Genomic DNA, 53,239 nt, shown 5'->3' with positions numbered 1-53,239 from the left:
AATCCCTGTAGCGCGATCGGCATGACTAAAGTCGCTCTTACTTGAAACTGAGCGAGTAAATCAACATCAGACTGCGGTAAATCTGCCCGATCGATATCCTCAACTGCTTGGATTTGACCGTCAGCAAACATAGACGTAGCAAAGCTAGCATCAAGAACCTTAACATCTAGCATCGGCTGCCAATCCGAACATACCGATTCTACAGCCACCGCTCTAGTACCATCCTGCTCGCAACGGTAAATTAATACTCGATCTGTCTGCAAAAATTCTCTGACTTCTGCAACCGCTACGCTCAGAATACCCCTAAGATCGAGAGAAGAGCGGATACGCTGAGCAATCTTACTAATCAGTCGCTCCCGTTCAGCTTGCTGCCTGCGCTCTTCTTCCAAGCGCTTGCGCTCGGTAATATCTTCAACAGTTCCCTCATAGTAAAGCGCCGTTCCGTGCCTGTCGCGAACTGCACGAGCATTCTCAGAAATCCAGATCGTGCTACCGTCAGAGCGGTAAACTTGGGACTCAAACCCCGACACTACATCATCTTCTTGCAAGCGCCGGATAAACTCGGCGCGGCGATTTGGTTCTACGTACAATTGCCGCGAGATGTCAGTCAAGCGCACCATCAATTCTTGGGGCGTGGAGTAGCCGTAAATCCGGGCTAAAGCAGGATTGGCATTGAGATAATGACCGTCAATTGTGGTCTGAAAAATCCCTTCCAGAGCATTTTCAAACAAGCTGCGGTATTTCTCCTCCGCCTGCCGCTGAGCTTCTTGGGCTTCTACGCGGTGGGAGATATCGCGGTAAGCGCTCAAAAATAGGCTGCGGTTTTTATACTGCATTAAAGATGTCGATACCAACAGGGTTTTCTGCTTGCCTTCTTTCGTAACGATCGCTGTTTCCACATCTCGAAATCCGCCCGTAAGTACCATCTCCCTAATCCCATTCAAGGCGGCGGCGTGGGCTTGGGTGTCAGGATACAGCAACCGCAGAAAATCTCCAGCAGTTTCAGCCTCTGCTTTGCTATAACCCGTCAACTCCTCCATTCGGGAGTTATAGATGATAAAGTTCCCCTCCGCGTCGCTGAGGGTAATGCCTTCGCCAACGGTTTCAATCACTGTAGATAGCCGTTGAGCGCCCTCAATAATTTCTTCCTGAGCTTGTTTGTGGGGAGTAATATCTTCATAGGTGATCAGGATACCGACAACGTTTCCCTCTATGTCGTGCAGCGGAATCTTGTTAGTGTCCAGCCACGCCAGTTGACCGTTTGCTTGGAGTTGGGGTTGCAGGATGCGATATTGCGGGGTATCTGTTTCCATCACGCGCAGATCGCTTTTACGAAAGGACTCAGCTTGCTCTTTTGTCCAAGGTAAGTCCCAGTCTGTAAGTCCAATAATGTCTTGACAACAGGCCAAACCTGCATCAGCAGCGGCAGTGCGGTTACAACCTAAGTAGACGGAGTTTCGATCTTTCCAGCAAATGGCTTGGGGAATGTTATCGATCACCAGTTGGAGCATTTCCTGTGACTGTCGTAGGGCTGACACTGCTTGTTTACCCTCGCTGATGTCGATACCCAATTCCAGAACTAGCTGAGAACCGTCAATGTCTGTAAAAGGGAAGTTGTAACTTTGATAAGTCTTGCCATCAAAGCGCGTCCATTCCCAAGTAGCCGTTTTTTTGATGTCTAAAACTTCGCTAGTCATATAGGTAGGATAAGAGGGCGATTGCCCTGGAAGGATTTCTGGACGCTGCTTGGCATCTGGATCGCCAAAGTGTTCGCGGAAGTAGCGATTAGCAAAGTGGATGCTGCGATCGCGCCCTTGCACGCAGACATAAGCGGGGAGTTGGTCTAGGAGGGAAAACAGCCGCTCTCGTTCGGCTTTGAGTGCGGCCTCTGCTTGTTTGCGCTCGCTGATATCTTCTATGACGGCAATATAATACTTAGGACGCATCATGGCATCGCGTACTATTGAAACTGTTAAGTTCACCCAGACGAGAGTTCCATCTTTGCGGATGTAGCGCTTTTCCAGACAGTAAGTCTGAATTTGATTTGCTAAACAAGCTTGTCTAAAGTTTTCGTTAACTTGCAAGTCATCTGGGTGAGTAATCCGATCTAATGTCATTTCCAGCAATTCCGATTCGCTGTATCCAACTATTTCGCAAAAGCGCTGGTTGACTCGAATTAACTTACCTTGGGGATTGATATTTATAATCCCAACTGCTGCTTGCTCGAAGATAGTACGGAACTGTTCTGATATTTCGCGATCTAGTTCCTTTGATTGATTACTACGGCCAATTTCTTGTTCAAGTTGCGAATTATTAAACATCAATTCGGCAGTGCGTTCTGCTATCAGTTCCTTGATACGATTGCGGTATTTTCTCAATTCTTCCTCAAGCTGCTTACGCTCGGTGATATCGAAAATCGTACCGACGTAGCCAATAAAATTTCCCTCTGTTGTTTGTTGAGCAACTCCACTATCTAGAATCCAACGGTATTCTCCATTCCTGCACCTGATGCGATATTCGGCTTGAAAGTGGGTAGGTCTAGCCATCCCTCGGCATCCCACGTCAATTGCTTGGCGGTATGCTTCTAAGCATTGCTGTAAATCTTCTGGGTGAACGCTTTTTGCCCAAGCACTTTCGAGTGTTTCTCCTAAACTACGATCCGTAAACTCTAAGCAACGTTGATTTAAAAAAGTGTATCGGCTGGATGCGTCTGACATCCAGATTGCGACTGGTACAGCATCAGCTAGAACACAGAGGTGCTCAATCCGACGCGGGATTGCTTGGATCTCGGCTCGGCACCATTCTACATCTGAGTCGATCTCATGTACTTTGGAAACGCAAGAGTTAGTTTCTGTCTCAGGATAATGGTAGTTTGCGCGAGTTTGCATGCCGATCGGAAAAGCCCGCTGAACACCCATACCCTTCAGGGATTGGGAAGAAAGCGGGGCGGGGTTTGCCGCTTTCCTAATCAATGGTGCTGTACGCAGTTGCCCAATTTTTAGGGATGTGTTGCGATCCAGGCTCAAATCGTCTCTATTTCGCTTTGCGCTTTTGAGCTTGCAGATTTGGGTTAGATAAGTGTAACAGATTTGCCTATTCTTGACATCTTAGCAAGAGAATACCAAGATTTTCTTTACCATATTTTGTGGCCTCGATCTAGCGATCTCGATCGTATTCTTATTTTTTACCTGAGTTAGCCTTGAATTCCGAACTATTCTCTAAATTTTCAACTTTTCAGGCAAAAGTTTTATAATTAACAATTAAAAAGTTAGAATTAAAACGCAAATTTTAAAATCAATAAAAAATCTGTATAGCTGAATACGAATAGCCATTAATATTAAAAAACTTATAACTTCTGCCTTCAGCATTGCCCCCTCTTCCTTCTTCCCTCTTCCCTCTTCCTTCTTCCTTCAGCAAATTTGGACTACAGTGCGATCGCGTCCTTCCTGTTTCGCCTGATAAAGAGCTTTATCAGCCATAGCAATCAGTCCTTCCCTAGAAACTGAAGAAACTGGTTGCCATTGCTTGCCAACAAAATTAGCCACACCTAGCGAGACAGAGACGAACTCGCTAACTTTAGAAGTAGCGTGAGGTATTTGTAAAACTGCGATCCGGCGACGAATGTCCTCTGCAACCTCCAGCGCCCGCTGCTTCTCGGCGCAAGGGAGAATCACCGCAAATTCCTCTCCCCCGTAACGAGCCGCAAAATCTCCAGGTTGCTGTCTGGCCTCATTAATAGCCTCGGCTACTTTTTTAAGGCACTCGTCCCCGGCTTGGTGGCCATAAGTATCGTTATAGAGCTTAAAAAAGTCAACATCACACAAAATTAAGGAGATGGAGCCACCATTCCGTAGCGATCGCAGCCATTCATACTCAAGATATTCATCAAATTGGCGGCGGTTGGCCAACCCTGTGAGTCCATCCAGAGAAGCGAGACGTTGCAACTCACCATTAGCCGCTTCCAACCGCTGATAGAGTTGAGATTGCTGGATCGCGATCGCCCCCTGAGCAGCTAAGCGCTCTACAAACCTGATCTCTGCTGGTTGCCATCGGCGAGGGTGCGAACAGTGATGAGCAATTAACAATCCCCAAAGTCTAGGCTCGCTGGTGAGGGTACTCTTAGGTGACGTGGTGGAGTTCTGAGGAAGATTAGCGGCGAAAGGAAAAGGAGCAGTGTGATTTTCCCCATCTCCTAATTTCCCGATCTCAAGAGTTCCCCAATTCTTCTGTTCTCTAATAACTATAGGCACAACCATGCTCGCTCTGACTTGAAACCGATCCAAAAAATTTTTATGACATTCAGAGAGATCGGCAGTGTAAATATCCTCAATCGTATGGATACGTCCCTGCTTGTAGAGTTCGGCATAGTCTTCACTAAAGCAATAATTTTCGAGAGTTGTTCCTAGTACAGATACCCAAGGAAAGACAACGGATTCCACTACCATTACCCCTTTTGTATCAGGATAAAAACGATAAATTAATACTCGATCGGTTTGGAGAAATTGCCTCACCTCAGCCACCGTAGTATTGAGAATTACATCCAGATTCAAAGAATAGCGAATGCGCTCCAACATTCTCGCCATCAGGCGCTCTTGTTCATTTTGCTGCTGCAATTCCTTGATGAGCTGCCCGTTTTGGAGCAGGCGGCGGACGCGCTGTCGCAAAACTGCCCAGTGAATGGGTTTAGTCACATAATCAGTAGCGCCAGCGGTAAAAGCGCGATCGACGGACTCTGGATCGTCAAGACCAGTAATCATCAATACGGGCGTGCGTTCGCGCGGCGCTGAAAGAGGAACCAAAAAAGAAGTATTTGGCTGTTCCTGTTGTTCTTTGGCATTCTCTTCTTGGGCCAGGAGCTTTTGCAATTCGCTACAGCAAGTGAAACCGTCCATGATCGGCATGATGGCATCGAGCAGGATTATATCTGGCCAACGCTTGGAACATTTCTCTAAGCATTGTTCGCCATCACTGGCCTCAATTACTTGATAGCCTTGTTTTTCCATTGCGCGGCGCAATAAAACCCGCATGGACTTTTCGTCGTCCACCACGAGAATGAGGGGCGAATCTTTCTCGATGGGGGTGTTAATCATTAATCAAATAAAAAAAAGTTGGCTTATATTTTTTTAATTGGATTTTTTGAGGCAATCGCTTACTGGCAGAAGGCAGGTGTAAGGTAACGATGGTAAAAAGTTTAGTTATTTTAGATGGGGAGAAGGGATAAGTCAATGATTTCGACCACTAAGAAAGTACTAATTGTGTTGGCGGCTGCTATAATTTTCATGCTAAACAATCGATTCTAGACATTGTAACCGAAGTATTTCCAGTGCTTGTCTTGTTTTTTGATACTCAGTTTCCAGTTCGAGTATTAGGGACTGAACTTCTTCTGGTAGGGATAAGGGAATTTCTGTTTCTGCAATTTTAGATTGGACACAATTACGAGCTATTGCCTCAATTTTTTTACACAGTTTAGACAATTGAACGGCTCCAAAAGTAGCACTACTTGACTTCAGGGTGTGAGCGGTTGCGTAGAGATCGGCTGCATTTTGATTGCGGTTGGCAGTCTGGAGATATTGCAACATTTTTAGTGAGTCTTCGAGGTAGCAATCGATCATTTCTACAAGTACAGAAGAGGTATCGCCTCCTAGCATTTCTTCTAAAGATTGTAATACTTTGAGGTCAAGAACAGAGGGAGAAATTGGAGGCTTGGCTGCTACTAAGACATTGTTAACAGGGAATGGAATTAGTTTCTGAGATTTACGGAGTGCGGTATTGAGTGCGGCTCTCATTTCCTCCAATTTTATTGGTTTGCTGAGGTAGTCATCCATGCCTGCACTGATGCAATCTTCGCGATCGCCTCGCATGGCGTTAGCAGTGACGGCGATAATCCAAGGCTTGGGGAATGGTGAAGGGGGTGCATTTTTAGGTTGTGTACTAATGATTTCTGCCGCCTGCAAGGGCCATTCTGAGGCAATGCGGCGCGTGACTTCTAACCCGTCCATTTTGGGCATTTGCACGTCCATGAGTATAACATCGTAGGGTCGCGATCGCAAAGCACCGAGCACTTCTAAGCCATTGGTAGCTAGGTCAGCAGTGCATCCCAGCCGCTGTAAAAGCCGCAGAGTGACTTTTTGGTTCACTGTATTGTCTTCTGCTAGCAGGATTCGGAGGTTCTTAAGGGTTGGGTGGTTGGTATTGGGTTTCGAGGCGGAATTCTCAACTGTAATTAGCTGAGATTTTTGTGCAAAAATTTGGAGTAAAATGCTATAAAAATAAGAGTTTTTAATCGGTTTGTTCAGAAAAGCGGTAATATTAAGATTCGCAAGGGCAGTGGGAGCCTTACCAATACGAGTCAGTAATATCAAAGGTAAATTGGCAAGTCTTAGTTGTTGACGGATGGTTTTGGCTAGAGTTAAACCGTCCATTTCTTGCATTTCTGTACTCAAAATAGCTAAATCAAAATCTGGTTCTGCCTGTAGTTTTTCCAAAGCTTCAATACTGTTAGTAGCGACAGTAGGAAACATTCCCCAGTTGCGAGTTTGCAGGGTTAAAATCTGTTGGTTAATGTGGTGACTTTCGACAACTAGCAGTCGTTTTCCTGCTAATTGGGGATGAGGTGAGTTTGTCTCTTCGGAGTCCTCACTTTCCTCACTTGCCGATTCCACTTGTACGGTGAAATAAAATACTGAACCTGTGGCGGGGGAGAGGGGGAGCGGGGGGGCAGGGGGGCAGGGGAGCGGGGGAGACGGGGGGGCAGGGGGAGCGGGGGGGGCAGGGGGAGCGGAGGGGCGGGGGAGCGAGGGGGCAGAGGGGAAGCAACCAACCACTAACTACTAACCACTAACTACTAACTACTAACCACTAACTACTAACCACTAACTACTAACCATTACGCCATTTAACAGAACAGCCGATCGCTTCAGTAGAGGTAGGGGTCACGGGTTCGCCATTCAGCAGTTGGGCGATCGCATTGCGTAAATATTGCACCTGTACCCCTGCTGGATCGTTGGCGTTGTCGTCAATCAAACCCTTGTAACGCAGTTTCCCATCTTTGTCTAGTAAAAAAACCTGCGGTGTTGTCTGAGCTCCGAAGCTTTGACCAACATCCTGAGTAACGTCTCGGATGTATGGGAAATTCAATTCATTGTTAGTCGCAAAGGTTTTCATATTCTCGAAACTGTCATCGGGATATTGAATTGCATCATTAGCATTAATCCCAATTAAAGTAACTTGTTGAGTTTGAAAATCTGCTTGGATTTGTTTTAGGCGATTTAAATACAAATGCACGTAAGGACAGTGATTGCACATAAATATTACGCCCACGACTCGAAATCTTTCTAGATATCGAGCTAAATGGTGAACTTCATCATCAACTCCCGGCAGTTCAAAATCAGGAGCGTAGCCGTCAATAGGAGTACCTGTTGTTTCCATTAATAAACTCATCTTTGCTCTTTCCTTTTTTCCTGTATTTCAATCCGAATCAGTTAGCAATAGCAAACCCCGATGAGCCACCGATTTTAAAAGATAGAAAGAAGAATCAAATTTAATTTTTCTTCTTCCTTCTTCCTTCTTCCTTCTTCCTTCGTTACCAGCCTTTAGCCAAAGCTTGATATCCAATTAGTTTATAAGTCAGTTTGGCTGCTGTAAATTCTGATACTACGGAATCTACAACTGGTGCTAATTCCATAATGTCACAGCCAAGGACTTCGTAGGATTCGCAGAGGCGGCGCAAAAATCCCGTGAGGGAATACCAGTTTAGTCCGCCCGGTTCCGGGGTTCCTACTCCTGGTATTAAAGTGGGGTCGATACCGTCTAGATCGATAGTCAGAAACACCCGGCGAGTTTTAATACTTGAAAATGCACGTTCCATCCAATCTGGCTGTGTGGCTATTTCCCTTGCCCGAATTACATTTAACTGTTTCTCCTTAATTAAATCTGCTTCCTCCTTACAAATGGCACGAATGCCAATTTGCAGTGTTGGCAAACCCATATCAACTATCCGCCGCATGACGCAGGCATGATTGTAAATAGAGCCTTCATACTCGTGGCGGAGATCGCCATGAGCATCAATTTGAATGACTGTGAAAGGTTCATCAGGATAGGATAGACGGTAAGCTTCGACTACTCCGGCCGTGATGCTGTGTTCGCCGCCGATAGCGATGACAAATTTGTTTTCGGCAATAAGCTGCTGTATGGTTTTTTGAGTTACTTGCAGCATTTCCAACGAGGATACTCGCTGACCGTTACGAGTATCTGCAATTGGGTAGTTAGTATAAATACCTACATCGTAGCAGATTTCTCTATCTAGTTCCTCATCGTAGCATTCAAGTTGATGGGATGCTTCTAGAAGTGCTGCCGGCCCGTTTTCGCAGCCTCGTCGATAGGTGGTTGTGGCTTCGTAAGGGATTGGTAAAATCACGACGTGGGCTTGATCGTAGTCTGGTACGATTTCAGACCCTAGAAATGGTACAACTGAAGTGGTAGCGATCGTGGTCGGCATAGTGGAAATTCAGATAGATCGAGGTAAGGAAGTTTGCATTTCTGATCCTGACACAGGAATGTTACTGAGTGCAAAACCATCATATAGAGAAATTATCGAACCTGGGGCGGGTGTTTCCGCTGCGTTTATTATAAAAGGTAAAGAGCGATCGAGGATTTGCGGGAGTGCGATCGCCTAGATCGTCAGCACTCCATAGATTTTTTTAACACACAAGCAAGCATTACAGGCTCAGTCTGCAAATAGATCTCTAAATTTCACCAAACAAAAAACTCACAGACTTTTTGCGCTGAAAGCCCACCCCTTCAGAGGTCGCGATCGAGAAATACTCCTTTAGGAATAGTGCCCTATTTCTGGAAATTTCACACATATTATTTTTGATTGGGGGGCGTTATTCTCGATCTCTCAAAAGTAGCTAAATTAGAGAATAGTAAGTAAAAGGAAACTGCCTTGTGCCCTTTCAAAAGTAAGGCAAATATTTATACATTATCGAAGCAATGATAGCAACTTTACCTACATCTCAAACCTGGACATGGCGAGGCTTTCCCATTTCCTACCAAGCTCAAGGTCAAGAAGGGCCGGCAGTGGTATTCGTACACGGTTTTGGTGCATCCTGCGGCCACTGGCGCAAAAATCTCTCAGTATTGGCCGCGAATTGTCGCTGCTACGCCATTGATTTAATTGGCTTTGGCGGTTCTGCTAAACCTAAGCCCAAAACTGAAATTGATTATACCTTTGAAACTTGGGGCGAACAAATTGCTGATTTCTGTAAAGAAGTTGTCGGTGGGCCAGTATTTTTAGTAGGAAACTCGATTGGCTGTGTCGCAGCAATGCAGGCGGCTGTGGATTTTCCCGAAATAGTTTTGGGTGTAGCTTTACTCAATTGTTCTTTGCGACTACTGCACGATCGCAAACGCGCTGAGCTAGCTTGGTATCGGCGCATGGGCATACCTATTGCACAGAATGTTCTTAATATCAACTGGATCAGTCAACTATTTTTTAAGCAATTAGCAAGGCCGAAAACTGTGCGATCGATTTTACTAAAAGCTTACAAACGTTCTGAGGCAGTGACAGATGAATTAATAGATATGATTATGATACCGGCGCTAGATAGCGGAGCAGTAGATGTATTTATCGCATTTACGAGTTATTCTTCTGGCCCCTTAGCGGAGGATTTACTTCCCCGATTGAGTTGTCCAGCTTTGATTTTATGGGGTGCAGATGACCCTTGGGAGCCGATAGAATTGGGGCGAGAGTTGGCAAATTTTCCTTGTGTTGAAAAATTTGTGGAGTTGGCGGGTGTGGGCCATTGTCCGCAAGATGAAGCTCCTGAGTTGGTAAATCCGGTTTTGTGGGATTTTATTAGGAAAATTGGGATCTGAAGAAGTTGTTAAAGTTTGACGGGTGCGGCTCGCAGATAATGTTAGCTTTACATCAGTCTAAAGACTTGTTTCTTTAGCAGCTACACCTAAAGTTGAAGTCAGGTGTGAAGCTAAATTTTTTTCAAAGGTTTTAAGTATGGTAATTAATGGTACTTCAAGTTTTGACTATCTCCAGGGAACAGTAGAATCAGATAGCCTTGTGGCTTTTGAGGGCAATGATATAGTTTACGGCGACAAGGGAGATGATGCGATCGCAGGCGGCGATGGCAAAGACAAGCTCAACGCCGGTCAAGGTAACGATCTCATCGACGGTGGCGCCGACGATGACATCATCTGGGGAGCAAAGGGCAACGATCGCATTTTAGGCGAAGCAGGTAATGATACTCTCATCGGTGGCAAAGGCAGCGATACCCTCACTGGCGGGGAAGGAAATAATATCTTTGGTATTGCCATTGAAGGCTGCGGCTGTCAAACGATTACCAAAGCCGACTACATTACTGATTTTAAAAATGGCAGCGATATCCTGCGCTTACTTAACGGAGTTAAGTACGAAGATTTAAACATCTTTCAAGGTACAGGTGCTAACAGTAACAATACCATTATTCGCGACAAACTTACCGGCGAGTATATGGCAGTCCTACAAGGAGTTAATGCCAATACAATTACCCAAAATAACTTTGTAACTTTCACGTCAGGTACAGTTGTAACTGACTGGAATACAATCCTACTAGACGCAGTGCGAACAGGTGGCACTCCGCCTCCCATAGCGGCCCGCAATATGGCAATGGTTCACACCGCCATTTATAACGCTGTGAATGCGACCGATCGCAGCCACAGCACTTACAAAGTGGAGTTAGAAGCACCAGGGGGAGCATCAATAGAAGCGGCGGCAGCAGCAGCAGCAAACCGAGTATTAACAAGTTTGTATCCTGCACAGAAAGCTAAGTTTGATGCCGCGATCGCATCATCTTTAGCCACAATTCCTAATAAACAGGCCAAAACCGATGGCATTGCCGTCGGCCTCTCCGCCGCCGACCAAATTATTGCTTTAAGAAGTCAAGACGGCACCAGTAAAGCACTCACTTACACGCCGACAAATAATCCTGGCGAGTGGGTACCAACTCCACCTGCTTTTGCCAATTCCCTATTACCTCAATGGCCAGATGTTGATTGTTTTGCAATGACTAGCGGTTCCCAATTTCGACCATCTGGCCCGCCAGCTTTAGATAGTGCTGAGTATGCAGAGGAAGTCAATTTTGTTAAGGAAATAGGCAAAAAAGATAGCTTAACGCGATCGCCAGACCAAACAGCAATTGCTAAATTCTGGGCGGATGGCGCGGGTACTTTTACACCTCCCGGTCATTGGAACCAAATTGCTCAACAATCATCTGTACTAGCAGAAAATTCCCTAGAAGAGAATGCTCGCTTATTCGCATTATTAAATATTGGTCTGGCTGATGCAGGTATTTGTGCGTGGGATGCTAAGTATGAATATATTCTCTGGCGACCATTGACTGCAATCAGGGAAGCAGAGAAAGATGGCAATCCAGCTACACTTACTGATTCACAGTGGGAACCATTACTAACTACTCCCCCTTTTCCTGAGTACACATCTGGGCACAGTACGTTTAGCGGTGCAGCAGATGCGATTTTGAGCTCTTTCTTTGGTGAAGATTTTTGTTTTGTGGATGTGGGAGACCCTTCTGTTAATAGTTTGCGAAAATTTGATAGCTTTGAAAGTGCAGCAGATCAAGCTGGAATGAGTCGCCTTTATGGGGGGATTCATTTTATGAGTGCTAATCGAGATGGTTTGGCGACGGGGAGAGATTTAGGTAACTACGTTGTCCAAAACTTTTTGGTTTGATGGTGCTTATAGCAACTACTAAAGAGGCGTTGTTACGTAAAGCGTGAGAAAGTCATAGTCAGGACTTACGTACCCAACCAAAGAAACCGGATTTTTTGACGAAAATACTTCGTTGTTATGTAAAGTGTGAGAAAATCATAGTCAGGACTTACGTACCCAACCAAAGAAACCGGGTTTTTTAACGAAAATACTTCGTTATTACCCACAGATTTTCTCAAAAACCCGGTTTCTGGGGCGACCTGCATAAGGCCTATTGGTATAAAACAAAGGTTGTAATTACTTCAATTGTGTTGTAATGGCAGAAATAGGTTATCTTTGCGTAAGTCTTATGATTTTTAAGGTCTTTGACATTTTTAAAAAAATCTTTTAGAATATTGATTATATATAGCTATAACAACCAACAAAATTGTTAGGACATTTTAAGTTCCTGAAGCCGTTCCGCTGATTCCTCACAGCGAACCCCTTGATTCTATATCCCTTCTTTCCTCCCTAGCCCTTTCTTCCCTAGCCCTTTCTTCCCTAGCCCCTAGTCCCTTCTTCCCCTAGCCCCTAGCCCCTAGCCCCTAGCCCCTAGTTATGAAATACCAAGCTTCAGAAAGCTACTCTTCAACCCTCCAAGGCGAACTCAACCAAAAATCAGAAAAACCTGTCATTATCGGCTTAGAAAATGTCACTAAAGTCTATGGCATCGGCGATCTAGAAGTTCGTGCTTTAAACGGTGTCAGCTTGATAGTAAAACAAGGGGAATATTGCGCGATTATGGGAGCATCGGGTTCTGGCAAATCTACAGCTATGAATATTATAGGCTGTCTCGATCGCCCCAGCAGTGGTAGTTATTATTTAGACGGCGTGGATGTCGCGCAAATGCCAGAGGATGATTTAGCTGGTATTCGCAATTTAAAACTGGGGTTTGTCTTCCAACAATTTCATCTGTTACCGCAGTTAACAGCATTAGAAAATGTGATGTTACCGATGGTTTACGCCAGCGTTCCCCCAGCGGAAAGAAAAGAACGAGCAACTGTGGCTTTAACGCGGGTGGGTCTAGAAAGTAGGCTGTACAATAAACCCAACCAACTATCAGGAGGACAACAGCAGCGGGTAGCGATCGCGCGTGCTATAGTCAATCGTCCCGTACTATTATTAGCGGATGAACCTACAGGCGCTTTAGATAGCAAAACTACTCAAGAAGTGATGAATATTTTCACGGAACTTAACGATAGTGGGATGACAGTGGTCATGGTAACACACGAGTCAGATGTAGCGCGTCAAACTCGCCGAATTGTCGTATTCCGTGATGGTGAAGTGATTGACGACGATCTGACACCAGATGACCTCCACAGTGCAGGATTATAGCAGACCTTAATTCTATTCCCTTCTTCCCTAGTCCCTAGCCCCTAGCTATATGCAACTTCATGTAAAATTGGTATAAACCAAACTTAAACTGTTAAGTCTTGTGAGTTTTATTCTCTTAGACTAAACGAATTACCACAACTACAATTTTGGCTAGCATTAGGATTATGAAATCTAAAACCTCCCCCCATCAAATCCTCTGAATAATCCAAAGTAAGACCATTAACATACTTAAGTTGCTCTGGATTTATCGCTACTTGGATTCCCTCAGATTCATACACCAAATCGTCAGGGTTAAGGGTTTCATCAAAAGCCATTGTATAAGACAAGCCACAGCAGCCACTAGATTCCACCCCAAGCCGAAATAAAGCATTGGGATTGGGATGCTTAGACTTAAGACGCATTACCTCAATAGCTGCTGGTTTGTTTAAGTGAATCATTAAAAAATTTATAGCTAGGGACTAGGGGAAGAAGGGGCTAGGGGTTAGGGGCTAGGGAGGAAGGGAAGAAGGGAAGAAGGGAATAGAATTAAGGGTGGAAACAATGAGTGAGTGTCCTAACTGCCAAGAAGGTTGCTATAGGAATGACAATTCAGAAGTCAGAATCAAAGGCTGGATTTAGCCGTTCAGAATAATTTTTACATACTTTAGGATTCCTGACTTCCTCAATTTTCTATTTAGCCTTAGATTCTGTTCGAGCGTAGTCGTCTTGGAAGCGTACAATGTCATCTTCTCCTAAATATTCCCCATTTTGTACCTCAATTAGGATCAGAGGAATCACGCCGGGATTTTCCAGGCGGTGAGAGTGACATTGAGGGACATAAGTAGACTGATTGCTAAAGATAATTTCTTCTTTATCATTGCAGGTGACTTTAGCAGTACCGGAAACAACAATCCAGTGTTCGCTGCGGTGGTGGTGCATTTGCAGACTGAGGCGATGTCCTGGCTTTACTTCAATCCGCTTAATCTTATATCCATTTCCTTCTTCCAGAGTGGTGAAGGAACCCCAAGGTCTTAATTCTGTAGCCGCAACTCCAGTCGAGCTACTAGATGTGCGTAGAGTGGAAACCTGAGAAATTTCTTGAACTTGAACCATGATTTTCTCTCCTTCAGCTTTAAGGCACTAAAATTAACCATAGCAAATTCACCCTAGCTGCTGTTAACTAATTAACCAATCTACATTAAGTCTTCATCCATACTCGCTTACTCTTTAAACAAGCTTTAACTTAGAGAATAAAGCTTGAGATTGCTTTACGTGAGCTCGACGGGAGCGATCGTGATGGTCAATAGGGATGAATGGCTCGCTCGTTTATATGGAGCGTCACGATCGCAACTATCCTGTAAAGACTTTAAGCGTAATCTATATTGTTAATTGGAAAAGCGGAACCAGTATTTTTACTCGCGTGACCCTCTAAACTTTCTAGCTTAGAGAGCGCCTCACCTAGTCGATCCAGCAATCCCCGGATGCGAACCCTAGTTTCTCGATCGGTATCAGGTAGTCGATCTAGCCAAGCAGCAGCCGATCGCTGACCTTCCTGAGCGCCCACAATTAAAGCACCCCAAGCCTTTGCTCCTTCATCCTGGGAATTTACCTTCAGCGCTGCATCTACGCGATTCCAGATGCGATCGCCATCATTTTTCAACATTTTGGCGATCTCAGAACTATTCCCCAAATCTGCCTCAAATACTTGTAAAGCATCATGCCAACGGCCATCAATTAAATCTGCCAGAACTTGCTGACTGGGAGAAGCCCAAGATGCGATCGCCTGAGACTGAGTAACATTAGCATGAAACTTAATCAAATCTAGCTGCGCTTGCGCCTGCGGCGACCAACCCCCCTTCGCCTTAGTCTTCAAAGCCCGCATCATCCCCAAAGCTGGCGACCACAAGCCACTTTTAGCCAACCGTAGCGCATCTTTATAACCAGGATTATTTAAAGCCGGTTCTTCCAAAGAAATTGCCGTCAACTGAATTGGGTTAGGTACAAACTTCCGAGGCTGAACCTGATAAATAGTAAATTGCGGGTCTAAACCTATAGTTTGATCGATCGCCAACTCCGGTTCCCCGCCCCCCGTTACCTGTCGCCAACTCGGAACCTTTCCCGCCGCACCCGTCCACTCCAAGAGCGACATCAAATGAGTTTGGGTAGGATTGTAGTGAACTACCTGCCCGTAGGGAATTTTCTTATCCGCCCGTAATAATTGACCGCTGAGGTTAAACCAAGCCCCGGAACTGGGAACTTTGCCTTCAAAGAGGCTTAAAGCTGTCAGCGGTAAGGATTTATTTGAGCCTTGGCTGTCATTAGCATCAGTGTGGGAAGCAATCACAAAAGATTCCGCCGGGCCTTCCACAGCTACAGAACTCGCCAGCCGATAATATTGCTCAGTTTCATAACTTTGATAGGGAATTTGCACTGGCTGATATACCCGCAGTTCGACAATCTGGCGGCAAGGATTTTTACACACTATAGATACAGTTGACCGCCGCTCTACCATTACAGGTACTAGCAAGTCGGGAACCTCGCGTTCGCTAGATTTCTCCTTGGGAAGCAGCAGCATTTCGCCGGGTATAAGTCCCACTTGCCCTAGACTAGCTCGGATTTGCGAGAGAGTCTGAATCGATTTACCGCTGGCAAAGGGAAGGCGAGACCATTCAGGTAAAAACTGATTGATCCAGATGCTCGCATTCGGATCGACAATTAATTGGTAGCTTAGCCAAGCACCTCCTCCCATTGCACCCGCACCACCCCACAAAACGGTAAGGGCGACAAAATTGGCAAGTGCCTTTTTCCAGAGGAACTTAGAGCCGGATTGGGACGGCTTTGGTCTAGATTTTTGAGGGTTTTGGCGTTTGTTGTTGACCGCCTTCCGGGTAGGCTGAACCTTTCCCTGAGCGATTTTGACGTTCTCAGGGGGTTTTCGCTTCCGGTTTGCGGGTTCAATCTTGTTTTCCATCGGGGGGGAGACTGGGGGAGGGGAGATTGGGAGAGGGGAGATGTGGGGAATTCTTTACTTTTTTAACTTAAAACCACAGCGTTCCAAGGTAACGAAGCAATCTCTCAAAATTGCTTTGGTGTATTCTACTGGCAGAGTTTAGTGGTGCTAGGTGTGAAGCAATCTTTTAAAACTTGTTCATAGCGTTGACCGATGATTTCCCAGGTATATTCGGTTTCGATTAGCGATCGCGCATTTTGTGATAACTCCTCCCGCAATTGTCGATCTTCAAATAAGCGACTAATCGCCTCAACATACTCTTCAAGTTGGTTCCCTCGCAAGGCCCCCAAAGGCGATCCACCGCCGTCAACAGCGAGCCCTTCCAAACCGCGATCGCTAGCTACAACAGGCGTTCCCGCTGCCATTGCCTCTAAAGTTTTATTTTTAATTCCTAGACCAATTCGCATCGGCACTACACAAACTGTGGCTTGATGCAAATATTCTGCCATTGAAGGGACTTGACCCGTTACTGTAATTCCCGACTGCGATCGCAATGCCAATACCTCCGCTACTGGTTTTGATCCCACTATAGTCAGGGTAGCGTCAGGATAACGCTGCTGCAAGGCTGGTAAGATATCTAAACTCAGAAATCGTACTGCGTCAATATTGGCCAAATTATCCATCGCCCCGATAAATATTAATCTATGTCCCCCCGGATCTACTTGTCTGTAGGGAAATTTTGCCAAATCTACGCCATTAGGAATAACTTGAATAGGAACGCAGGAAGAAGAAGGAAGAAGAAAGAAAGAAGGAAATCTCCCTTTCTCTGCTCCCCTGCTCCCCTGCTCCCCTGCTCCCCGCTCAAGAGCTCCCCTGCTCCCCCGCTCCCCGCTCCCCCGCTCCCCTGCTCCCCCGCTCCCCTGCTCCCCCGCTCCCCTGCAACTGCTGCCGATCTTCCTCAGTTGTGACCACAATGCGGGAGAATTTGGAACAGTAGTATTTTTCGTAGCGAGCGAGCAAAGGCAGATTGAGGCGATCGCGCAATGGTTTCTCGGAAGTACCAGTTTCTAGTATCTGTCGGCAACTTCCATAAACTGAACTATGAATATTTACTACCGTCCCCAACCTTTTGCGCCACTCAGGACGTACATAAATCTCATTAACGCTGTGTTCGCAGGTAATCGCATCGCATTTACCCGCTGCGACAAATTCATCTACCCAATTCTGCATTGCTGGAGAATAGATAGATATTACATTCGGAGGCCTTCCCTCCAGTAAAAACCGACTAAATCGCTGCACTTTTCCACCCCATCCCCAACCAACAGCTACCTGGGGACGAGGGAAAATCGCTAAGTCTTGGACATAGTGGCGCAGTTGCTCTATTTCTACCTCTGTCACGTCGTGCGATCGCAGTGTTGCCAGAGTGATAGAATGTTGCTGACTCAAATATTTCAACAAATTAAACGTCCTTACTTGAGTTCCACCCCGCCCTGGCGGATAAGGAAAAGTTGAGGAAAGTATCAAAATCTTCATATTGGTATGCAAAAAGTCAATAAATAAAAATATTAGGACGTAGCCAGATATCCTTATTGTCTCCTAGATCCTTAAATCCTTCTTCCCCTAACCCCTAACCCCTAACCCCTAGTCCCTAGTCCCTAGCTATAATGGACGATTCATCTATCAAAGCATTACTCGAAGACCTGAAAGACGCGGATGAAAGAGTACGCGATCGTGCTACTACAGAACTATGGCGTAGTTGGTTTGAGCAAAAAGGAGCTTACGGGATGGAAATGCTCAGGCGATCGCAGATTCTGCTCGATGCTGGTGACTTTTCTCGTGCCTTAGATATCCTCACAAAACTAATAGCAGATAGTCCTGATTTTGCCGAAGCTTGGAACAGAAGGGCTGTACTTTATTACACTCAAGGCGACTATCAAAAATCCCTAGATGACTGCGAAGAAGTTATCAAAATTAACCCGATTCATTTTGGAGCATTGCACGGTCTTGGTTTATGTTACGCTGCACTAGGAAATTATAGAAAAGCCATCGTTGCTTTTCGCCAAGCTTTGGAAATTCAGCCCTATTCCTTAGTTAATCAAAAATTGATTTTGGAATGTACTGCTCGGCTTAATTAAAAGAGGGGCTAGGGGCTAGGGGCTAGGGGCTAGGGAAGAAGGAAGAAGGAAGAAGGAGACGGGGAGAATTTTTACCAATTACCAATTACCAATTACCAATTACCAATTACCAATTACCAATTACCAATTACCAATTAACAATTAGTAGCCAACTAAAATTGTGGTTAAAATTAGTGTTTGCATCCCTACTTACAATCGCGTACATTTACTTTTAAATGCCATTGAAAGTGTCTTAAAGCAGACTTATACAGACTTTGAGTTGATCGTATGCGATGATGGTTCAAATGATAGCACTCCCATCGTTATGTCTGAATTGAATGCTGCTAATATTCGCTATATACGCCACTCTCAAAATATTGGAAAAAGTAACAATATGCGATCGGGGTTTGCAGCAGCAAAAGGTCAATATTTTATCAAATTTGATGATGACGATCGCTTAGTTCCAGACTTTCTAGTCCGGACATCTGCTATTTTAGATAAAAGCCCAACTATTGATTTTGTTAGTACAGATCACTGGATAATTGATAGTAATAATTCTCGCGATCAAATCGCGACTAAACTCAATTCACAGCGATGGGGACGAAGCGAACTTTCGGGGGGAATAATTGATAATTTACTAGAAGTAGTTTTTATTAAACAAAGCCTACAAGTTGGCGCAACTTTATTTCGCCGTAATGTTCTGCAAGAAGTAGGTTTTATGCGCCCCAATCTCCAAAACTGCGAAGACAATGATTTATTAGTCCGCCTTGCTATAGCCGGGAAAAAATGCTATTATTTACCTGAGCCATTAATGGAATATCGCTGGCATTCACAGCAGCAAGGTATTCATCGAGCTATCCCTTATTTAACAGACAAATTGAGTTATTTAACGAGTTATGAGTTTGATGCAGACAAGCTAGAATTAGTTAGACTTAAGCGGATTGCAGAAACAGAATTAGTGTTAGGTTTGCGGTTGATAGAGATTGGTGAAAACGCAAAAGGTCGGCAAATGATTTTTGCCAGCAAGTCATTCTCAACGGCAAAGGCATGGACTGGTTTAGGATTATCACTTTTGCCGATGGAGTTAAGGGAAAAAGGGTTTAAGATTTTGCGGCAATTACGTAATTGAGAAGAGTTACTTAGGGATTCTCCTAGTTGATATTATTCAACCAATTCATTAAATCTGCTTGGCTAGAGAAATCTAACAGCGCCTCACTTAATAACTCTAATTGAGTAAATGATAAGGCGCGAATTCTTTGTTCCGTAGAGGGTGTAAGGGTTCCCACGCGCCTACTCAATTGGCGCAAAGTCTGTAACAGTGCTTGCTGCTGTTGACCTTGTTGCAAGCCTTGTTGCAAGCCTTGTTGCAAGCCTTGTTGCAAACCTTGTTGTAAGCCTTGTTGTAAGCCTTGTTGTAAGCCTTTTTGCAAGCCTTTTTGGATAATTTCTTGGTAAAACAGAGATTCTTCCATAATATCCTCTCGAAATAGTTGACGAACCACGTTAGGTTGATGCAGCAAACCAGCTAATATACTGGTACAAGCTAAAACTTCCCGTCGCTGTGCGAAGTCTGCAATCAAATCCACTTGTGCTGCTACTTGCTCTAACAATGCTAAGGGTGAGTCAGTACGAGTTAATGGTGCTAAGGGTAGTAAAGCAGGGTCTGCTAAAAAAGTGCAGAATCTTGTTCCCACAAGCGAATGACACGGTAGCGATGTAGAGTGTTTTGTTGTTGAAAACTGTCTACAGCAACTAGATGTGAGTCAATCCGCTTTAAGAAAATTACTACTTGTTCTATTTTACACTCATATTGCCCGTAAAGGCGTACCCAATAGTTCAGCATTCGGAAGGGAATCGGAGGCACAGAATAGGGTAATCTTTCAAATTCAAGGTGGAGGATGGTGTCTCCGACGCGCAGTAGAATTAGGGAGTCGGCGCGGAGTGGTTCGGCGGGAAGTTCGGTTTTGAGCAGTTCGATATTGGTAGATTCTATATTAGGAAGTAACCAGCGGACGAAACTTGCTGGATTCTGTGCGGCTATGTATTTACAGGTGTTGTCGTAGGTCAAGGCTGTTGTAATTCGAGAGTGTTTTAAAGATTTTAATCTGTTTAGGTAGGAGTTGGAAGGAAGAAGGCGATTGGACTTTTTACAGTCTCTTATATTTTACCTGTTGCACCATCAAAGAAACAGCCTTGACATCGCCTCAAATCTTGGCTTTAAATTTGATAATCCAAAAACTCTGAATCTTGCAGAACAATTCGATGAACGGAAAGGCGGTTAATCAAACCTTGCTGCTCAAAATTATTCAGAGCACGGGTAATTGTCACGCGGGTTGTACCCAGAAATTCAGCAATGTCTTGATGGGTTAAGCTGAGATCGATAAGCTGTCCATGCTTTATCTGAGAACCAAACTTTTTGGCTAACCAAAGCAAGAGATGATAAAGCATGGCATCAACCTTTCTACTATAGTGCTAGGAAGAAGATTAATTAACGGCGTTTTTCCTGATTATCGTGTCGATCTTTACTGAAATTCCCACTGTTGGGCTGCAAATTTCCCTTATTACAGCCTGGTTAGGTTTGATTTTACTTGTAGCTGAGGGACTAAATCGGTTTACTTCGGCAGATCCAGAGATATCCCGGAAGATAGTACACATTGGTTCGGGGAATGTGATTTTGCTGGCGTGGTGGCTGAAAATTCCGGCTTGGGTGGGGATTGGGGCGGGGATTGTGGCGGGCGCGATCGCACTCATCTCTTACTTGATTCCTATTTTACCCAGCATTAACAGCGTCGGCCGACAAAGTTGGGGTACTTTTTTCTATGCTGTCAGCATCGGTGTTTTAATTGCTTGGTTTTGGCCTGTGCAACTACCACAATATGCTGCCTTGGGTATTCTTGTAATGACTTGGGGAGATGGACTAGCTGCTGTGATTGGTCAGCGTTTTGGTAAACATACTTATCAAATTTGGGGAATGCAGAAGAGTTGGGAAGGTTCTTTTACTATGTTTTTAGTTAGTTTTGCTGTTAGCAGTTTAATTTTACTGGCTGTTCAAGGTAATGTTTGGCAAACTTTGGGGGTTTCAGTTGTTGTTGGTTTAGTTGCGACTACTTTGGAATCTTTCTCCAAATTTGGCATGGATAATCTGACTGTACCGATAGGTACTGCTGCGATCGCGTTTTTCTTGAATCAATTGTAATGCCTCCCTCTAGGCGGTGAAGATATAGCAACCTTCTTGGTAGTTAGGACGTTCTGAATTACTAAAACTCGCTGATTCTATTCTCTTCTTCCCCACTTCCCCATCAGCCCCATCTGCCCCATCTGCCCCTAGCCCCTAGTCCCTAGTCCCTAGCCCCTATGCTATACCGAGGGCGGTGTTAGGCCATCAAAAGCCCCATGCACTGTAGTTGTGGATGGGGCTGATTTGATTTATTTAAAAGTGAGTTCACATTACCGTTGTTGTGTTTCTACAGTCTCAGGCGATCGCCTTACCTCATCTAAAGTAATTACCTTGGGAGGTAAACAAGTAGAAATCCCTGAATGGCTTCTTAATCTGCCGACTTATCTTTTAACGGTTGGCCTTCAAAAGGCTGTACGCCAACGACAGGATACTTGTCATCAGTGGGGCTGAAAATCCGCATCGCTGCTTCCGAAACAAAACGCATGGCATCTCTAACACTTTTGGAAAGATTCATACTGTCCACCTCGTTTGTCTAGGTCTTAATATACTTTATATATTAATGTCAGTTTTGATCTGGGGATCGGATTAGCAATATTTATTTTTATTCCTTATTAGTCCGCAATCATTAACAGAACTTACCCAGGATTATAGCTATTTTTATATAATTCACCATAACATAAATAGGAATTACCCAATAGCATCTGTAACGCCGCCCTCTGGAAAGTAAAAATACTACCCAGATGATGGCGCTACAAAATCTGCTACGTAAATCCTAAATTAGTAGTCGTTTTCAGACGACTTTGGTTATGAGGCAGGGGTTTTAACCCTTGATAGCTCGTAGGTTTGAGAGCCTGAAATCGCTTCGTCTCTATACCCGCTCCTCGATCGTCACCAACTATAAGCAAGCTCATGGTCAGGTGATTATCACAAATTTTTATCAAATCTTGACTAGACAGATTTGGTATATTTCACTATAATTAAAAAAACCAAGCTTGCAGGGATTTGTCCCATGAAAACTGCCACTGAAAGCGACACGACCATCGGCTTGACCGCTGGGGAAGACCAAGAATTAACGCTTTCCCCACAGGATTATAGTCTGTTAACTGACCTCTACCAGTTGACGATGGCGGCTTGTTATGTGGGGGAGGGGTTGGAGCGACAGCAGGCTAGCTTTGAGCTGTTTGCTCGCAGGTTCCCAGAAAATTTTGGCTATTTGATTGCGATGGGTTTAGCCCAAGCATTGGATTATTTAGAGAAATTCAGCTTTAGTCCAGCACAGATTGAGGCTTTGCAGTCTACGGGAATTTTTGCGAATGCTCCTGAGCGATTTTGGGAGTTGTTGGCGACGGCCCGCTTTACTGGCGATGTTTGGGCGGTTCCAGAAGGGACGGCGGTGTTTGCAAACGAGCCATTGCTGAGGGTGGATGCTCCTTTGTGGCAAGCTCAGCTAGTGGAAACTTATTTGCTGAATGCGATTAACTATCAGACTTTGATTGCGACGCGATCGGCTAGGCTGCGCGATGTGGCGGGGCCGCAAGCTCAACTGCTGGAGTTTGGGACGCGCCGCGCTTTTGGCCCTCAAGCTTCTATTTGGGCGGCTCGTGCGGCCTTGGCTGCGGGTTTGGATGCGACTTCTAATGTTTTGGCAGCTTTGAAGTTGGGCCGCAAACCTGCGGGTACGATGGCTCATGCTTTGGTGATGGCGATCGCGGCTGGTGAGGGAAGCGAGGAGGGGGCGTTTGCGGCGTTTCACCGATATTTTCCGGGTGCGCCCCTGTTGATCGATACTTACGATACAATTGCTGCGGCGCGTCAGTTGGCGGAACGGGTAAATCGGGGTGAAATGCGACTGGAAGGGGTGCGGTTGGATTCGGGGAATCTGGTGGAGTTGTCGCGGGAAGTGCGATCGCTACTTCCGGGAGTGCCGATTTTTGCTAGCGGCGATTTGGATGAGTGGAAAATTTTTGAGTTGAAGAATTTGGGTGCTTGCATTGATGGCTATGGGTTGGGAACGAAACTGGTAAGTGGAGAGCCTGTGAATGGTGTTTATAAGTTAGTAGAAATTAATGGAATTCCGGTGATGAAGGAGGCTAGTGGGAAGGCGACTTATCCAGGCCGTAAGCAAATTTTTAGATATTTGCAAAATGGCCAAGTGAGGGGAGATTGTTTGGGATTAGTAACGGATGTTGTTAATCAGTCTTCTGTTCCGTTGATGGAATTAATGGTTAAGGATGGCGAACGGGTGCGGCCGGTAGAAAGTTTAGATGCGATCGCGCAGAGAACGGCCGCTTCTGTGGCTAGTCTTCCCGCTGAAACTCGCCGCTTAGATAACCCAATATCCCCGGTAGTAGAAATTTCGCCAGAGTTAGAAATTCTCACTCAACGAACAAAAAAGCGATGATTGTTAACAGTTAACAGTTAACAGTTAACAGTTAACTTTAATTAGCGATTAGCAATTAGCCATTAGCCATTAGCCATTAACAATGAAAACAATCGCTTTATTTGGTACAAGTGCCGATCCGCCCACTGCGGGACACAAAACTATTCTTAGTTGGCTTTCTCAACATTTTGATTGGGTAGCAGTTTGGGCCTCTGATAACCCTTTTAAATCTCACCAGACATCATTAGAACACCGTTCAGCGATGTTGCTGCTAACAATTCAAGAAATTAATTCGCCCAGAAATAACATTTGCTTGCACCCAGAACTTAGCAGTCCTCGGACGCAAGAAACAGTGGAAAAGGCAAAATTGATGTGGGGAGATGCCGATTTAACAATGGTTATCGGTTCTGACTTGGTAACGCAGTTACCACGCTGGTACAAGATTGAACTATTGTTAAAACAAGTGAAGTGGCTGGTAGTACCGCGTCCCGGTTATCCACCGGAAGAGATAGATTTGAGACAGTTGAGGCGAATGGGTGCGGAAGTTGCGATCGCATCTTTGACTGGCCCAAATGTCTCTTCTACAGCTTATCGTGAAAAAGGAGACACGGAAGCCCTAACGCCTCCCATTGAAGCTTATATCCACAGGGAGCATTTGTACGCATGGCTGGACGAGGCGAAAAAAAGAGTAAAAGTTACTCACTAGCAGACTTCAAAGTAGGAGTCGATAACGTGATTTTCTCAGTCGATACTGTACAAAATCGCCTGCTAGTTTTGTTGGTAATGCGGCAAGATGAACCTTTCTTAGATCATTGGAGTCTTCCGGGTACGCTGGTGAGGGAAGGAGAATCTCTTGAAGATGCAGCTTATCGGATTTTGGCCGAGAAAATCAGAGTAAAAAATCTGTATTTAGAGCAATTGTACACTTTCGGAGATCCGGGGCGAGATCCTAGAGAATTTACCAGGGGTGTTCGCTATCTTTCTGTAAGTTATTTTGCTTTAGTCAGGTTTGAAGAAGCGGAATTAATTGCTGATGGTGTGAGTGGAATTGCTTGGTATCCAGTTAAACAAGTACCGCAGTTAGCATTCGATCATAACCAAGTTTTAGAATATGGTTATCGCCGTTTGCGTAACAAGCTTGAATACAGTCCAGTTGCTTTTGAAGTATTACCGGAGGTCTTTACTTTGGGTGAGCTTTATCAACTTTACACTACTATTCTAGAAGAAAATTTCTCCGATTATTCTAATTTTCGCGCTCGGTTGTTAAAATTAGGTTTCTTATCGGATACTGGGGTAAAAGTGTCGCGAGGCGCTGGTCGTCCCGCTAGTTTATATCGCTTTGATAAAAATGCTTTTGCCCCTTTTAAGGATAAGCCGTTAGTGTTTATTTAGTCGTAAGTCTATTGGCTATAATACGAAAATATAGTTTTGAAACACTCTCGACATTCGGCGATTGAAATCGCTACTAAACAAACAAAGTCCGCCTACGCGGACTAAAAAATAAAGGGGATATTTAAGCCGGAGTTGGTATGCTTAAAAAAGCGGTTTGAACCGCTATTAAGGGAGTTCAACTAACAACTAACAACTAATAATAATTATGAAAATTGCAATTGCACAACTCAATCCTACTGTGGGCGATTTAACTGGCAACGCAAAACTAATCCTAGATGCCGCTAAAAAAGCGGCTGACGCTAATGCGAACCTGCTGCTAACGCCAGAACTTTGTTTAGTTGGTTATCCGCCGCGCGACTTATTAATTAATCCCGGTTTCATCGAAGCTGCGGGCCAACAATTACAGCAATTAGCACAGAATTTACCGCAAAATTTGATTGTCTTAGTAGGAACTGTAATTCCTAATCCCCACGCTGGGAAACAGGGCGGGAAGCCGTTATTTAATAGCGTTGCTTTGCTAGAAAATGGGGAAGTTAAGCGAATTTTTAATAAACGCTTGTTGCCTACCTATGATGTTTTTGATGAAGACAGATATTTTGAGCCTGGTGAAAAGAGCGAATATTTTACTATTGGAAAACATAAGATCGGCGTGACTATTTGTGAGGATTTGTGGAACAATGAAGAGTTTTGGGGAAAAAGGAGTTATGCTGGCGATCCTTTTTCTGACTTAGCCAAAATGGGTGCAGATTTAGTAGTGAATTTATCAGCTTCCCCTTACAGCGTTGGTAAACGAAAACTCCGAGAGGCGATGTTACGGCATAGCGTTACTCGTTACGGCAAACCTATTATTTATGCTAATCAAATAGGTGGAAATGACGATTTGATTTTTGATGGTAGTAGTTTTGCTTTAAATCGGTTGGGTGAAGTTGTTTGTTCCCTAACTGCTTTTGAATCTGATTTTGTATTGTTAGAATATGATGAGAATCAGCGAGATTTGTTGCCTAATGTAATTAAACCTCTCCCCGAATCTAGCGATGGAGAAATTTGGGAAGCGCTGGTTTTGGGAGTGCGAGATTATGTCCGCAAGTGCGGTTTTTCTAAAGTTGTGCTAGGTTTAAGCGGTGGGATAGATTCAGCTTTGGTAGCTGCGATCGCAACTTTTGCTCTGGGTGCAGAAAATGTCTTAGGCGTGCTCATGCCTTCCCCTTATAGTTCCGATCATTCTGTTAAAGATGCTGAAGAATTAGGTAAAAATCTCGGCATTACTACAGAAATCATCCCTATCGGCGAATTGATGAAAGTTTATGACAAAACTTTAGATCCTTTGTTTGCAGAGACAACTTTTGGGCTCGCAGAGGAGAATATTCAATCGCGGATTCGCGGTAATTTGTTAATGGCCATCTCTAATAAATTTGGGCATCTCCTACTTTCGACGGGCAATAAGTCAGAAATGGCTGTGGGTTATTGCACGCTTTACGGTGATATGAATGGCGGTTTAGCTGTAATTGCCGATGTTCCGAAAACTCGCGTCTATTCGCTGTGCCAATGGTTGAATAGTGGAGAATTGGGAACAACATTCCTCCCCTTACTAAGGGGGGGCGAGGGGGGGTGGAATTACCAATTACCCTAAAGAGATTATCCCCGTCAATATTATTACTAAACCACCAAGTGCTGAATTGAAACCGGGGCAAGTAGATCGAGATTCTTTACCACCTTATGATGTTCTGGATGATATTCTACACCGATTAGTTGAAAAACACGAATCAGCTCAACAGATTATAGCTGCTGGACATGATGAAATGGTGGTTAAGCGTGTAGTGCAGTTGGTGATTAGGGCAGAGTTTAAGCGGCGACAAGCGCCTCCAGGGTTGAAAATTAGCGATCGCGCTTTTGGCACTGGTTGGCGAATGCCTATTGCTAAAACTTGGGTTCAGTAAAAATAGGCAAGATACCTGTTTTACAGGCTGCAATCAGTTATGGATGATCTATAATAGGATGTGTGGAGTAGAAAGGAAGTTGAACTATAAATTAAATTATTACCAGACCAAATAGGAGGATCAATAGATTGCTATTGTCAAAATTCCCAAGGATGGTTTAATGACTGAGGATAAAGATTGGATGACCTTTTGGCAGAATGAATAAAATAATATTTCAATGGGATGAGCAAAAAAACAAAATTAATCAACAAAAGCATGGTATTTCTTTTGAAGAAGCTGAATCAGTTTTCTTTGATGACTATGCCCTTCAATTTTGGGATGAAGATCATTCCCACGAAGAAGAACGTTTTTTACTTTTGGGCATAAGCTCTAAAATGAGAATATTAATTGTAGTTCATTGTTTTAGAGAAGAGGATTCTCTCATTAGAATTATCTCAGCAAGAAAAGCAACTAAAAATGAAAGTCAAGAATATAGGAGATAAAACAATGGAACCGGAATACGATCTTTCAAAAATGAAAAAAAGACCTAATCCTTTTGCTAAACAGTTAAAAAAACAGGTCACGATTTCTCTCGGAATTGATGTAATTGAATATTTTGAAACTATGGCTCAGGAAAAAGGTATATCTTCTCAGGAACTAATTAACCTTTATTTGCAAGATTGTGTTGTTTCTAAGCGGAAATTATCTCTAAATTAGCCTACCAACAACCACAGAAATCGGGTTTTTACTTAGAGACTGTTGGGGAAAACCAGATATCTCTAAAAAAATTGGTTTATCAAGGAAATCCGAGCACATTTTCTCTAGATACAATCCCAAAAATAATCTCTCTTCTTGCCGGATTTCCTTACAAAAATTTTCTGAAGAACTGCCAGCTTTGAATTAGGGTATAGATTAGGAAATATTGTATAATAAACCCAAAATCTAACATCTAAAATAGAATGACTAATATTGATGGTACTCCTAGTTTTGATTTTTTACAAGGAACTCTCAACAACGACACTTTGAGAGGACTTGCAGGTAACGATACCATCCAAGGTTTAGGGGGAAATGACTTAATTTTTGGCAATCAAGACAGCGATTCCGTCATAGGTAATGAAGGTGCAGATACTCTTTTTGGCGGACAGGGAAATGATACCTTTTATGGCAGTGAAGGTAACGATATAATTAATGGCGATCGCGGTCAAGATTTCCTGATTGGTGGCGAAGGCACAGATATTTTAACTGGTGGTGTCGGTGACGATCTATTTGTCCTCGACACCGCAGGCGCATCTAGCTTAGCTGATGCAGATAAAATTACCGATTTTGGCAACGGTAACGATCGCCTAGTTTTGACAGGCGGACTGAAGTTTAACGACTTAGATATTTTTTTGACGGAGGGTAATGCAGTTGTGAAAGATCGGCTTACAGGCAAATATTTAGCAGTTTTACAAGGTGTTAACAACCTAATAGATTCAAATTTTATCTCCTTGATTGGTGGCATAGAACAAGGTCAAATTTTACCAGTTTCTACTACTACCAATATCTCAGGTAATGCGATTGGATTGGAAGTAGCGCAGACTCCTATTGAACAAGCGATCGGTTTAATGTACCGCAGTGAATTACCCGATAATCGGGGGATGTTGTTCCCCATTGAACCGCCACGAAATGTTAAATTTTGGATGAGAAACGTGCCGATCGCATTAGATATGATTTTTCTTCGGGAGGGGGTAGTGCAAGCTGTAATCGCCAATGCACCGCCTTGTTTTGCTGAATCTTGCCCTACTTATGGGCCAGATGCGATCGTTGATGGAGTGATTGAACTCAGGGGAGGGAGGGCGGCAGAATTAGGGTTGAAAGTAGGCGATCGCGTTTTTTAATGGGAAGATTTTTTTATAGGATTTACTTCCTTCTTCCTTCTTCCTTCGTCTAAGTAGGTGGACATAAATAAACGCTATAAATTGTAAGGTGGGCGCTCGCCGTAACCATCTTCTTCTATGAGTTACAGGTTTTTTGCGGCGAGCGCCCACCCTACGTTTAATTATGTCCGACTACTTATATGAGCATCGCCAAACCCCCACTCCGAAAATTCCGGCTCCGCACCAGCGTTGTGTTGCCCTTTGTCCTGCAAATTGTGGCTGCTGTTGGGTTTGTTGGTTATCTCTCCTTCCGAAATAGTCAACAGTCAATTAACGAGTTGACCTTCCAACTTAGCAATAAAGTTACTGGTCAAATCGATCGACATCTGGAAAGCTATCTAGAAAAACCTCATTTATTGCAGGGGGTTTTGGCCTCAGCATTTCGCAATGGTAATTTAGACCCAAATGATTTTCAGGCTCTAGAGCGACAATTTTGGTCAGATATTAAACTAACAGATTCAGTTGACTACATTTATCTTGGCAAAGACAACGGCGATTTTATCGGAGTGCAGCGATACCTTGATGGTAAATTAGTAGTTAAGTTTCGCGATCGCACGACGGATTCTAATCGAGTAGTTTATGAGATCGAGCAACCGGGCGATCGCTTTGAGCAATTGCAATCTAAGCCCTACGATCCGCGCGATCGACCTTGGTATACTGTTACTATGGCTGCTAAAGCACCAACTTGGACTCCGATTTTCACCTCAAAAAATTTGGGCGTTTTACAGATTTCTCCTACTACTCCTGTCTACGACTCCCAAGGGCAATTGGTGGGAGTTTTGTCTACAAATTTGCTGCTAGCACAACTAAATCAATTTCTTAATGGCTTATCTATTAGCAAGTCGGGTGAAGCTTTTATCATGGAGAGATCGGGAGATTTAGTCGCCAGTTCAACTTCCGAAATTCCTGCGGTTAAAGTTCCGGGAAAAGAAGAGCCAGGGCGCTTGAAGGCTTTGGATAGCAAGGAACCCATCATTCGATTCACTGCTCAAAAATTGCAAGAACAAAGCAATACTTTGAACCAAATTCAAAAACCTCAGCAATTTCAGTTTGTGTTAAATGGTAAAACGCAACTGGTGCAGATTTCTCCACTACAACAGGTTAAAGGATTGGATTGGTTGATTGTGGTTGTGATTCCCGAAGCAGACTTTATGGCTCAAATTTATGAGAATACTCGTAACACGATATTGTTTGTAATAGTAGCATTGGGAATTGCGATCGCCATTGGCATTCAGACGGCTAATTGGATTACTCGTCCGTTGCTACGAATGTCCCAGGCATCAACAGAAATTGCCCAAGGAAATCTCGATCAACAGATAGAAACCAGTCCCATTCTAGAAATTGATATCTTAAGCCATTCTTTTAATGATATGAGTAGGCAATTGAAGGATTCTTTTGCTGCTTTACACCAAAGTCAAGAAGAGTTACGCCTTGCCAATGAAGAGTTAGAAAATCGGGTAGAACGGCGCACGGCTCAATTACGTAAGGAAAAAGAAAGATCGGAACAACTATTATTAAATATCTTACCATCTGAGATTGCGGAACGCTTGAAAAAAACGAACGAATCTCCGGCAGAACACTTTGAGGAGGCGACTATTTTGTTCGCTGATATTGTTGGCTTCACCAGCCTATCATCGCGCATGGAACCGATGGAGTTAGTCGGGGGACTTAATCAAATTTTCTCTGCCTTCGATCAGTTGACAGAAAAGTATAATCTGGAAAAAATCAAAACTATTGGTGATGCCTATATGGTAGTAGGCGGATTGCCTCTTCCGCGTTCAGATCATGCTACGGCAATTGCTAATATGGCATTAGATATGCAGGCTTATATGCAAAGTCTAGATAGCATTTTTGGGGAATCTTTGGAAATACGTATTGGCATTAATAGCGGGCCAGTTATTGCTGGAGTTATTGGTATTAAGAAATTTATCTACGATCTTTGGGGAGATGCTGTTAATGTGGCTTCTCGGATGGAATCTCATGGCAAACCTGGTTATATTCAGGTGACAGAGGCTACTTATGCTCATTTGAAAGATGATTATATACTGGAATCAAGGGGTACGATTGCTGTGAAAGGTCGGGGAGAAATGACGACTTACTGGTTAGTGGGTAGGCGATCGATTGAATGTTAATAGTTGAGGCAGGTTCTGGTTTGATTGTGATAATTGTGATAGGATTAGTAAATAATGGTTCTCTCGGCTAATCTCTCCCTACGCAATATGGATCAACTACGCCGCCAAGCTTATCTTAATCTGATTGAATTGCTACTGAATTGCCCCAATGGGGAAGAAAAGCAAATTTTGCAGGCAAACTCTGAGTTAGTTGATGCGGGGTTGGTACAGGTAATGCTAGAGAGGGCAAACAATCTGAGAACTGATAACTACCTGGATGATGCTAATTCTTTAATGACTCTTGCAGGGCATCTAATGGGTAGTTATGGCAATACAATGGTAGAGAAATTGTCACCCTCCATTTACCTTAAATTTTTAACGGAAGTGTTGCAGGTAACTTTAAAGGGCAAGGGCGATCCTAATGTAATTTATCCCCTGCTGCGGGATAATCTCAACTTAGTTAATGATAATTTGGCTGTGGCGTTGCGAAATTGGGCGAGGGAAACTTTGCCACACTCAGATAGCCAAGAAATCCGCATTTCTATAATAGAAGTTGTTGGCAATTTTTGCAATGCAATCCGGCAATTTCCTTTAGGCAGCAGGGCGAGTAATTTAGAAATTGCCATTGCAGGTTATGAAGTTGCCCTGACTGTTTTTACCCGTCAAGAATATAGTAAAGATTGGGCAGCGACTCAAAATAATTTGGCGATTACCTACAACAACAGAATCAGAGGCGAAAGGGCGGATAATCTAGAAATGGCTATTTCCGCTTATAGGGAAGCTTTGTCAGTTGACACCCGCGAGACATATCCTGAAGATTGGGCAATGACTCAAAATAATTTGGGGACTGCCTACGACCAGAGAATCAGAGGGGAACAAGCCCAGAATTTGGAACTGGCGATCGCCGCTTATTTGGCATCATTGGAAATTCGCACTCGCGAGAAATTTCCTGAAGAATGGGCAATGACTCAAAATAATTTGGGGAATGCCTACCGCAACAGAATCAAAGGCAAAACAGACGATAATATAGAACTGGCGATCGCCGCTTTTGAGAAAGCGTTGGAAGTTTACACCTGCGACACATTTCCTAAAGATTGGGCAAGGTGCCAAAATAATTTGGGGCTTGCCTACAGCAACAGAATCAGAGGCGAAAAAGCGGATAATCTAGAAATGGCGATTTCCGCTTATCATAAAACTTTATCAGTTTATACGCGCGAGGCATTTCCAGAAGATTGGGCAATAACTCAAAATAATTTAGCGAATGCCTACAGCGGCAGAATCAGAGGTGAAAAAACGGATAATCTAAAAATAGCAATTTCCGCCTTGCAAGCAGCTTTATCCGTTAGCACTCGCGAGGCATTTCCGATAAATCATGCTAAAACTTTATATAATTTAGGACTTGCCTACCGAAATAATTCCCAACTCCCAGAAGCTTACAATACCTTGAACACTGCAATTGAGACAGTCGAATCAATGCGGACTGAAATCATTAGGGGCGGCGAAGCTGACAGACAGAAATTAGCTGAAGAATACAATAGAATTTCTCATATAATGGTGGAAGTTTGCCTAGAAATGCAAAATAAAACCGCCGCCCTAGAATACATCGAACGCAGCAAAACCCGAAACCTAGTAGAATTGTTTTACAATGCCCGCAGTGTCCAGAAAAATGGACAGCCGATTAGTTGTCAGGAAATTCGCACTCTGTTAGGTGAAGATGAAGCAATTTTGGAATGGTATATCACCTTTAACGGCTTTAAAGTTTTTATTATTACCAGCAACTCCACCCAACCTGATATCTGGCACTCTTCAGATCAAGACTTGGACGCACTAGAGGAGTTTCAGCAGGAATATATCAATGAATACATCTATCAACGTGACAACTGGAAAAAACAGCTAGAAACCCGCCTGAAAAAATTAGCAGAAATCTTACACATAGATGAAATAATTTCTCGCCTCCCGGAAAACTGCCAGCGATTAATATTAGTTCCCTTCCGATATTTGCACTTGTTACCGCTTCATGCCTTAACCAGCCGCAGACTAAGGCAAAATGTAGAAGAAACTGGCTGTCTCCTCGATCTTTTCCCTGGCGGTGTGAGATATACTCCCAGTTGTCAGATATTACAATTATCTCAGCGGGTAAATCCGACTGGGGAAGAGTCATCACCCACAAGATTGTTTGCCATTCAAAACCCGCCTACTCAAAATCCAAAAGACGATTTACCATTTGCTGATATCGAAGTTGAAGCAATTGAAAAAGCCTTTAATTATGCTAAAGTTTTGATTCGGGAAAAGGCAACTAAAGCAGCATTGCAGGAACAAATTAAAGGCTTGCAAAATCCCTACATCGCCCACTTTGCTTGTCATGGCCGTTTCAACTTTACAAATCCTCGGAAATCAGCTTTAATCTTAGCTAGAGTGAAGAGGGCTACCGATAACGTTAACTTGGACGACATCACAGACTTGACGCTGGAAGAAATCTTTAATTTGCCACTGAGTAAGTGCAGTTTAGTAACCCTTTCTGCTTGCGAAACTGGCTTAACGGATATTAGAGATACCACTGATGAGTATATCGGATTGCCTAGCGGTTTTTTATCTGCGGGGGCTACAAGTGTGATCAGCACTTTGTGGGTGGTGGATGATGTATCTACGGCGATTTTGATGATCAAGTTTTATGAACTTTTACTGTCTGAAAGTCGGTCGCCGGTGGCCATTGCTTTGCGGGAGTCGCAGTTGTGGTTAAGGGGGGCAAGTGTGCAAGATTTGCTAGATTGGGCTGATAGTTCAAAGTTACTGGATAGCCAGAATCGAAAGAGGATTAAAAAGAGATTGAGGGGTTATAAACCGGAGTTTCAATCTTTCCAAGATCCTTTGTTTTGGGCGGCTTTCTGTGCCGTTGGACAATAAATGTTAGGGTTTCATGGTGGGTGGGGGCGGGTTTATTTAAGCTGTCGATTTTATTTGAGATTATTGGCGAACCCGCCCCTACAAGTTTGTCGAAAATGAGGCAATATTTCTGGTTAAATAGATATAATTTCTGTAGGGGCGGGTTCACCAGTATCTTTAATCTCCCATCTCAAAACTTCATAAACCCGCCCCGCCCATACTATGAAACTAAAACCTCTCCAACTAATTTTTGAAATTGTCCAGTTTGCAAATTTAAGCTGAAGCGATAGCCCTCCACCAATTGAATCACCAAATTATTGCCGATCGTAAAAAATTGTTCAGGAAAATCTGGCAAGCTGCGATCAAATCTGAGGGAACCATTTGGATTAAATAATAATATCTCATTTTCAGTCAAAACAGCAGTAACTTTTTGAATAACTGCCATCTGAATTAAGTTAGCAGTAAGAGGCATCGCCAAACTAAGGCGGCCACTTTCTAGGCAAATTGCTACTAATTGCTGATCGATGCCAATCCAAAGCATTTTTTGATCGCTTGAATACTCAATACTTAACTCAACTAATTGACTCCGCCAACTTAGCCCATAATATCCCAAAACTTCCCCCAAATCAAGACGAGCAAATTTTTGAGCATATTGGTGACAAATGATTTGCCGAATGGCTGGGATTTGGTCAAATTCTGATTTGCTAATCGTTTCAATCTTCATGGTAGCTTGTTATTGATAAATTAATGGTACAATTGAAGTAACTTGAGGATTTACATCGAAGTCACCTTCAGGATAAAAATATCGAACAACGATTGCCCCCGGTTTTTCTCCTCCTCTCAATTCTACTTTACGAGAGATGTTTACGCCATATTCATTAGGTTTTCGGTCATCTTCAACTTCCGGTGCATTTAATCCTTCTGCGAATATTTGTAATAGCTTCTCTTTGCCTCCCGCCACTTCGTCAATCCCTAGTATTCTCAAATCTCTTAAGTTGTCTAAAGACCTTCTAGTATTGCTAGGAGTAGAGGTAACGCGACCAAAAAAGAAGTCAAATTTACTGGCTTTGACCGTGAACCCCGCACCTTGAATTACTTCGTCCATTGAGGTCTATAGTTGCCACTCCTGAAAAATTGACACTTAATTATCTCTGATGATATCATGGAATTGTTACGCAAACAATGCCCTAACAAAGCCAAAATTCCTACATCAATGGAGAGGAAACACATTAGCCATGAATGATGACCAAGCTTATATATCAGCTTTCTTACAAGTCTTTGAAACTCAAGCAGACTTATTTGAACAAGTAGGGGCGATCGCAGCTTTAGATGACCTCAACCAGACGATATCCGAAATGGCGGATAAATCTGATGAAGAAGTAGCCGACGCTATTGCTAAATGGTGTGAAGATTATCCCGAAATTAGCAAGGCAATCAATTTAAAAGATAGAAAACCGGAACCAAAACCTAGAAATAAAGAAGGTCAAGAACCAAGGCTAACAAACCTCTATCCACAGTTACCAGAACACCTCAAAAAACGCATTCCCAACTCACAGCCGCCACGCTAATAACATGACTGATAAAATTTCTGCCCCTAACGTTTACTTATACGCTTTTCAACTCTACCATAACAGTGAGGGCAGCAATAATCCTCTGTGGCAAAAATGCGACAATATTCTGCGAAAATTTACCTATAAAAAGCTAACACATCATCTAAAGTCCCCGAAAAGAAGTCATGACCAGTGCGAAGATTTACTTTTAAAGACTCCTCTCGAATTTACCAGAAGTAATCCGCTGATAGAAGGTTTTGCCCAACCGTTACAAATTCAAGACAGTTATGCTTTATGGTTAAATATAGGTTGCCCAGAAGACGGTACTGCTGATAACTTAGATGTCAGCTTCATCAAAGAAATTAACCCGGAAAATATTTTACTTATCGACGGTGACGACAACTTTTTAGGCCAAACTCTCCTACTTACCGGATGGCTTACCGAGAATAACCTACCCGATAATATAGATTACTCTCTACCCTTTGCTGAACTATGCTGCAATCATATAGATTACTTTAAACCCATTGCCAATCAATGTCGCAATGCTTTATTACCAGGCGACTCTACACCTATTTTCTACCGTTCAGGTATATTATTTGGTAGTCCCATTTTTGAATACGGTTTAATTAGCGATATTGCCAATATTGCCAATTACCGCCACCTACTTGTCTGGTTACTTTGCGACAAACAAACTGATAAAGATTTTAACACTTGTCAACAAGAAATCATTGACTTACTATTTTACCGTAACAAAATCATCAAATCCTTTCAAGACAGCCGCAAGATTTACCACGACCTCGTTAAAAACTATGATGAGATAGAGGAAGACATCAAGTATTTACAGCAGCAACTCGCCAAAATTAGGAGTTCATTAACTACCGCTGACTTGGAAACATTGAAACAACAGTTAAAAGTCCTATTGGGCAAAGCTTTGAGTTATACTAGCGTGCTAAGGAAACTAGAAGCTTTTGACAATACAATTGCGATAAATCTTAACAATTACAGTGACATTTTGCAGAAAATATGTGATACACTCAAAACTGATAAGGAAGAACTATCAATATTAAATCACTTCGAGATAAAAACCGCGCCCTATATGCGATCGCAAATCGCGGGTGACTTAGGATACTTCAAACACGGGACAGACTTAATCGAAAGCGCGATCGCCTCCATCCGAGGTATAGTTGAAATAGAACAAGCCAAAAGCGATCGCGCCTTACAAACCAGAGTCACCGTTATCGGTGTAGGCTTAGGAGTATCAGGAGTAGCCGCCACCGCCTACCCCTACTTAATCAAGCAAGACCCGCCAAATCCAATAAACTTTACCCTATCCATCATTATCAGCCTGTGTCTGGGAGTAATAGCCGCCGCCATTGCCTTTACAGCTATTCAAATATGGCCCCATCTATGCCCTAAAAAGCCCCGAAATTAAACATTCAAATATCACACTTAAACTATGATTAAACTCGCAAATAACTAGCCCTTAGTTCCACTGGCTAAAAACTCAACCTTTGATTTTCAAAAATCAATCAACCGGAGTAATCTCTATCCAAACACCAGTTTTGTCAGCCACAGGCACATACTCAACACTTAACTTAGAAACGCAACTAATTCTATCATCCAGAAGTACTCCCGCCCCATTCATAGTTAAAGCATCCAGACACGCACCAGCTAAATTATCCAAATCAGAATTAGTGCGGTGCTTTCCCACAAAACGCATTAAAATCGACGCTCTTTTTATTGGCAATTCTATAGTTAAATTCAACTCAGATAGTTGACTATAAATTTCCACCTCAGCCATATTTCGCCACGTTCGATATCGCTGTGGCATAAATGTCCCATTCCCAGTTACTCGCGGCCGCGCTTTGGGGACAACGTTACCAGGAATAAAAAAGATGATGACTTCCCTAGATTGAGGAATATCAAAAACTTCTAATTTTTTAACATTTACAGTAATTATTTCCGGTGATGCCGATAAATTAACAACCTCTAAATTCTCAATTACTTCAGGGGTTATTATCTGTTTTTCCGATGTAATATTCTCAATTACTCCAGAAGTTATTACTTGTTCTTCCGATGCAGTATCTTCAATTATTTCAGAAGTTATTATAGACTCTTCAGATGCGATATCCTCAATTATTTCAGAAGTTATCATCTGCTCTTCAACTGCGATGTCCTCCATTACTTCAGAAGTTATTATCGGTTCTTCATACACTCTCTCCTCTAATTCTAATTCTTCATCTTCCTCTAGATAATCAATAGATTGCGATCTCTCAAAACTATCCTCCTGACTAGAAACAATAAAATTTTGTACAAAACTTTCCCTTTCAACACTTCGAGGTTTATCTTTCGGTAAACCAGGCCATCCTTTAGCCATTTGCATATAAGTTTCTGCCGTTCTTTGTGACAGATTACAATTAGCTTTTAGCCAAATTTCCCATTGTTCAGGTTGTAATTTTGCCTGAGCTTCCAACAACCACTCCCCAGCGTTGCGAGCGTACAACAGTCCCGCCATTGGAGAAGTCTGACACTGCTCGTGAGCACCCTTAATTTCCGCCCCCAATTCCTGAAGCGTCATCGGTAAAGGGGCAGAATTCATCAGCACTTCTAAGTAACTAGATAAAACTAGCCACAGAGTTTTTGCACCCGCCATTTCTATCTCTTCGCTTACGGAGAAAGGCTTTGTGCTGTTGAGTTGTTTGTTGAGATTGTTAGTTTCCACTTACTTAGATGCTCTTCCCTACTCAAAAATCATGCTTAAACTAAAAATACTGCAACAGAATAGATGCCGAAAGTGCGATCGCACATCAGCAATTATAGCCGAAGGCAGAAGATTTAGTTAACTACAAGGGCAGAAGGTAAAAAGCAATAAAAGCAATGGTTTTCGCAATTAAGAAGGTCAAGAGTCAGTTTTTAGGTATGTTGTAGCCACTTTAGCGCTAAAGCGCAACAACATACCTTTGCTTAATGTGCCAGTTGCCTAAGTCCTGGCTAATTTATTAAGTATACTCTCCTCGCCCTCAAACTCAACCAAGTAACTGTTCAACCGGAAAACCAATCAAATACAAAATTCGCTCGATAGTAATCTCTGCCCAATCTGGGTGGCTATTGAGTTCATTAGCCAATTCATAAACCACTTTTTCCAAAATATAAGCATCCAGTAATACTTGCAGTTCGTCCATAGATTTAGGTACAAAATTTGCATCGCCTGCTGTCATCAAATAACTCTTGAGGAAAGCAACACTAACCCACCCATACCAAAACTTAGCCCATTGATTCATTGTGGGGAGAGTTTCAGCTCGAATTATGCCGTTTTCTATCTCTTTACGGAGGGATAAAGTTGCGGCATAGTTGAAAGATTGCACCATCCCTGCAACATCTCGCAAAGGTGAGCGCTTCATGCGCCGCTCGCTCAAAGGACGCGCCGGTTCTCCTTCAAAATCAATAATGATAAAATCTTTGCCTGTATAGAGCACTTGACCTAAATGGTAATCCCCATGACAGCGAATACGCTGAGCTGTGATTTTAAGGTTCAAAATCGACCTGAATTTTCCGATCAACTGCTCTGGATGACTGAGGATAACTTGTGCCATTTTTTGTCCGTCTGGCGATAACTTTAAAAGCCCTTTTCTTAGTAGCAATAAAGTTCTACCAGTGAGATTTCTCATCTGCTGATAAATGGAACGCTGGTAAAAAGATGTGAAATTTTCTGCGGCAAAACTGGGATTCTCTAAATCCGAAGCTAAAGTTAAATGCAGTTCCGCCGTCCGCTGACCCAAAAGTTCGGCAGATGTTAAATAAGCGCCGATAAGTTCGTGAGCCAATTCTGGCATTTCAACTGATAGATTAGATACCAGCGAATTTGATGGCTGTTGCACTGGTAAGGGTAAAGCAGTGGGTAAATAACTGTCACCATAACCTGATGAATTGTCGTTAGAATGCTTTGCACCTACGACCATTACTTCCTCGAAATAGTGACTTAAGCTATCCAATGTATAAGACCAAGCATCCCTAGCTTCGGGAATAAACTTGTGCAATATTCCAATTGTAATCGATTCGCTTCCTGGGCGGCGGTACTCTAAGGCTCCTGCAACTGGGATATATGGTTGGAGCGGGTTTTTATCAGTTAAGAATTGCCCAATTTCTAGGTCGGGATTGATACCTTCCTCAACTTTGCGGAACAATTTAAGGATTAAGCGATCGCCGTAAACTACTGAAGTATTGCTTTTTTCTCCCTTAATCAAGCGGGGTTCAACGTGCGATAAGTCTTCTTCCGGGGTTAATTCCTTGGTAATCGTTGCTAGCAATTTACCAGCAGTGCCCGTATATTGACGGGAATTGGCGATCGCATCCAAGGGAAAGCTCAAAAAGTCTTTCTCTCCCCCAGCGTCAAATAGCACGCCAATTTCATCATTTTTGCCGATAAACTTGAGCTCTGCGATCGCCTGTGCAGAATGAAGGCTTTGTGATGGCTGGTTTTGTTTATAATTTGTGACGTTACCATCAGCCAATATCTCCCCACTATCCCCAACACTACTAATTTTTTCGTAGCCTAGAGGTAGCACATAAGTTTCGGCCATTCCTTCGGTGTAATCTACTTTTAAAAATACCAGATAATAGGTATTAATAGATTGTTTTTGAGCCGCTATTGATGATGACCCCAAATTTTCGCCAGCAAATCCAGAGGAACTTATCGGAATAACTTCTGTAATTTGTACCGCTTGAATTGTCCGATCTTTACCACCAAACCAACGAAAGCTACGTAAGTATTTAGGTAAAATAGTAGCAATTTGGACTCTGGATTTGTTATTGGGATTAAAAATACTTTCCCAATTACCACTAATAGTCAAAGTCGGCAGTTTTACTTGCGGTAATTGCTGTGGATAAACATCCGGTTTAAGTGCGATCGTAAACCAATAAAACGAGTGAGGAGTGAGACTGAGAAAGTAAGGATAATCGCCAATAGTGGGAAATTCAGAGCGACCAAAAATCTCAATTGGCACTGAACCTTTGAAGGGCGAGAGGTCTAATTCAACTGTTTGCACAAAGCGCGACAAATTCGCTACAACCAGGATATGTTCTCCATCGTAAATCCGCATAAAAGCCAAGACTTTGCGGTTTTCGGGATACAGAAATTCAAAGGTTCCGCGACCAAATGCTTGGAAGTGCTGCCTAATTCCAATTAAGCGTTTCATCCACCACCACAGCGAATTTAGGTTAGATCGTTGCGCTTCTACATTAATGGCTTCATAGTGATATTCTGGGTCAAGAATTGGCGGTGCGTATAGCTTTTGAGGGTTTGCCCGACTAAAGCCCGCATTGCGATCGCCACTCCATTGCATCGGAGTTCTTACCCCATTGCGATCGCCTAAATAAATATTGTCTCCCATCCCAATTTCATCCCCGTAATACAGCACGGGAGTACCAGGGAGAGAAAGTAAAAGAGCATTCATTAACTCAATGCGGCGGCGGTTATTTCCCATTAAAGGAGCTAACCGACGGCGGATACCTAAATTAATCCTCGCTTGGGTATCTTGAGCGTAAACTCGGTACATATAATCCCGGTCTTCATCGCTCACCATTTCTAAGGTTAATTCATCATGATTGCGGAGGAATAAAGCCCACTGACAGTTATCAGGAATGTGAGGAGTTTGCTGAATAATATCAATAATTGGGAAGCTATCTTCCATCTGCAACGACATGAATAAGCGGGGCATTAGAGGAAAATGAAAGTTCATGTGACATTCATCTCCCTGAGCATAATATTGCACCGCATCTTCCGGCCACTGATTAGCCTCAGCAAGTAGCATTCGATTCGGGAAATTTTCGTCTACGTGCTTCCGTAATTGTTTTAGGAAAAAGTGCGTTTCTGAAAGGTTTTCACAATTAGTACCATCCCGCTCGTACAGATAAGGAACGGCATCCATCCGTAGCCCATCTACACCCATAGCTAACCAGAAATCGACAGTATCTAAAATTGCTTGGCGCACCGCTGGATTGTCATAATTTAAATCAGGTTGATGGGAGTAAAATCTATGCCAATAGTAAGATTTTGCCACCGCATCCCAAGCCCAGTTTGAAGTCTCAAAATCTTGGAAAATAATCCGTGCATCTTGATATTTTTCGGGTGTATCGCTCCAAACGTAAAAATCTCGCTCCTTGCTGCCTTTCGGCGCTCTCCGCGCCTTTTGAAACCAGGGATGCTGGTCAGAAGTATGATTGACAATTAACTCAATAATTACTCGAATTCCCCGCTGGTGAGCGGCATCTAAAAGGTTTTGAAAATCTTCCAAATTGCCATAAATTGGGTTGACGCTAGTGTAGTCTGAAGTATCATAGCCATCGTCTCGCAACGGCGAGGGAAAGAAAGGCAGCACCCAGATAGCTGTCACTCCCAAATCTTGCAAGTAATCTAGTTTTTCTGTCAATCCCCGAAAGTCGCCAATACCGTCAGCATTGCTGTCAGCAAAGGCACGAACAGGCACTTCGTAAATGATGGCATCTTTAAACCACAAAGGATCGTCATTCAAAATTGACATTTTTGGTAATTGGTAATTGGTAATTGGTAACTGGTAATTAGCGATTGCCGCTGATTGTAGATAGTACAGATATGGGTAAAATTACACCCAAGTTGAGTTAATTATACCTGTTAATAGCTAGCTGTCAAAAATCTAACGCTCAGCTTAAGTAAACTCAATTTTATACTATACTTGCTGTTTTCAAAATAGCTAAAATGCTAAATTTTATTATCTGTCTTAAGTAAGATAAACACCCCTTTATTTACAAAACTCAAAAATTAGTATTCGCTGATACAGCAAAAGTGGAGATTTTACTCTTGCCTGTAGTTGTTGCCAAAAGCAGAACAAATATTAAAACCAAAATCAAAAATCAAAAATCTGCCAATCCTGATTTTAATAATCGAGTCCCTGTTTAATCCAGTTGAGGCAATCGCCTTCAGATAAAAATATTTTGGGAGCAGCAATATTGTTTAACTTACTTGGTGGATAATGATCGTAGAAATATTTACCAGCTTCTTGATAAACAATAATTAAATTGTCCCGATAAGTATACCGACACTTAAAATAATCATCCTGAGCGGCAATATCTGAATTTTCATCAAGATGCTCTTTGGCCACTTCAATTATTCCCTCTACGGTATTCGCACAAATCCCAGCAGGATTTTCCAATTTGTGCAATTTACCTTTATGACCTAATTCAGAAAGTAAGGTATAAGAATAAATATCTTTGCTCTCAACTATAGTCAAAATAAAAGGTACGATTAGATGCCCATTATAGGAAACAGACTTTTCGTAAAGAAAGCGCTTTACCATGACTTAATCATTCAGCTTAACCCAGATTTTGCTGATAATAAAGAGATGATTGATATAAAACTTGTTCTTGATGAGTAAGCAATGTACAATCAGATAGCGGGTAAGCTACACAAGTAACAGTATAACCTGCATTTAATTCCGACGGTCGCAGAAATTTTTGCTCGCTTTGATCGACTTCGCCGCTTACCAGTTTAGCAATACAAGCCGAACATTCCCCTTGTTTGCATCCAGAAGGCAGCCGAAGACCAGCTTCTTCTGCCATATCTAGAATATACTGGTCATCTGGTACTGGAATTGTCCGATCTAGTGCGATCGCAGGATTCACTAACCGAACTTGATAAACTGCCATTTGTGCTCCTAATAAGAAGAAGGAAGAAGGAAGAAGGATTTAGTTATCTAGGAGAGAAGGAAGAAGGAAGAAGGAAGCAGTAAAAAATACTTATTGTTGTAGCAAGCTTTTTATTTATCTTATTTTACTTTAAATTAGGTGAGTTTACTTATTAATATTCCTCTTGTTTAACTAAGATAAAGTCTAGATTGCTAATGGCTGATTGTTAATACCTAACAACTAAATCCTGTAGATTTGGCATTACCATAGTACTTTAAAATTTGGTGAGATAAAACCTCCTGATTAGCCATTAGCAATTAGCCATTACCCATTAGCCATTAGCAATTACCCATTAGCCCATTACCATCAAATCCTCCTCAAAGTAAATAGCGCGAATATCCTCCGGCAAATTTCCCTCTAAACTTTGATACCCCTTTTGCAACAAAGCTTTCACCTGAGCGGGAGAAATTGCTTCGCCCTCTGCTTGCAAATAAGCCGCAATTCGCGTCTCGCTCCAACGGAAAGTCTGAGCCATTAAAACAGTTAATCTTAGCAACGGAGCTAACTGTTCTAATGCCTGTCCGACGTAACACCAAAGCGGCGGTGGAGCCGATAGTAAAGAGTAATGAATCGATTCCACTGACGGTAAATCGGTCTGATTAATACAAATAGCTGTTACATTAATCAGCCAATTCTGAAGAGTAATATTCTCCCCTCCCTCTTCTGGGCTTTCACGGCGCAAATCTAGGCCACGCAATTCGTAGTAAATATGCCGCCAAGTCCTAGCAAATAGGTAATCAGCCTGCACTGGCGATCGCACTGAATGCCGAATCAGCGTGTAGACAATTTGAGCGTATCGACAAAAAATCGCCGTGAAAAATTTTCCCTGATCGGGATGATTTTGAAACAGAGTCAGCAACTCCTGGTCGCTGTTATGAAACAGCGATTTGACAATCGGATGGTTGGATTCAGGAAATTGAGGCGTTTGCACAATTTTTCTGCACTAGCTGAGCTAAAAAACGCTGATGCACTAGACATAATACATCATCCTTTAGACTTGTGGCAAACATCCTAGTCAGAATTTTGTAGAGAGGGTATTGCTTACCAAAAAAGCTAGAAACTCAAAACCCGCCGCAGCGGGTTTGAATGTGAAGTAGAGATATTAATCGGAATTCCAAGCTTGCGGGTCATTTTCTACCTGCACCGAGCGATTGCTACGGTTAAAGTAAATTCTGATCGTATTCGTGCGACCCCGCCCCAAATCGAGTTTGCCAGATTTCCAAGGCTTATACCCAGATTGGCTACCAAAGAAACTAACTCTATAAGTTGTAGCTGGCAGATAAATCCTTTCCTTAGAATTATTGCCGCTTAATCTAATTTGTTGTCTCTTGCCATCTCCTTCAATTTGAATCCTGACCTCATCATTACTGCGAGAAATGAACTCCACCGCTACCCTTTCATTATCATTGCGTTCCCGATCGTTGTCGCGCCCTCGGTTATCACCTGGCAAACCGGTATCTTTAACGTTTGCCCCTCTTAAATCGGTTCCCTGGAAGTTGACACCTCTGACCTCAGCTCGTTCCAAGTCAGCATTCCTTAAGTTAGCATCACTCAAGTTGGCATTCCTCAAATTAGACCTACTCAAATCTGCATCTCTTAAATCAGCTCCTCGGAGGTCAGCATTGCTTAAGTCGGCATTTCTAAGAGCAGCGCCTCGCAGGTTCGCACCTCTGAGGTTGGCATTTCTGAGGTCTGCTCCTTGCAGGTTCGCATTTCTAAGATTAGCATCTCTGAGGTCGCACCGAGAGCACTGACCAGTTTCTTTTAGTTTCTCGACATCTCGGCGATTTGCGGACTGAACTGGCATCGCTAGGCTGAGTGCGATCGCCAGCGTTGCAAATCCTAAAATAGGTTTGATCTTCATCTTACTGGACTCGAAATTTATTAATATTTCAGACTATGAGACGTTCGATTGGAGTGAAAAGATTCCTGCCCATCGAAAAGTATCATTAGGTATAGACTAGCCTCTAAAATAGATTTTAGCTTAAACGAGTAACTTTTGACTTCTTCTATCTGGATTATTCTATCCGGTAAAGCCAAAGTACTCAAAACCAGGCATTTATATCCTCAAACTCAGGAAAGAAATGCTCTAGGAGCCATTTTTTCTTACTTTTTAATCTCTCAAGCTTAATTTATCAACAAATGACACTTAAAACCCGGAAACAAACTAATCTTTTACTGCTCTTATTTCCCGGCACATTCTGGCTGGTGACTTTTTTTGTTGTGCCACTGCTGATTGTCTTAAGCTACAGCTTCTTAGAACGTGGCACTTACGGCGGTGTCACCTGGACATTTACACTGGCTAGCTATCAGCGTTTATTAGGCGATAGAAATAGTTATATTTACTTGGGAGTGCTGTGGCGCTCCCTCTGGCTAGCATTTCTTACCACCGCAGCTTGCTTGCTCATTGGCTATCCCCTAGCATTTTTTATTGCCACGCGACGCTCGCCGGGATGGAAAAATGCTTTACTATTGCTAGTAATTATTCCCTTTTGGACTAACTTTCTAGTACGGACTTACGCCTGGATAGTTCTGTTGCAAAGTAAAGGAGTAATTAACGTAGCCCTGCAAAGCCTGCAAATTATCAACGAACCATTAAACTTGCTTTTCACTCCTTTTGCCGTCACAATTGGTTTGATTTATGGCTATCTGCCCTTTATGGTTTTACCATTATATTCTACTATAGAACGTTTCAATTTTACATTAGTAGAAGCCGCCCAAGATTTAGGAGCTAATGACCTTCGCACCTTATGGCGGATCGTATTACCATTAACAAGACGGGGGATTATCGCTGGTTCAATACTGGTGTTTGTCCCGACAGTAGGTGCTTTTATTACACCCGATATTTTAGGCGGTGCTAAAACAATGATGGTAGGAAATCTGATTCAAAATCAATTTCTTAAAGCTCGCGACTGGCCTTTTGGTTCTGCCCTTTCTATGTTATTAATGGTATTAGTCTTAATTCCCATGTTAGTCTATTTCCATCTTTCAGAAGCAGAAAATTAAATAGTACGCGATCGCATATTATCCTAGCATTTTCAGCACTATCGGTCTTTACCATCAGGAACTAGCATCAGTAATTAGATGAATGACAACAAAATAAAATTAGATTTATTGATTCGTTCAATTGGCAAACTTTGGCTTTGGGGGCAAGCAGCATTAGGATTCTCCTTCCTTTACTTGCCAATTCTAATATTAATTATTTACTCCTTCAATACCTCCCGGTCTAATGCCATTTGGCGCGGTTTTACCCTAGACTGGTATCGGAGCTTATTCGCAGGCGCGGGTGTAATCGTACTCGGCTCAGCCCAAGGAACTGCTAACATTAGCGATGCAGGATTATGGGAAGCTGTAAATAATAGCTTGCTAATTGCTGCTATCTCTACCCTGCTAGCGACAATCTTTGGTACGATGATAGCGCTGGCATTGGAGCGCTTTCGCTTTCCTGGTCGCAGAATGTTGGAAGCATTACTTTTTTTGCCGATTATCATTCCTGAGATTACAATGGGCATTTCCTTGCTAGTTTTCTTTACCCTAGTATTTCGGCTAGTAGAAAATCTAATCGGAATTCGCCTTACTCTCGGTTTGCCTACGGTAATTATCGGTCACATTGCCTTTAATATTTCCTTTGTTACTATTACTGTGAGAGCTCGTTTGGCAGAACTAGACCCAGCTTTAGAAGAAGCAGCCTTAGATTTAGGCGCAAATGAATGGCGAACTTTTTGGCGAATCATTTTACCCTTAATCTGGCCTGGTATTTTCAGCGCGGCGCTGTTAGCTTTCACCTTATCTTTAGATGATTTTGTCATCAGTTTCTTTACTAGCGGTGTGGGTTCAACGACCCTACCTTTGTTCGTTTATGGGATGATTAAGTTTACGGTGACACCAGCCATCAATGCAATCTCAACTTTAATGTTGCTAGTTTCTCTATTACTTGTGGTATCATCACTAACTATCCAGAAAAGTTAAAGTAGTTAAAATGAGATAGAAACAATAACACCTTGAGGCACGGATACACAGTTACCTGTTTATTAGTCGGCGGTTGAAACCGCTACTACACAAACAAAGTCCGCCTACGCGGACTAAAGAATACAGGGAGTATTTAAGCTGGATTTGGTATAATTCCTTTTTCCTTCTTCCTTCTTCCTTCTTCCTTCTTCCTTCTTCCTTCTTCCTTCGTAATAAACTTATGAAACGTCTACTAACTTTCCTTCTGTTGTTTATGATTAGCGCCATCTTGCCTTTCGGCTGTAGCGGTAGCACTCCCAATGGTGCTGAAACGACCAGAGGTAGTGAAAAAATCCTGAGCATTTACAACTATTCAACTTATATTGCACCGGAAGCTATCGCGCAATTCGAGAAAGAGAACAGCGTCAAAATCAAATACGACACCTACGACAATAGCGATGCTTTATATGCAAAACTAAAGCAAGGAAACCCCGGTTACGACGTAATATTTCCAGCCGACTATATGGTAAAAATTATGGTCTCTGAGAATATGCTTGAGCCGCTTAATCTAGATAAAATTCCTAACAAGAAAAACCTCGATACTAAGTTTGTTAACCAATCCTTCGATCCCGGCAATAAATACTCATTTCCTTACCAGTGGGGGACTATGGGTATTGGCTATAATCTGAAAGCAACAAAGGGCGAAGTGAACAGTTGGAGGGCAATGTTAGACCCAAAATTCACGGGTAAAGTAGCATGGCAAGACGATGCGCGGTACACATTTGCAGGTGTCTTGATGTATTTAGGATATAACCCTAATACCACTAATCCCAATGAGATTAATAAAGCTCGTGACTTGCTGATCGAAAATAAGGCAATGATTGCCGCTTTTGTGCCCGATACAGGTCAAAACTTGCTCGCTCAAGGAGAAGTAAATCTGACAATGGAATGGAGCGGCGATATTTTCCAGGTAATGAAAGAAAACCCCGACCTACGTTTTGCGATTCCCAAAGAAGGAACAATTGTTTTTACTGATAACATAGCTATTCCCAAGAATGCACCGAATAAAGAGTTAGCTGAGAAATTTATTGACTTTGTTTTACAGCCAGAAGTCGGTGCAAAAATATCTAATTTTATCCACTTTAGTTCGCCCAATAAGGCAGCAATAGATCGGGGTTTAATCGATGAAAAAGACAGGAAAAATCAACAAATTTATCCTCCAAGTGAGATATTCTCTAAACTCAAATATATTGAGGATGTTGGTAAAGCGACGGGCTTATACGATCAAGCATGGACTGAGGTTAAGGCCGCATTTGGGAAATAAAATTGTTAGTAGTTAGTAGTTAGTAGTTAGTTGTGAAGTATTGATTGTTAGTTGTTCATTGTTAGTCGAGCGACAAATTAACAATTAACATTTACGCTTACATCGACTTGTAGGGTGCGTCAGTCTAAAGTTTTACGACGATGATAAAGATTCATATTATGATGTACCCTACCATCATGTGCCAGTTGCGAAAAGTTTGATATATTGCGTATCTTTGTTTAATTTATGTTGACACTTAACAACTAACCACTAACAACTAACTACTAACAACTAACTACTAACTACTAACCACTAACAATAATAATGTACGCAGTTGAACTGGCTAATATTTCCAAGTGTTTTAAAGACTCTCGCAAAAAAGATTGCCTAGCTGTAGATAACATCAACCTGCAAATTGCTGATGGAGAATTCTTTTCACTATTGGGGCCGTCTGGCTGCGGTAAAACTACCACTTTACGACTAATTGCTGGCTTTGAAATTCCTACAATAGGTGAAGTTTACATTCACGGGGAACCGATGAAAGATCGTCCGCCATTTCACCGCCCAGTTAATACAGTTTTTCAGAATTATGCTCTTTTTCCACACTTGACGCTGGCTCAAAATGTGGCTTTTGGTTTGGAAATGGAGAATTTACCACGCCGAGAAATTAAGGTTCGCGTTGCTGATACTCTGGCGTTGGTACAATTAACTGATATGGAAAAACGCTATCCACGTCAGTTGTCAGGGGGACAGCAGCAACGGGTAGCATTAGCAAGAGCATTAGTAAAACAACCTTCTGTATTACTGTTTGATGAACCGCTGGGAGCTCTGGATTTGAAGCTGCGGAAGGAAATGCAGATAGAATTAAAACGGATGCAGCAAAAGTTAGGAATTACTTTTATTTATGTGACGCACGATCAGGAAGAAGCTTTAACGATGTCTGATAGAATTGCAGTGATGTATCAAGGACAGGTGCAACAAGTTGGCACGCCGATTGATATTTATGAATATCCGAAAACTCGCTTTGTTGCTGATTTTATTGGCGAGACTAATTTCTTAACGGGGCGAGTAATTGAAAGTGGGGCGGGTAAGGTTGTGGTGTTCGTTGATGAAAAGTTACCAGTATTAGTTGCTAACGTAGAAGATATGCCAGTGGGCAAAGTTTTAACGCTGGTTGTGCGACCAGAAAAAGCTACTATTTATCCTTCAGATGATGGAGAAGATGGTTGGTTGGGGACGGTGGAAGAGGTGGTTTATATTGGTACTGATACGCGATATTCCGTGCAGTTGACGGAGCAGAGTTCTGTGGTGGTTCGCAAGCAGAATTTACACCGAGATGATTTGCGTCGGTATGCGGTGGGTGAGAGGGTGCGGGTGGTGGTATCGCCGGAGAGTATTTGTATTTTAGACTCGGATAAGTATTAAATTAAATCGGAGTACGAAAAATCAGTGAGAAGCAGGTGATATCATGTCCGGTTAAATACTTGTCATTGTTCGCTGTGCGAAGAAATCTCAACACCTTGCGATTGCTTCAGGATTGCTTCGCACAGCTCAAAACTGCGCTGCGCTTGGCTCGCTTTTGACAGATCGTAAGTAATTTGCCGGACATGATATGAACCAAGCTTTGGCTTTTTATTGGGTTCACCGCCAGGAAATAGACGGGGCGATCCCAACTAAACAAACTATCGAAAATTATTTAATTATTTCACAAACTGCTTTACCTGCTGCGGCAATATAGGCACTACTTTTTGTTGCCAAAACTGATTGAAACTCTGAGGTTGAACTCCTCGCCATGCAATTCCTATTGCTAAAGTTAAGAAAAATAGAGCTCCCAATCCATTAATTAAATGAGATAAAATTCCCGGCCCTCTAGGAGCAGATGTCATCTTTGGTCGATAATTTATCCCCTCATATTGAACTTCATCATCATGACGCTTCGATGCTGATGTTTTTTGTCGCGATCCTGGATGGCCCCCAGAAGCACCTGTTTTACTGAATGTACTCCCAGAAGAATTATTTTTGCTAATACCAGTTGTGCCCCCCGTTGTTTTCATTGTAGAAACGCCTCGCGTTGGCAATTTGCCGCTAGACAAATCTGTTTTGCCGCTTCGGGTTGGCAATTTGCCATTAGATATATCTGTTTTGCCGAAAGAAGTATTTCCAGTCTGCAAACGAGTCTGCTGGGAGGGTTTCTTGGAAGTTTGCGATCGCATCAAATTTTGCAATTTCTGAGTTACTGGCATTGGTTGTTCCCCTCTCTTCGCCCACTGGGACAACATCGCCGCCGTAATTCCGCAAAGGTTTCCCAGTCCCAAAGCTTGCATCCGCTTTAATAGTGACTGGTTATTGCAGACAAAAACTACTAGGGATTCTGGGTTTTCGAGAGCAAAACCATAAACGCACTGAGCGATCGCCACTACCATCCGCGTATGTTTGCTTTGATTTCCCCCAACAGCAGGTTCTAAATTGGGGTGAGTCTCTAAAGCATCTGTCACCTGCCAACCACTAGCGGGAAAAAATCGCAAAAATTCTCTAGCTAGTTTTTCGCGATCGCTATCTGCCTCATCTGCCAAAAATTCCATTTCCTCAAACACCACTTCCGGGACATAGCAACTTCCCGCCTTGGCATATTGTTGCCATGTTTGGGAATTAGTACCCATTACTACATCAACATCAAGAATTAATAAGACCGCAGGAAAATTATTACTCATAACTTTACACCCATTATTAACAGTTAACCGTTAACCGTTAACAGTTAACAGTTAACCGTTAACAATTTAGCTGCCAATGCCCAAACGTCCTGCCAAAGCGGGAGTTAAAGGCAAAAGCGTGGCAATCATCAAAAACAAAGCTAACAAACCCAAAGCTGCACGGGCATCGTCAGGTTCGCTCAGTTCGTTCAAACTTGGCCGTTCTAAGTTCCTTTGCAAAATCAGAATCACTATTGCCCAATATAATGCTAAAGGATTTACTAAAGATGCGATCGCTAATACTGCAAAGGTGGCAAACGTGGCCCTGCCGGCAATTTGACGGCCGTAGATCGCTTGGACGATTCTTCCCCCGTCTAATTGTCCGGCTGGCATCAAATTAATCGCTGTAATCACCAAACCTAGCCAGCCAATTACTACCAGCGGATGCACATCTACTATCGGTTGCTGCAAAGCATCTCCCAAAACTACCCGTGCTAAAGTTCCTACTAAAACTGAACCCTTAAAAAAATCAGCGGGGATTTGAAATAAACTGCCTTTGTGAGAAAGCAGGAAACCTCCGATCAGCATGGCGAGGGAAACAATTCCCCCTGCTGCTGGCCCAGCGATCGCCACATCAAAGAGGACTTTGCGGTTCGGTAATACTGACTCAAAGCGGTTGACTGCACCAAAAGAGGCAATTTGCCAAGTGGGAATGAAAAATGGCCATGAAAAGCGGACATTATGGCGCTTGGCGAATACTTGATGTCCAATTTCGTGAGCGATTAAAACTGCCCAAACTCCAAGGGCGATCGGCAAGGCTTCCGGGTAGCGTAGGGGTTCGCTAAAGAAGTCAAACCCAAGTAGTAAACCGCCTGTTTCTAAGCTAGTAGCAAAGGTAGCCCCGATCAGTACCACAGAGAGAATTTTTTGAGAGAGTGTGGTTTGTTGGGGATCGTTTTTACTGGGTAAAATAATCGCTACTGGTCTGCCGTCGGTATTGTCTACTAAAAATAGCCGATAGCGATCGCCTAATCTTTCCTGTAAACTCGCTGACATCCGCCCATAAACTACTTCTGGATCTCCCCGCAAGTTCCCTTTGCAGATTACGCCATCCTGAAAGGGAATAGTTTCAGTTGCAAAAAACGTATCGATACCAAAAATACCTTGTATTGCCTTCAGGTCTTCTGCGGGGACGGGAACGAGTTCTGGTTGTGGAGTTGTAGCGGTTTGTACCTCTGTTTTTCCTGGTTCTGAATTAGAGGGCTCTGACGACGCATCGGCGGAACTAACCATTTTTTCAGCCCGCGATCGCAGCAACGCATCTTCACCTGCCGCTCGTAGTTTTTTCCCTAAGTAAATGTACAATCCCGTAGAAGCCACCAGCATTAATAAAATCCCGGCCAGGTTGAGGTAAATCCCGACTGCAAACAAACCGAAGAATAACAGCCAAGGAGTCATCAGCGACACCGACTGCAACCAGGCTAAGATCCCTAGTTTGCCGAAAGGTAAGGCTCGGTAATACCCCCAACCTAAAATTCCAATGGCAATTAACACGATAATAATCGTTGCCGCGTTTTCCGATAGAGTAACCCCCAATAAAGAGCGATCGGCATCTACTGCACCTATCAGAAATGATAAATTCCTGGGAATATCAAATAGAGTTGGTGTAAACATATTCAATTGATATTGAGACGCAATTCCAATACTTTCAGCTCCCTGCATAAGTTTTTCTAGTAAGTTTCTCGGAAAGCGTGCTTGAGGCTGCTTATTTTTAGCTTTTTCTGGGTAAGCGAACTCATTCATTGAGCCATCTTAACCATTTAGTGATTCTAGTATTTTTCTTGTCCGCTAGGACGACGTTAACCCTATTCCAGATCCGTAGTTACTTACGACGGCGAGGTATCCGTTTTACCATCCCACGACTGTCAAATGAACCCCGTCACGGTCCTTTTAGTCGGGAAATCTACCGTCAACGCAACATTGTTGAACGTGCTATCAACCGAATTAAGCAATGGAGACGTATTGCTACACGATATGAGAAACTTGCTGCAAATTATACAGCCATGATTACGATCGCCTTTATCTGGTTATGGTTGTAGTTTGAAAACACGCCCTAG

The 53,239-nt window shown here is 43.0% G+C and carries 45 protein-coding genes and 2 pseudogenes; 23 read left to right on the top strand and 24 right to left on the bottom strand.

What is annotated here, in order from left to right; genetic code table 11:
- The 5 genes from OSCI_RS15745 to speB all read right to left on the bottom strand — a co-directional run.
- Positions 1-2,888: PAS domain S-box protein (locus OSCI_RS15745; protein WP_168371094.1), on the bottom strand; the 2,888-nt coding region annotated here is incomplete at its 3' end.
- A gap of 522 nt (positions 2,889-3,410) precedes the next feature.
- On the bottom strand, positions 3,411-5,090 hold the full coding sequence (locus OSCI_RS15740; protein ID WP_007356015.1) for a GGDEF domain-containing response regulator: 1,680 nt from the start codon (positions 5,088-5,090) through the stop codon (positions 3,411-3,413).
- Between the two features lie 192 nt (positions 5,091-5,282).
- On the bottom strand, positions 5,283-6,662 hold the full coding sequence (locus OSCI_RS15735) for a response regulator (RefSeq protein ID WP_007356014.1): 1,380 nt from the start codon (positions 6,660-6,662) through the stop codon (positions 5,283-5,285).
- Positions 6,663-6,879: 217 nt separating this feature from the next.
- Complete coding sequence (locus OSCI_RS15730) at positions 6,880-7,440, bottom strand: thioredoxin family protein (protein ID WP_007356013.1); 561 nt, start codon at positions 7,438-7,440, stop codon at positions 6,880-6,882.
- 142 nt (positions 7,441-7,582) lie between these two features.
- The gene (gene speB, locus OSCI_RS15725) at positions 7,583-8,497 is read right to left on the bottom strand and encodes an agmatinase (protein ID WP_007356012.1); all 915 of its coding nucleotides are present in this window, start codon (positions 8,495-8,497) and stop codon (positions 7,583-7,585) included.
- Between speB and OSCI_RS15720 the strand changes: the two genes are divergently transcribed.
- The 4 genes from OSCI_RS15720 (at position 8,475) to OSCI_RS15705 (ending at position 13,093) form a co-directional block, all read left to right on the top strand.
- Entirely contained in the window at positions 8,475-8,675 is a 201-nt protein-coding gene (locus tag OSCI_RS15720) for a hypothetical protein (protein WP_007356011.1), read from the top strand. The genes speB and OSCI_RS15720 overlap by 23 nt on opposite strands.
- Positions 8,676-8,991: 316 nt before the next feature.
- Entirely contained in the window at positions 8,992-9,876 is an 885-nt protein-coding gene (locus tag OSCI_RS15715) for an alpha/beta fold hydrolase (protein WP_007356010.1), read from the top strand.
- Between the two features lie 136 nt (positions 9,877-10,012).
- A complete protein-coding gene (locus OSCI_RS15710) occupies positions 10,013-11,740 on the top strand; it encodes a phosphatase PAP2 family protein (RefSeq protein WP_007356009.1) in 1,728 nt (575 codons plus the stop codon).
- 576 nt (positions 11,741-12,316) lie between these two features.
- The gene (locus OSCI_RS15705) at positions 12,317-13,093 is read left to right on the top strand and encodes an ABC transporter ATP-binding protein (RefSeq protein ID WP_007356007.1); all 777 of its coding nucleotides are present in this window, start codon (positions 12,317-12,319) and stop codon (positions 13,091-13,093) included.
- Positions 13,094-13,200: 107 nt separating this feature from the next.
- On the opposite strand, the gene OSCI_RS15700 is transcribed toward OSCI_RS15705, so the two are convergent.
- The 4 genes and pseudogenes from OSCI_RS15700 to OSCI_RS32445 all read right to left on the bottom strand — a co-directional run bounded on the left by OSCI_RS15700 (position 13,201) and on the right by OSCI_RS32445 (position 17,555).
- Entirely contained in the window at positions 13,201-13,530 is a 330-nt protein-coding gene (locus tag OSCI_RS15700) for a HesB/IscA family protein (protein ID WP_007356006.1), read from the bottom strand.
- Between the two features lie 232 nt (positions 13,531-13,762).
- Positions 13,763-14,185, bottom strand: a complete 423-nt coding sequence (locus tag OSCI_RS15695; RefSeq protein WP_007356005.1) for a phosphomannose isomerase type II C-terminal cupin domain — start codon at positions 14,183-14,185, stop codon at positions 13,763-13,765.
- A 253-nt stretch (positions 14,186-14,438) separates the two neighbouring features.
- Complete coding sequence (locus OSCI_RS15690) at positions 14,439-16,043, bottom strand: hypothetical protein (RefSeq protein WP_007356004.1); 1,605 nt, start codon at positions 16,041-16,043, stop codon at positions 14,439-14,441.
- Positions 16,044-16,168: 125 nt separating this feature from the next.
- Positions 16,169-17,555, bottom strand: a pseudogene (locus OSCI_RS32445) (glycosyltransferase family 4 protein).
- 131 nt (positions 17,556-17,686) lie between these two features.
- Here OSCI_RS32445 and OSCI_RS15680 point away from each other — a divergent pair.
- Both OSCI_RS15680 and OSCI_RS15675 read left to right on the top strand, forming a co-directional pair.
- Positions 17,687-18,157, top strand: a complete 471-nt coding sequence (locus OSCI_RS15680) for a tetratricopeptide repeat protein (RefSeq protein WP_007356003.1) — start codon at positions 17,687-17,689, stop codon at positions 18,155-18,157.
- Between the two features lie 160 nt (positions 18,158-18,317).
- Positions 18,318-19,265, top strand: coding sequence for a glycosyltransferase family 2 protein (locus OSCI_RS15675; RefSeq protein WP_007356002.1), 948 nt, complete (start codon positions 18,318-18,320; stop codon positions 19,263-19,265).
- Positions 19,266-19,287: 22 nt separating this feature from the next.
- On the opposite strand, the gene OSCI_RS32270 is transcribed toward OSCI_RS15675, so the two are convergent.
- The 3 genes from OSCI_RS32270 to OSCI_RS15665 form a co-directional block, all read right to left on the bottom strand.
- A complete protein-coding gene (locus OSCI_RS32270; protein WP_324603628.1) occupies positions 19,288-19,830 on the bottom strand; it encodes a DUF4351 domain-containing protein in 543 nt (180 codons plus the stop codon).
- Entirely contained in the window at positions 19,803-20,204 is a 402-nt protein-coding gene (locus OSCI_RS32265) for a hypothetical protein (RefSeq protein ID WP_007356000.1), read from the bottom strand. The genes OSCI_RS32270 and OSCI_RS32265 overlap by 28 nt, the downstream gene beginning before the upstream one ends.
- Before the next feature lie 149 nt (positions 20,205-20,353).
- A complete protein-coding gene (locus OSCI_RS15665) occupies positions 20,354-20,584 on the bottom strand; it encodes a helix-turn-helix domain-containing protein (RefSeq protein WP_007355999.1) in 231 nt (76 codons plus the stop codon).
- 64 nt (positions 20,585-20,648) lie between these two features.
- Between OSCI_RS15665 and OSCI_RS15660 the strand changes: the two genes are divergently transcribed.
- On the top strand, positions 20,649-21,332 hold the full coding sequence (locus OSCI_RS15660; protein WP_007355998.1) for a diacylglycerol/polyprenol kinase family protein: 684 nt from the start codon (positions 20,649-20,651) through the stop codon (positions 21,330-21,332).
- A gap of 349 nt (positions 21,333-21,681) precedes the next feature.
- Here the strand turns inward: OSCI_RS15660 and OSCI_RS15655 are convergent, their stop codons facing one another.
- Positions 21,682-21,828, bottom strand: coding sequence for a hypothetical protein (locus OSCI_RS15655; RefSeq protein WP_007355996.1), 147 nt, complete (start codon positions 21,826-21,828; stop codon positions 21,682-21,684).
- 247 nt (positions 21,829-22,075) lie between these two features.
- A complete protein-coding gene (locus tag OSCI_RS30045) occupies positions 22,076-22,225 on the bottom strand; it encodes a hypothetical protein (protein WP_155523429.1) in 150 nt (49 codons plus the stop codon).
- A gap of 98 nt (positions 22,226-22,323) precedes the next feature.
- On the opposite strand from OSCI_RS30045, the gene OSCI_RS15650 reads away from it, so the two are divergent.
- The 9 genes and pseudogenes from OSCI_RS15650 to OSCI_RS15610 all read left to right on the top strand — a co-directional run bounded on the left by OSCI_RS15650 (position 22,324) and on the right by OSCI_RS15610 (position 33,933).
- Positions 22,324-23,715, top strand: coding sequence for a nicotinate phosphoribosyltransferase (locus OSCI_RS15650; RefSeq protein WP_007355993.1), 1,392 nt, complete (start codon positions 22,324-22,326; stop codon positions 23,713-23,715).
- Positions 23,716-23,797: 82 nt separating this feature from the next.
- Positions 23,798-24,400, top strand: coding sequence for a nicotinate-nucleotide adenylyltransferase (locus tag OSCI_RS15645; RefSeq protein WP_007355992.1), 603 nt, complete (start codon positions 23,798-23,800; stop codon positions 24,398-24,400).
- On the top strand, positions 24,358-25,086 hold the full coding sequence (locus OSCI_RS15640; protein ID WP_019487852.1) for an NUDIX hydrolase: 729 nt from the start codon (positions 24,358-24,360) through the stop codon (positions 25,084-25,086). The genes OSCI_RS15645 and OSCI_RS15640 overlap by 43 nt, the downstream gene beginning before the upstream one ends.
- A 205-nt stretch (positions 25,087-25,291) precedes the next feature.
- Positions 25,292-27,023, top strand: a pseudogene (locus OSCI_RS15635) (NAD+ synthase).
- Positions 27,024-27,220: 197 nt separating this feature from the next.
- Positions 27,221-27,505, top strand: a complete 285-nt coding sequence (locus tag OSCI_RS15630) for a BrnT family toxin (RefSeq protein WP_007355990.1) — start codon at positions 27,221-27,223, stop codon at positions 27,503-27,505.
- 4 nt (positions 27,506-27,509) lie between these two features.
- Positions 27,510-27,719: a hypothetical protein gene (locus tag OSCI_RS15625; protein WP_019487854.1), complete on the top strand. Its 210-nt coding sequence runs from the start codon at positions 27,510-27,512 to the stop codon at positions 27,717-27,719.
- A gap of 242 nt (positions 27,720-27,961) precedes the next feature.
- Complete coding sequence (locus tag OSCI_RS32255; protein WP_007355988.1) at positions 27,962-28,879, top strand: DUF192 domain-containing protein; 918 nt, start codon at positions 27,962-27,964, stop codon at positions 28,877-28,879.
- A 179-nt stretch (positions 28,880-29,058) separates the two neighbouring features.
- Positions 29,059-31,050 (top strand): adenylate/guanylate cyclase domain-containing protein, encoded by a 1,992-nt coding sequence (locus OSCI_RS15615; protein WP_007355987.1) that lies wholly within the window; start codon positions 29,059-29,061, stop codon positions 31,048-31,050.
- Positions 31,051-31,137: 87 nt separating this feature from the next.
- A complete protein-coding gene (locus tag OSCI_RS15610; RefSeq protein WP_007355986.1) occupies positions 31,138-33,933 on the top strand; it encodes a CHAT domain-containing protein in 2,796 nt (931 codons plus the stop codon).
- Between the two features lie 199 nt (positions 33,934-34,132).
- Here the strand turns inward: OSCI_RS15610 and OSCI_RS15605 are convergent, their stop codons facing one another.
- Positions 34,133-34,636 (bottom strand): hypothetical protein, encoded by a 504-nt coding sequence (locus OSCI_RS15605; RefSeq protein ID WP_007355985.1) that lies wholly within the window; start codon positions 34,634-34,636, stop codon positions 34,133-34,135.
- A gap of 9 nt (positions 34,637-34,645) precedes the next feature.
- Entirely contained in the window at positions 34,646-35,017 is a 372-nt protein-coding gene (locus OSCI_RS15600) for a hypothetical protein (protein ID WP_007355984.1), read from the bottom strand.
- A 130-nt stretch (positions 35,018-35,147) separates the two neighbouring features.
- Here OSCI_RS15600 and OSCI_RS15595 point away from each other — a divergent pair, with 130 nt between their 5' ends.
- Together OSCI_RS15595 and OSCI_RS15590 are read left to right on the top strand one after the other, a co-directional pair.
- A complete protein-coding gene (locus OSCI_RS15595; protein WP_007355983.1) occupies positions 35,148-35,480 on the top strand; it encodes a hypothetical protein in 333 nt (110 codons plus the stop codon).
- Between the two features lie 4 nt (positions 35,481-35,484).
- Positions 35,485-36,894, top strand: a complete 1,410-nt coding sequence (locus OSCI_RS15590) for a hypothetical protein (protein ID WP_007355982.1) — start codon at positions 35,485-35,487, stop codon at positions 36,892-36,894.
- Positions 36,895-36,987: 93 nt separating this feature from the next.
- Here OSCI_RS15590 and OSCI_RS15585 read toward each other — a convergent pair whose 3' ends face one another.
- The 6 genes from OSCI_RS15585 to OSCI_RS15560 form a co-directional block, all read right to left on the bottom strand.
- Positions 36,988-38,184, bottom strand: a complete 1,197-nt coding sequence (locus OSCI_RS15585) for a RusA family crossover junction endodeoxyribonuclease (RefSeq protein ID WP_019487856.1) — start codon at positions 38,182-38,184, stop codon at positions 36,988-36,990.
- A gap of 304 nt (positions 38,185-38,488) precedes the next feature.
- Positions 38,489-42,001 (bottom strand): maltose alpha-D-glucosyltransferase, encoded by a 3,513-nt coding sequence (treS, locus tag OSCI_RS15580; RefSeq protein ID WP_007355980.1) that lies wholly within the window; start codon positions 41,999-42,001, stop codon positions 38,489-38,491.
- 372 nt (positions 42,002-42,373) lie between these two features.
- Positions 42,374-42,793: a hypothetical protein gene (locus OSCI_RS15575; RefSeq protein WP_007355979.1), complete on the bottom strand. Its 420-nt coding sequence runs from the start codon at positions 42,791-42,793 to the stop codon at positions 42,374-42,376.
- 16 nt (positions 42,794-42,809) lie between these two features.
- Positions 42,810-43,142 (bottom strand): 2Fe-2S iron-sulfur cluster-binding protein, encoded by a 333-nt coding sequence (locus tag OSCI_RS15570; RefSeq protein ID WP_007355978.1) that lies wholly within the window; start codon positions 43,140-43,142, stop codon positions 42,810-42,812.
- A 331-nt stretch (positions 43,143-43,473) separates the two neighbouring features.
- Complete coding sequence (locus OSCI_RS15565; RefSeq protein ID WP_007355977.1) at positions 43,474-44,112, bottom strand: RNA polymerase sigma factor; 639 nt, start codon at positions 44,110-44,112, stop codon at positions 43,474-43,476.
- A gap of 171 nt (positions 44,113-44,283) precedes the next feature.
- Complete coding sequence (locus OSCI_RS15560) at positions 44,284-45,045, bottom strand: pentapeptide repeat-containing protein (protein WP_007355976.1); 762 nt, start codon at positions 45,043-45,045, stop codon at positions 44,284-44,286.
- Between the two features lie 278 nt (positions 45,046-45,323).
- Here OSCI_RS15560 and OSCI_RS15555 point away from each other — a divergent pair, with 278 nt between their 5' ends.
- From OSCI_RS15555 to OSCI_RS15540, 4 genes are all read left to right on the top strand, one after another.
- Positions 45,324-46,187: an ABC transporter permease gene (locus tag OSCI_RS15555; protein WP_007355974.1), complete on the top strand. Its 864-nt coding sequence runs from the start codon at positions 45,324-45,326 to the stop codon at positions 46,185-46,187.
- A gap of 78 nt (positions 46,188-46,265) precedes the next feature.
- A complete protein-coding gene (locus OSCI_RS15550; RefSeq protein ID WP_007355973.1) occupies positions 46,266-47,150 on the top strand; it encodes an ABC transporter permease in 885 nt (294 codons plus the stop codon).
- A 220-nt stretch (positions 47,151-47,370) separates the two neighbouring features.
- Complete coding sequence (locus OSCI_RS15545; protein WP_019487858.1) at positions 47,371-48,453, top strand: ABC transporter substrate-binding protein; 1,083 nt, start codon at positions 47,371-47,373, stop codon at positions 48,451-48,453.
- 303 nt (positions 48,454-48,756) lie between these two features.
- Entirely contained in the window at positions 48,757-49,857 is a 1,101-nt protein-coding gene (locus OSCI_RS15540) for an ABC transporter ATP-binding protein (protein WP_007355971.1), read from the top strand.
- A 275-nt stretch (positions 49,858-50,132) separates the two neighbouring features.
- Here the strand turns inward: OSCI_RS15540 and OSCI_RS15535 are convergent, their stop codons facing one another.
- Positions 50,133-51,143, bottom strand: coding sequence for a PIN domain-containing protein (locus OSCI_RS15535; protein WP_007355970.1), 1,011 nt, complete (start codon positions 51,141-51,143; stop codon positions 50,133-50,135).
- 66 nt (positions 51,144-51,209) lie between these two features.
- The gene (locus tag OSCI_RS15530) at positions 51,210-52,925 is read right to left on the bottom strand and encodes a site-2 protease family protein (RefSeq protein ID WP_007355969.1); all 1,716 of its coding nucleotides are present in this window, start codon (positions 52,923-52,925) and stop codon (positions 51,210-51,212) included.
- Between the two features lie 20 nt (positions 52,926-52,945).
- Between OSCI_RS15530 and OSCI_RS28560 the strand changes: the two genes are divergently transcribed.
- Positions 52,946-53,221 (top strand): transposase, encoded by a 276-nt coding sequence (locus OSCI_RS28560; RefSeq protein WP_157135572.1) that lies wholly within the window; start codon positions 52,946-52,948, stop codon positions 53,219-53,221.
- The last annotated feature ends 18 nt before the right edge of the window (positions 53,222-53,239 follow it).

It is taken from the genome of Kamptonema sp. PCC 6506 (assembly GCF_000180455.1).
Taxonomy (GTDB): Bacteria; Cyanobacteriota; Cyanobacteriia; order Cyanobacteriales; family Microcoleaceae; genus Kamptonema; species Kamptonema formosum.
The sequence above is the reverse complement of the archived record's forward strand: the minus strand, read 5'-3'. Positions and strand labels throughout refer to the sequence as shown.

Excerpts from the sequence above, each read along its gene's own strand:
- OSCI_RS15740 (WP_007356015.1), bottom strand. The coding sequence starts at position 5,090 with ATGATTAACACCCCCATCGAGAAAGATTCGCCCCTCATTCTCGTGGTG.
- OSCI_RS15730 (WP_007356013.1), bottom strand. The coding sequence starts at position 7,440 with ATGAGTTTATTAATGGAAACAACAGGTACTCCTATTGACGGCTACGCT.
- speB (WP_007356012.1), bottom strand. The coding sequence starts at position 8,497 with ATGCCGACCACGATCGCTACCACTTCAGTTGTACCATTTCTAGGGTCT.
- OSCI_RS15715 (WP_007356010.1), top strand. The coding sequence starts at position 8,992 with ATGATAGCAACTTTACCTACATCTCAAACCTGGACATGGCGAGGCTTT.
- OSCI_RS15710 (WP_007356009.1), top strand. The coding sequence starts at position 10,013 with ATGGTAATTAATGGTACTTCAAGTTTTGACTATCTCCAGGGAACAGTA.
- OSCI_RS15705 (WP_007356007.1), top strand. The coding sequence starts at position 12,317 with ATGAAATACCAAGCTTCAGAAAGCTACTCTTCAACCCTCCAAGGCGAA.
- OSCI_RS15700 (WP_007356006.1), bottom strand. The coding sequence starts at position 13,530 with ATGATTCACTTAAACAAACCAGCAGCTATTGAGGTAATGCGTCTTAAG.
- OSCI_RS15695 (WP_007356005.1), bottom strand. The coding sequence starts at position 14,185 with ATGGTTCAAGTTCAAGAAATTTCTCAGGTTTCCACTCTACGCACATCT.
- OSCI_RS15690 (WP_007356004.1), bottom strand. The coding sequence starts at position 16,043 with ATGGAAAACAAGATTGAACCCGCAAACCGGAAGCGAAAACCCCCTGAG.
- OSCI_RS15680 (WP_007356003.1), top strand. The coding sequence starts at position 17,687 with ATGGACGATTCATCTATCAAAGCATTACTCGAAGACCTGAAAGACGCG.
- OSCI_RS15665 (WP_007355999.1), bottom strand. The coding sequence starts at position 20,584 with ATGCTTTATCATCTCTTGCTTTGGTTAGCCAAAAAGTTTGGTTCTCAG.
- OSCI_RS15655 (WP_007355996.1), bottom strand. The coding sequence starts at position 21,828 with ATGAATCTTTCCAAAAGTGTTAGAGATGCCATGCGTTTTGTTTCGGAA.
- OSCI_RS30045 (WP_155523429.1), bottom strand. The coding sequence starts at position 22,225 with ATGAGCTTGCTTATAGTTGGTGACGATCGAGGAGCGGGTATAGAGACG.
- OSCI_RS15650 (WP_007355993.1), top strand. The coding sequence starts at position 22,324 with ATGAAAACTGCCACTGAAAGCGACACGACCATCGGCTTGACCGCTGGG.
- OSCI_RS15645 (WP_007355992.1), top strand. The coding sequence starts at position 23,798 with ATGAAAACAATCGCTTTATTTGGTACAAGTGCCGATCCGCCCACTGCG.
- OSCI_RS15640 (WP_019487852.1), top strand. The coding sequence starts at position 24,358 with ATGGCTGGACGAGGCGAAAAAAAGAGTAAAAGTTACTCACTAGCAGAC.
- OSCI_RS15630 (WP_007355990.1), top strand. The coding sequence starts at position 27,221 with ATGAATAAAATAATATTTCAATGGGATGAGCAAAAAAACAAAATTAAT.
- OSCI_RS15625 (WP_019487854.1), top strand. The coding sequence starts at position 27,510 with ATGGAACCGGAATACGATCTTTCAAAAATGAAAAAAAGACCTAATCCT.
- OSCI_RS32255 (WP_007355988.1), top strand. The coding sequence starts at position 27,962 with ATGACTAATATTGATGGTACTCCTAGTTTTGATTTTTTACAAGGAACT.
- OSCI_RS15615 (WP_007355987.1), top strand. The coding sequence starts at position 29,059 with ATGAGCATCGCCAAACCCCCACTCCGAAAATTCCGGCTCCGCACCAGC.
- OSCI_RS15610 (WP_007355986.1), top strand. The coding sequence starts at position 31,138 with ATGGATCAACTACGCCGCCAAGCTTATCTTAATCTGATTGAATTGCTA.
- OSCI_RS15605 (WP_007355985.1), bottom strand. The coding sequence starts at position 34,636 with ATGAAGATTGAAACGATTAGCAAATCAGAATTTGACCAAATCCCAGCC.
- OSCI_RS15600 (WP_007355984.1), bottom strand. The coding sequence starts at position 35,017 with ATGGACGAAGTAATTCAAGGTGCGGGGTTCACGGTCAAAGCCAGTAAA.
- OSCI_RS15595 (WP_007355983.1), top strand. The coding sequence starts at position 35,148 with ATGAATGATGACCAAGCTTATATATCAGCTTTCTTACAAGTCTTTGAA.
- OSCI_RS15590 (WP_007355982.1), top strand. The coding sequence starts at position 35,485 with ATGACTGATAAAATTTCTGCCCCTAACGTTTACTTATACGCTTTTCAA.
- treS (WP_007355980.1), bottom strand. The coding sequence starts at position 42,001 with ATGTCAATTTTGAATGACGATCCTTTGTGGTTTAAAGATGCCATCATT.
- OSCI_RS15575 (WP_007355979.1), bottom strand. The coding sequence starts at position 42,793 with ATGGTAAAGCGCTTTCTTTACGAAAAGTCTGTTTCCTATAATGGGCAT.
- OSCI_RS15570 (WP_007355978.1), bottom strand. The coding sequence starts at position 43,142 with ATGGCAGTTTATCAAGTTCGGTTAGTGAATCCTGCGATCGCACTAGAT.
- OSCI_RS15560 (WP_007355976.1), bottom strand. The coding sequence starts at position 45,045 with ATGAAGATCAAACCTATTTTAGGATTTGCAACGCTGGCGATCGCACTC.
- OSCI_RS15555 (WP_007355974.1), top strand. The coding sequence starts at position 45,324 with ATGACACTTAAAACCCGGAAACAAACTAATCTTTTACTGCTCTTATTT.
- OSCI_RS15550 (WP_007355973.1), top strand. The coding sequence starts at position 46,266 with ATGAATGACAACAAAATAAAATTAGATTTATTGATTCGTTCAATTGGC.
- OSCI_RS15545 (WP_019487858.1), top strand. The coding sequence starts at position 47,371 with ATGAAACGTCTACTAACTTTCCTTCTGTTGTTTATGATTAGCGCCATC.
- OSCI_RS15540 (WP_007355971.1), top strand. The coding sequence starts at position 48,757 with ATGTACGCAGTTGAACTGGCTAATATTTCCAAGTGTTTTAAAGACTCT.
- OSCI_RS15535 (WP_007355970.1), bottom strand. The coding sequence starts at position 51,143 with ATGAGTAATAATTTTCCTGCGGTCTTATTAATTCTTGATGTTGATGTA.
- OSCI_RS15530 (WP_007355969.1), bottom strand. The coding sequence starts at position 52,925 with ATGAATGAGTTCGCTTACCCAGAAAAAGCTAAAAATAAGCAGCCTCAA.